We start from the raw sequence: 46,075 nt of genomic DNA, 5'->3' as shown, positions 1-46,075 counted from the left end.
TTCCGCAAGCTGCTCGATCAGGGCCAGGCTGGCGACAACATCGGTGCACTGGTTCGCGGCGTTACCCGTGACGGCGTCGAGCGTGGCCAGATTCTCTGCAAGCCGGGTTCGGTCAAGCCGCACAAGAAGTTCATGGCTGAAGCCTACATCCTGACGAAGGAAGAGGGCGGCCGTCATACACCGTTCTTCACCAACTACCGTCCGCAGTTCTACTTCCGTACGACGGACGTGACCGGCATCGTGTCGCTTCCTGAAGGCACGGAAATGGTTATGCCTGGCGACAACGTCACGGTTTCCGTCGAGCTGATCGTTCCGATCGCGATGGAAGAAAAGCTGCGCTTCGCCATCCGCGAAGGCGGCCGCACCGTCGGCGCCGGCATCGTCGCCTCGATCGTCGAGTAATTTACTCGGTTGGGAAGCGGCGCGTTCAAACGCCGCTTCCTTGAATATTTGCTGGTCGAAGCCTGCGCCTAAAGGTGTATGCCTCTCGAATTGACGGAAGCGCGAAAAAACGTGCTTTCGTGGGCGTTCGGTCATTGTGTCGGACGCCGATTCCGTATATGTGCGGGTCGAATTGCAGAAACGGACAGAGAGTGATTTGCTCTTTGTGCTCTTTGAAGCATCAGCACCCGGAAACGAATAACGAAATGCCTCACCCTGGGGCTTTCGCTTAACAACAACAAGGATAACTCGAATGAACGGCCAGAATATCCGTATCCGCCTCAAGGCGTTTGATCACCGGATTCTTGATGCCTCCACGCGGGAAATCGTTTCGACGGCCAAGCGCACAGGCGCTTCGGTTCGTGGTCCGGTGCCGCTTCCTACGCGGATTGAAAAGTTTACTGTCAACCGCTCGCCCCACGTGGACAAGAAGAGCCGTGAACAGTTCGAGATGCGCACCCACAAGCGTCTCCTCGATATTGTCGATCCTACTCCCCAGACTGTTGACGCGCTGATGAAGCTCGACCTCGCTGCCGGCGTAGATGTGGAAATCAAGCTTTAAAAACAAGGAAGGTACGTGGATTTCGGTCCAACGGCTTCCAAAAATGGGCGACCCTTCGACCGGATGATTCATTTGGATCAGATGAAGATAGGGAAACCTTAAACCAGAGATGCAGCGGGGTTCTCCCCATTGCTAACTCTCAAGAGGAATGAACCAATGCGTTCAGGTGTGATTGCACAGAAGATTGGGATGACCCGCGTCTATAACGACGCTGGTGAGCACATCCCAGTTACAGTATTGCGGATGGAAAACTGCCAAGTGGTTGCCCATCGCACAGAAGACAAGAATGGCTATACCGCAGTTCAGCTCGGTGCTGGCCAGGCTAAAGTCAAGAACACGAGCAAGCCGTTGCGTGGTCAGTTCGCTGCCGCCAACGTAGAGCCGAAGGCCAAGGTCGTTGAGTTCCGCGTTTCGTCGGACAATCTGATCGATGTCGGCGCAGAAATCACTGCAAACCATTTCGTCACCGGCCAGCTGGTCGACGTCACCGGTACATCTGCCGGTAAGGGTTTTGCCGGTGCCATGAAGCGCCACAACTTCGGCGGTCTGCGTGCAACGCACGGCGTGTCCGTATCGCACCGTTCGCATGGTTCGACTGGTTCCAACCAGGATCCGGGCCGCGTCTGGAAGGGTAAGCGCATGGCTGGCCACATGGGTCAGACACGCATCACCACCCAGAACCTGGAAGTGGTCTCCACCGATGAAGACCGCGGTCTGATCCTCGTCAAGGGCGCCGTACCCGGCTCCAAGGGCGCATGGATCGTCGTTCGCGACGCCATCAAGTCCGGCACTCCGGCTGACGCTCCGCGTCCTGCCGCTGTGCGCGCAGCCAAGTAAGGGGGCCAGATCATGGATCTCAACGTCACCACACTCGAGGGCAAAGAGGCCGGTAAGGTTTCCCTGTCCGACGCGATTTTCGGCCTTGAGCCGCGCGAAGATATCATTGCCCGCGTCGTTCGCTGGCAGCTTGCCAAGAAGCAGCAGGGTACGCACAAGGCAAAGGGCCGTGCAGAAATCGCACGCACCGGCGCCAAGATGTTCAAGCAGAAGGGTACGGGCCGCGCTCGTCACCATTCGGCTCGTGCTCCGCAGTTCCGCGGCGGTGGTAAGGCTCATGGCCCGGTTGTTCGCAGCCACGCCCATGACCTGCCCAAGAAGGTTCGTGCTCTCGGTCTGCGCCATGCGCTGTCCGCTAAGCTTCGTGCCGAAGAGCTGATCATCGTTGACAACCTGGTTGCTGCTGAAGCCAAGACGAAGGTGCTGACCGGCGCATTCGCAACGCTCGGCCTGACCAACGTGTTGTTCATCGGCGGCGCCGAACTCGACAGCAATTTCAAGCTCGCAGCTCAGAACATCCCGAACGTGGACGTTCTGCCGGTGCAGGGCATCAACGTTTACGACATTCTGCGCCGCGGCAAGCTCGTCCTGTCCAAGGCTGCAGTTGAAGCTCTTGAGGAGCGGTTCAAATGACTAACCTCCGCCACTATGATGTGATCCTCGCTCCGTCGATCACCGAAAAGTCGACGCTGGTTTCTGAACAGAACCAGATCATCTTCAACGTCGCCAAGGATGCGTCGAAGCCTGAAATCAAGGCTGCAATCGAAGCACTGTTCGGCGTCAAGGTTACGGCTGTCAACACGCTGGTCCGCAAGGGCAAGCTGAAGCGCTTCCGTGGCTTCGCTGGCCGGCAAAAGGACGTCAAGAAGGCTATCGTCACGCTCGCTGACGGTCAGACCATCGACGTCTCAACCGGACTCTGAGGAATAGAACAATGGCATTGAAAAGTTTCAATCCGACCACCCCGAGCCAGCGCCAGCTGGTCATCGTCGACCGGTCCGGCCTGCACAAGGGCAAGCCGGTCAAGTCGCTGACCGAAGGCCTGTCCTCCAAGGGCGGACGCAACAACACTGGCCGCATCACCGTGCGTTACCAGGGTGGTGGTCACAAGCGTACCTACCGCCTGATCGACTTCAAGCGTCGCAAGTTCGACGTCGAAGGCACGGTCGAGCGTCTGGAATACGACCCGAACCGCACGGCGTTTATTGCGCTGATCAACTATGCGGACGGCCAGCAAGCCTACATCATCGCTCCGCAGCGCCTTGCTGCCGGCGACAAGGTGATCGCTTCGGAAAAGCAGGTTGACGTGAAGCCAGGCAACACCATGCCGCTTCAGTACATGCCGGTTGGTTCGATCGTTCACAACGTCGAGATGAAGCCGGGCAAGGGCGGTCAGATCGCTCGCTCCGCTGGCGCCTACGTACAGCTGGTTGGTCGCGACCAGGGCATGGCGATCCTTCGCCTGTCGTCTGGCGAACAGCGCCTGGTGCACGGCTCCTGCCTTGCAACGGTCGGTGCAGTCTCCAACCCGGACCACGGCAACATCAACGACGGCAAGGCCGGTCGTTCGGTGTGGCGTGGCAAGCGTCCGCACGTTCGCGGCGTCGTCATGAACCCTGTTGACCATCCGCACGGCGGTGGTGAAGGCCGCACCTCGGGTGGCCGTCATCCGGTTTCGCCTTGGGGTAAGCCCACCAAGGGCAAGCGTACGCGCTCGAACAAGTCGACCGACAAGTTCATCATGCGCTCGCGTCATCAGCGTAAGAAGTAAGAGAGGAAGTCTCCAATGACTCGTTCAGTATGGAAAGGTCCGTTTGTTGACGGCTATCTTCTCAAGAAGGCTGAGAAGGTTCGTGAAGGCGGCCGCAACGAAGTGATCAAGATGTGGAGCCGTCGCTCCACCATCCTGCCGCAGTTCGTCGGTCTCACGTTCGGCGTCTACAACGGCAGCAAGCATGTTCCGGTTAGTGTCAACGAAGACATGATCGGCCACAAATTCGGTGAATTCTCTCCGACCCGGACCTATTACGGTCACGGTGCGGACAAGAAGGCAAAGAGGAAGTAATTATGGGCAAGGCAAAAGCCGAACGCCGGCTGAAGGATAACGAGGCGCAGGCAATCGCGCGCACGATCCGCGTCAGCCCCCAGAAGCTCAACCTGGTAGCTGCGATGATCCGTGGCAAGAAGGTCGACCGGGCTCTGGCCGAACTCGAGTTCTCGCGCAAGCGGATCTCGGACACTGTCAAGAAGACGTTGGAATCTGCGATCGCAAACGCAGAGAACAACCACGATCTCGACGTCGACAGCCTGATCGTTGCCGAGGCTTACGTTGGCAAGTCCATCGTCATGAAGCGTTTCCACGCTCGTGGCCGTGGCCGTGCATCGCGTATCGAAAAGCCTTTCGCGCATCTGACGATCGTTGTTCGCGAAGTCGAAGCTAAAGGGGAGGCCGCATAATGGGTCAGAAGATCAATCCAGTCGGCTTCCGCCTCGGCATCAACCGTACCTGGGATAGCCGCTGGTTCGCGGACAACGCAGAATACGGTCAGCTTCTTCACGAAGACCTGAAGATCCGTGCCTACGTCATGGAAGAGCTGAAGCAGGCCGGTATCGCCAAGGTGGTTATCGAGCGTCCGCACAAGAAGTGCCGCGTCACGATCCACTCGGCTCGCCCGGGCCTGATCATCGGCAAGAAGGGCGCAGACATCGAAAAGCTGCGCAAGAAGATCGGCGAGATGACCAAGTCGGAAACGCACCTCAACATCGTTGAAGTGCGCAAGCCGGAAGTCGACTCGGCGCTCGTCGCCCAGTCGATTGCTCAGCAACTCGAACGCCGCGTGGCTTTCCGCCGTGCGATGAAGCGTGCCGTTCAGTCCGCAATGCGTCTTGGCGCCGAAGGCATCAAGATCACCTGCGGCGGCCGCCTCGGCGGTGCTGAAATCGCGCGTACCGAATGGTACCGTGAAGGCCGCGTGCCGTTGCACACGCTTCGCGCCGACATCGACTACGGTGTGGCTGAAGCCAAGACCGCTTTCGGTATTTGCGGCATCAAGGTCTGGATTTTCAAGGGCGAAATCCTCGAACACGATCCGATGGCTTCCGAGCGTCGTTCGTCCGAGGCAGATGCCCAGGGCCCCAGCAGCAACAACCGTCGTCGCGAAAACGCGTAACAGTCGTTCCTGGCAGCTAATATCGGAGAATTAAAAAAATGTTGCAGCCAAAGCGCACTAAGTACCGCAAGCAGTTCAAGGGACGCATCAAGGGCGTTGCCAAGGGCGGTTCCGACCTTGCTTTCGGTGAATTCGGCCTGAAGTCTCAGGAGCCGAACCGCGTAAACGCACGCGAGATCGAAGCGGCCCGCCGCGCGATCACCCGTCACATGAAACGTGCCGGTCGCGTATGGATCCGCGTATTCCCAGACGTACCGGTCACGGCAAAGCCGACCGAAGTGCGCATGGGTAAAGGTAAGGGTTCGGTTGAATATTGGGCTTGCAAGGTCAAGCCCGGCCGAATGATGTTCGAAATCGACGGCGTCAGCGAAGAACTCGCCCGCGAGGCGCTTCGCCTTGGTGCTGCGAAACTCTCTGTCAAGACGCGCTTCGTTCAGCGCATTGCAGAGTAAGGAGTAAAGCCCAATGAAAGCCGATACCATCCGCGCGCTCAGCGCCGATCAGCTTAACGAAGAGCTCGCCAAGCTGAAGAAAGAGCAGTTCAACCTGCGCTTCCAGAAGGCCACAGGCCAGCTCGAAAAGTCGTCGCGCATCAATGAAGTCCGTAAGGGCATTGCGCGCGTCAAAACAATTGCCCGCCAGAAGGCGGCAGAAGCCAAGGCTTAAGGATCTAAGAATATGCCAAAACGCATTCTGCAGGGCACAGTCGTCAGCGACAAGAACGATAAGACCGTCGTGGTCCGTGTCGAGCGTCGTTTCGCGCACCCGATCTTCCAGAAGACCGTTCGCCGGTCCAAGAAGTACAAGGCGCATGACGAGAATAACCAGTACAAGGTCGGCGATCAGGTTTCCATTGAGGAATGCGCGCCGATTTCCAAGGATAAGACCTGGACGGTTGTCTCCGTTCAGGCCTAATTCTTAAGAGTTTCGCATCCGACCCTTGCGTCGGCCGCGAAAATCTGTATGAAGCAGCGCAAGGACGCTCGACTACGAGCGTTCTTTTGCTTTGAGCGCACGGAAGGTCCTGTTTAGGAAACCACCCTGGCAATGATCGATCCCGCGCGAGAACAGAAATTTAGAAGCTGGAACAGGGGGCCCTCAATCTGATGAGGTTGGCCCAACCGGTCCGGTCACAACAAGAAGGCGACCTGACATGATTCAGATGCAAACAAACCTCGACGTGGCGGATAATTCCGGCGCACGTCGTGTCATGTGCATCAAGGTGCTGGGCGGCTCCAAGCGCAAGTACGCTTCGGTCGGCGACATTATCGTCGTTTCGATCAAGGAAGCTATTCCGCGCGGCCGCGTCAAGAAGGGTGATGTGATGAAGGCGGTTGTCGTTCGCACAGCCAAGGACATCCGTCGTCCGGACGGCAGCGTCATCCGGTTCGATAACAACGCAGCTGTTCTTATCGACAACAAGAAAGAGCCGATCGGCACCCGTATCTTCGGACCGGTTCCGCGCGAACTTCGCGCCAAGAACCACATGAAGATCATCTCGCTGGCTCCAGAAGTACTGTAAGGAGCGATTGAGATGCAAAAGATTCGCAAGGGCGACAAAGTCGTCGTATTGACCGGCAAGGACAAGGGTCGTTCTGGGGAAGTTCTCCAGGTTCTGCCTAAGGAAGACCGGGCCGTTGTGCGTGGCGTAAACATGGTGAAGCGTCACCAGCGCCAGACCCAGGCCCAGGAAGCCGGTATCATCAACAAGGAAGCCTCCATTCACCTTTCCAACCTTGCGGTTTCCGACAAGGATGGCAAGCCGACCCGCGTCGGCTTCAAGGTTCTTGAGGACGGCAAGAAGGTCCGTGTGGCCAAGCGTTCGGGAGAAGTGATCGATGGCTGACGTCAAGAAGTACGAGCCGCGGCTCAAGGTTGATTACGCCGAGCGTATCACCAAGGCGATGCAGGAGAAGTTCTCCTACGCAAACGTCATGCAGATCCCGCGCCTCGACAAGATCGTTATCAACATGGGTGTTGGTGAATCGACGGCTGATAGCAAGAAGCCGACGGTTGCTGCAGCAGACCTCGCAGCGATTGCCGGCCAGAAGCCGGTAATCACCAAGGCCCGCACCTCCATCGCCGGCTTCAAGCTGCGCGAAGGCATGCCGATCGGCGCAAAGGTTACCCTGCGCGGCGTTCGCATGTACGAATTCCTGGACCGCCTGATCAACATCGCGCTTCCGCGCGTTCGAGATTTCCGCGGCCTGAATCCGAAGAGCTTTGACGGCCGTGGCAACTTCGCCATGGGTGTCAAGGAACACATTGTGTTCCCGGAGATCAACTACGACAAGGTTGATCAGATGTGGGGCATGGACATCATCGTTTGCACGACGGCAACGAACGACGACGAAGCACGCGCTCTGCTCACAGAGTTCAACTTCCCGTTTCGCCAGTAAGCCGTAACGACAAGCAGAAGGATTAAGTTGAATGGCGAAGACGAGCGCAATTGAAAAAAACAATCGCCGCCGTAAGTCGGTTGCCCAGGATGCGTCCAAGCGCGCAGCCCTGAAGGCTACCATCATGAACCAGTCTCTTCCGATCGAAGAGCGCTTCAAGGCAACTTTGAAGTTGGCGAGCCTGCCGCGTGACGGTTCCAAGACCCGCGTTCGCAACCGTTGCGAAGTGACTGGTCGCCCGCGTGCATATTATCGCAAACTCAAGATGTCGCGTATTGCGCTTCGTGAACTTGGCAATTTCGGCAAGGTGCCGGGCATTGTTAAGTCGAGCTGGTAAGGAGACGGGTAGATGGCAATGACTGATCCGCTGGGCGATATGCTCACCCGTATCCGCAATGGTGCTGCACGCCGCAAGTCGAGTGTTTCCACTCCGGCTTCCAAGCTGCGCGCACGCGTCCTCGATGTCCTTCAGGCTGAAGGTTACATCCGCGGTTATTCGGAAACCGAATTTGGTAACGGCAAGGCCGAGATCAATATCGAATTGAAATACTACGAAGGTGCGTCGGTGATCCGTGAGATCGGCCGCGTATCGAAGCCGGGCCGCCGAGTTTATGTCTCGGTCAAGTCCATTCCGCAGGTCGCGAACGGTCTCGGTATCACTATCCTTTCGACTCCGAAGGGTGTGATGGCCGATCATCAGGCACGCGAACAGAACGTTGGTGGCGAGGTTCTCTGCTCCGTATTCTAATACGGTAGCAGTGACCTCCATAACGGACAGACAGGTTTGAAATATGTCTCGTATCGGTAAAAAGCCCGTTCCGGTTCCTGCAGGTGTCACGGCCACGGTTAGTGGCCAGACAGTGACTGCAAAGGGCCCGAAAGGCGAACTCTTCTTCGTTGCTAACGACGAAGTCGTCGTAAAGCTGGAAGACAACAACGCGGTGTCGGTGACCCCGGTTGACCAGTCCAAGGATGCTCGTTCCAAGTGGGGCATGTCCCGCACGATGATCGAAAACATCTTCAAGGGCGTCAAGGACGGTTACGAGCGCAAGCTCGAAATCAACGGCGTTGGTTATCGCGCGTCGCTTCAGGGCAAGAACCTGCAGCTGGCACTCGGTTTCAGCCACGACGTGGTCTATCAGACTCCTGAAGGCATCTCGATTGCTGTGCCGAAGCCGACGGAAATCGTCGTCACCGGCATCAACAAGCAGCAGGTCGGCCAGGTCGCGGCAGAAATCCGCGAATACCGTGGCCCCGAGCCCTACAAGGGCAAGGGCGTCAAGTATGCTGGCGAGCGGATTGTCCGCAAAGAAGGCAAGAAGAAGTAAGGATCACGCGAAATGGCTACAAGGAAAGATACACTTGTGCGCCGCGCCAGCCGCGTGCGCCGTCAAGTCAAGGCAGTGGCCAATGGCCGTCTGCGCCTGTCCGTTCATCGCTCGTCGAAGAACATCTATGCACAGGTTATCGATGATGTTGCTGGCAAGACCGTTGCGTCTGCCTCGACACTCGACACGGATCTGCGTCCGTCGCTTAAGACGGGCGCTGACACGGCAGCTGCTGCTGCCGTTGGCAAGCTCCTCGCAGAGCGCGCCTCGAAGGCTGGTGTCAAGGACGTTGTCTTTGACCGTGGCGCCTTCATCTATCACGGCCGCGTCAAGGCGCTCGCCGAGGCAGCCCGCGAGGGTGGCCTGAACTTCTAAGATGATATCCGTCCGGGCTTGCCTGGACGGATCATCGAACCGCTTTTTATAAAGCGCGTCGCTTCCGCTCCCTCGAAGGGGCGGGGCGACTTTTTGTCAATCTGCCGATTGCACCCGGAAAAGAAAAAGGAAAAGGACAATGGCACAAGAAAAAAGAGGTTCTCGCGACGATCGCCAGAACCGCGAGGAGCGCGACAGCGAATTCGTTGACAAGCTCGTAGCAATCAACCGCGTCGCAAAAGTCGTCAAGGGCGGCCGTCGTTTCGGCTTTGCTGCTCTCGTCGTCGTCGGCGACCAGAAGGGCCGCGTTGGCTTCGGTCATGGCAAGGCACGTGAAGTGCCGGAAGCCATCCGCAAGGCCACCGAAGCTGCCAAGCGCGAACTGATCTTCGTTCCGCTGCGCTCGGGCCGTACGCTTCATCACGACGTTCATGGCCGTCACGGCGCAGGCAAGGTTCTGCTGCGTGCTGCCAAGGCCGGTACCGGTATCATTGCCGGTGGTCCGATGCGCGCTGTTTTCGAAACGCTCGGCATGCACGACGTTGTTGCGAAGTCGACTGGTTCTTCGAACCCGTACAACATGATTCGCGCCACGTTCGACGCCCTGAAGAGCCAGATGCACCCGAAGGATATCGCAGCTCAGCGCGGCATGAAGTATGCCACTCTGCAGAGCCGCCGCGTATCCGCCGGCGTTGCTTCCGAAGAATAAGGGAGCCTGAACAATGGCTAAGAAAGAAGTTGCAAAGAAGACGGTTGCGGTCGAACAGATCGGCAGCCCCATTCGCCGCCCAGCCGTACAGCGTGCAACGCTGATCGGTCTCGGTCTCAACAAGATGCACCGGGTTAGCGTTCTGGAAGATACACCTTCCGTTCGTGGCATGATCCGGGCCGTCCAGCACCTCGTTCGCGTCGTCGAAGAGAAGTGAGGGGGATACCATCATGAAACTGAATGAAATCAAAGACAACGAAGGTTCTACAAAGAACCGCAAGCGTCTCGGCCGTGGTATCGGCTCCGGATCCGGCAAGACTGCCGGCCGCGGTGTCAAGGGTCAGAAGGCTCGTTCCGGCGTCGCCATCAACGGCTTCGAAGGCGGCCAGATGCCAATCTACCGCCGTCTGCCGAAGCGCGGCTTCAACAACATTTTCCGTTCGGATTTTGTTGTCGTGTCGCTCGGCCGTATCCAGATCGCCATCGACGCCAAGAAGCTTGATGCTTCCAAGGCCATCGATGCTGCTGCTCTGACGGCTGCCGGCGTTATCCGCCGCGCCAGGGATGGCGTTCGGGTTCTCGCCGATGGCGAACTGAAGACAAAGGTAACGATCGAAGTTGCCGGCGCTTCCAAGCCTGCGATCGAAAAGATCGAAAAGGCTGGCGGTTCGATCAAGCTGCTTTCGGGCGCTGCTGAATAATTAGTTGCTGATGAACCGCCCGGGGTGCTTCACACCGGGCGGTTTTGCTCCCATATGAGAGCCTCACAGATGCGCTGCCGGATTCGTCCGGCGCAGAATATTGATCGGGAACCACGGTGAGGCGCGAGATTGCAGTTGCAGTCGTTTCCAAGCCGGTTTTCATAAAAAGAAGATAGCTCTTTCCGGATCTGACCGGGTTTCCCCGCGGGTTCTGAACTGGCTACGCGGAGAATTGCATGGCTTCTGCAGCGGAACAGCTCGCCTCCAACCTGAATTTTGCGACGTTCGCAAAAGCCGAAGATCTGAAACGCCGCCTCTGGTTCACCCTTGGCGCGCTTCTGGTGTATCGTCTTGGCACCTATATTCCGCTGCCGGGCCTCAACCCGGAAGCTTTTGCGCAGGCGTTTGCCGGGCAGAGCGGTGGTATCCTCGGCCTTTTCAACATGTTTTCCGGCGGCGCCGTCGAGCGCATGGCGATCTTTGCCCTCGGCATCATGCCTTACATTTCCGCCTCCATCATCGTTCAGCTGATGACCTCCGTGGTTCCGTCGCTTGAACAGTTGAAGAAGGAAGGCGAGCAGGGCCGCAAGGTCATCAACCAGTACACCCGCTACGGCACGGTGCTTCTCGGCACGCTGCAGGCCTATGGCATCGCGGTCGGCCTTGAGAGCGGCAACGGTCTCGTCGTCGATGCGGGCTGGTTCTTCCGGATATCGACGGTCATTTCGCTGCTCGGCGGCACCATGTTCCTGATGTGGCTCGGCGAGCAGATTACCTCGCGCGGCATCGGCAACGGTATCTCGCTGATCATCTTTGCCGGTATCGTCGCGCATCTGCCGACGGCTCTGGCCGGCACGCTCGAACTTGGCCGCACCGGCGCCCTGTCGACGCCGCTGATTCTCGCCATCATCGTCATGGTCGTCGGCGTTATCGCGCTGATCGTCTTCGTGGAACGCGCCCAGCGCCGGCTTCTGATCCAGTATCCGAAGCGACAGGTCGGCAACAAGATGTTTCAGGGGGACACCTCGCATCTGCCGCTGAAGCTCAATACCGCCGGCGTTATCCCCGCCATCTTCGCGTCGTCGCTTCTGCTTCTGCCGGCAACGCTTGCAGGCTTTGCCAACAGCGCAGCGCTGCCAGGCTGGGCCACGACCATCGTTGCTGCCCTCGGTCACGGCAAGCCGCTCTACATGGTGCTCTACGGCGGCATGATCGCGTTCTTTGCCTTCTTCTACACAGCTATCGTCTTCAATCCGAAGGATACGGCCGACAATCTGAAGAAGCATGGCGGCTTCATCCTCGGCATCCGCCCAGGCGAGCGCACTGCGGAATACATCGACTACGTCCTGACGCGCATCACCGTGCTCGGCGCGATCTACCTGATGTTTGTCTGCATTCTGCCCGAAGTCATGATCGCGCAGACCGGCGTGCCGTTCTACCTTGGTGGTACGTCGCTTTTGATTGTTGTCAGCGTTACCCTTGATACTGTAGCACAGGTGCAGGGTCACCTGATTGCCCAGCAGTATGAGGGGCTGATCAAGAAATCGAAGCTGCGTGGAGGAAAGAGGGGCCGATGAGACTAATATTTTTAGGACCGCCGGGAGCTGGCAAGGGAACACAGGCCAAGCTTCTGACGGAAAAATACGGTATTCCGCAGCTTTCCACAGGTGATATGCTGCGGGCGGCCGTCCAGGCTGAGACGGATGTCGGTAAACGTGCCAAGGCTGTCATGGATGCCGGTCAGCTCGTCTCCGACGAGATCGTCAACGAGATCGTGTCCGACCGGATCGATTCGGCCGACTGCGCGAATGGCTTTATTCTCGATGGCTATCCGCGCACCGTTCCGCAGGCCGTTGCCCTTGGCAAGATGCTTGCAGGCAAGGGGTTGCGGCTTGATTCGGTCATCGAATTGAAGGTGGATGAAGATGCGCTTGTACGGCGCATCGAGAATCGCGTAGCAGAAACCATTGCCGCTGGCGGTAAGGTTCGCTCCGACGATAATCCGGAAGCATTCAAGAAGCGTCTTGTCGAGTATCGCGAGAAGACGGCGCCTCTGTCGCAGCATTATGCTGTCACAGGCGAGTTGAAGACAGTTGATGGAATGGCGCCGGTCGAGACCGTCACCTCTGAGATCAACGCAATTCTGGCATCGGCTTCCGCCGACGCCTAAAAGGCAGTTCTTGAAAAAGGACTGCCGGGGAGTTGACTTTTGCGGTCGATTCCTTCAAAGACCGCGCTAACTCGCAGCATGCTAGGGATCGGCGCGGATTTCAAAGACGAAGTCCGGGCGCGATTCTTTTGACGTGTTCCGAACAGAACTTTCACAGTCGGCCTCTCAAGGGCTGCATAACGAAGCACCTATTGCCGGATGGCAACTGGAAGCAAGGAGAACAGGCGTGGCACGTATCGCTGGCGTCAACATCCCGACGAGCAAGCGCGTAGTAATCGCGCTTCGTTACATTCACGGGATCGGAGCGAAGTTCGCACAGGAAATCGTCGAGAAGGTCGGTATCCCGGCTGAACGTCGTGTGCACCAACTGACGGATGCTGAAGTTCTTCAGATCCGCGAAGCAATCGACCGTGATTATCAGGTTGAAGGCGACCTGCGTCGCGAAACCTCGATGAACATCAAGCGTTTGATGGACCTGGGCTGCTACCGCGGTCTGCGTCACCGTCGTTCGCTGCCTGTTCGCGGTCAGCGCACGCATACCAATGCTCGTACCCGCAAGGGCCCGGCAAAGGCGATTGCAGGCAAGAAGAAATAATTTCCCAGAAATGGGGAATGCAGGGGCTGGCGCTCGGCGCCGGCCTCTTTTGTGGTTTCGGAAGGGCGCGCCAGCGTCCCTCCGGTGGAGCTGCTGGAATTACGGCAGTGACGATATCGCCGCGCAGAACGGATTTGTCCGTTCGCGCATGACTTGAAAATTCAGGGCAGGGGTTAATCTCCGCCCGGTGGAGCCGCTGGTACTACGGCGGTGCAGAGATCAACGAAAGGTATACCATGGCCAAGGAAGCCACACGCGTTCGCCGTCGCGAGCGGAAAAATATTTCTACGGGCGTTGCGCACGTCAACTCGTCGTTCAACAACACGATGATCACCATCACCGACGCACAGGGCAACGCGATTGCCTGGTCTTCGGCTGGTTCGAAAGGCTTCAAGGGCTCGCGTAAGTCGACCCCGTTCGCAGCTCAGATGGCTGCTGAAGATGCGGCCAAGAAGGCCCAGGAACACGGCATGAAGACGCTCGAAGTCGAAGTCTGCGGCCCGGGTTCCGGCCGTGAATCGGCTCTGCGTGCGCTTCAGGCTGCTGGCTTCATGATCACCTCGATCCGTGACGTCACGCCGATCCCGCACAATGGTTGCCGTCCGCGCAAGAAGCGCCGCGTTTAAGTTTACGCATTCATCCAGCCGGTGAGGGGGTTACCTCTCCCGGCGCTTCAAGGCTCGGTTGCCACGATTGAATGGTGGCAACGAACAGAAGGCAAAACATATGATTCAGAAAAACTGGCAGGAACTGATCAAGCCGAACAAGGTTGAGTTCTCGTCCACCGGCCGCACCAAGGTTAGCCTTGTTGCCGAGCCGCTGGAGCGTGGCTTTGGCCTAACCCTCGGCAACGCGCTTCGCCGCGTTCTTCTGTCGTCGCTTCGTGGTGCTGCTGTTACCGCAGTGCAGATCGACGGCGTTCTGCATGAGTTCTCCTCGATCCCGGGTGTCCGGGAAGACGTGACGGACATCGTGCTGAACATCAAGGAAATCGCCATCAAGATGGATGGCGACGACGCAAAGCGCATGGTTGTGCGCAAGCAGGGTCCGGGCGTTGTGACCGCCGGTGACATCCAGACGGTTGGCGATATCGAAATCCTCAACCCGAACCATGTGATCTGCACCCTCGACGAGGGCGCTGAGATCCGCATGGAGTTCACCGTCAACAACGGCAAGGGCTACGTGCCTGCAGACCGCAATCGTTCGGAAGATGCACCGATCGGCCTCATTCCGGTCGACAGCCTATATTCGCCCGTCAAGAAAGTGTCCTACAAGGTGGAAAACACCCGTGAAGGCCAGGTTCTCGACTACGACAAGCTGTCGATGCAGATCGAGACCGATGGTTCCGTCACCGGTGAAGATGCAGTCGCTTTCGCGGCCCGCATCCTTCAGGACCAGCTCGGCGTTTTCGTCAACTTCGACGAACCGCAGAAGGAAGCCGAAGAAGAAGCCGTTACCGAACTGGCGTTCAACCCGGCACTGCTCAAGAAGGTCGACGAACTGGAACTTTCGGTCCGTTCGGCCAACTGCCTGAAGAACGACAACATCGTCTATATCGGCGACCTCATTCAGAAGACCGAAGCAGAAATGCTTCGCACTCCGAACTTTGGCCGCAAGTCGCTGAACGAAATCAAGGAAGTTCTCGCTTCCATGGGCCTGCATCTCGGCATGGAAGTGCCCGCATGGCCGCCCGAGAACATCGAAGATCTCGCCAAGCGCTACGAAGACCAGTATTAACAACAAAAAAGGCAGGTTAACCCTCTGCCTTTCCCCGTCAAACAGCAGGCTCCGCAAGGAAGTCTGTATGTGCCAGGAAACGGCAGGCCCATACAACGAAAAGGGCACCTGCATTTAAAGGAGAATAGCAATGCGCCATGGTGTAGCCGGCCGCAAGCTGAATAGAACTGCAAGCCACCGTAAGGCAATGTTTGCCAATATGGCTGCTTCGCTCATTGAACATGAGCAGATCATCACGACCCTGCCGAAGGCAAAGGAAATCCGTCCAATCGTCGAGAAGCTCGTTACGCTCGGCAAGAAGGGCGACCTTCATGCTCGTCGTCAGGCCATCTCGCAGATCCGCGACGTTGCCGTCGTCGGCAAGCTGTTCGATGCCATCGCAACACGTTACGCAACCCGCAACGGCGGCTACCTGCGCATCATGAAGGCTGGCTACCGTCACGGCGACAATGCGGCTCTGGCCGTCATTGAATTTGTTGACCGCGACACCTCGGCCAAGGGCGCCAAGGATATCGCACGCGTTGCTGCCGAAGCAGAAGCTGCAGACGCCGCTTAATCGGTCTGCGGACTGAGACTTTAAGAAGGCCGGGTGCGAGATCGCCCGGCCTTTTTGCTGTGCCGTCTTATGGCGACGAAGGCGTGCCACGTTGCTCTCGCAGCATCTCAAGGGCACGGGCGAGAAAGGGTCGACCGGCTTCCCCGATCAGGAAAAAGTCCGCGTTCGATGCGGTCCAAAGATCTTCCAGTTGCTGGTCCGTCGCATTCGCGTTCAGCCAGTAATCCAGAAAATTGTCGAGATCATCCGCCGTTTCCGGGAACTGGTGTAGAACGTGACCGATTCCGAAGTCGATGACTTCGTCATGAGAGCTGAATATGAGGGGATCATGAAGCATGGCTCTGGTGAACGCCCGGAAGCCGGGGATTTGGCAACGAATTCTCGCATGAACTCACGCTCCTGATCCATTCTTCGCGAATAAGTTGTGTCAAGTAGTAAGCGCTTTGGCAATTTGAGACGGTGCCATCGTTCAAGCCAGGCTTCCGCTTTTTCGGTGATCGGGCCGCCTTTGCTTTTTAACAGCCAGCGTCCTATCTGTGTGTCCGCGAGATTGATTTGATGGGACTGTTTGACATGCCGCGTTTTCTTTATTCGTTCGTTGCCCTCAGTGCTGTCGGTGTTCTGGCTGCTGGTCTGGTCTTTATAGGAAAGCCGGGTGAGCCCGGAGGCTCTGCGGTGTCTTTGGTTTCTTCCGCGCAGGCACAGCAGGCCGATACGCCAAAAGTGTTGCCGCAGAGCAAGACGGAAATGCAGCTGTCCTTTGCGCCGCTGGTCAAGCAGACGGCCAATGCCGTCGTCAACGTCTATGCGGAGAAGACCGTTCAGAGCCGCTCGCCTTTCGCCGATGATCCGTTTTTCGAGCAGTTCTTCGGCCAGCGCATGCCCAATCGGTCGGAAAAGCAGTCCTCGCTCGGTTCCGGCGTCATCGTCGGCAAGAATGGCATCGTCGTCACCAATTATCATGTCATCACCGATGCCGATAACATCAAGATTGCGCTTGCCGATGGCCGCGAGTTCGAAACCACGGTCATGCTCAAGGACGAGCGGCTCGATCTCGCCGTGCTGAAGATCAAATCGGACGGCCCTTTCGAAACCGTACCGCTTGGTGATTCCGATGCGGTTGAAGTCGGCGATCTCGTTCTGGCGATCGGCAATCCCTTCGGCGTCGGCCAGACCGTCACCAGCGGCATCGTTTCGGCGCTGGCCCGCAATCAGGTTATCACTGGTGACTTCGGCTTCTTCATCCAGACCGATGCGGCGATCAATCCCGGCAATTCCGGTGGTGGCCTGATCGATATGAGCGGCCAGCTGATTGGCATCAACACCGCGATCTTTTCACGCGGTGGCGGCTCCAACGGCGTTGGCTTTGCCATTCCTGCCAATCTGGTCAAGGTCTTCGTCGCGTCAGCCGAAGGCGGCAATGGCAGCTTTACCCGGCCGTTTATCGGCGCAAGTTTCGAGCCGGTGACATCGGAAGTTGCCGATGCGCTCGGGCTCGACCGGGCACGCGGCGCGTTGGTCAGTTCCGTCATCGAAGGCGGGCCGGTGGAGAAGGCCGGCATCAAGCCCGGCCAGGTGATCGTCACCGTCAATGGCATTCCGGTCGAGCATCCCGATGCGCTGGGCTACCGCCTGACCACCGTTGGCATCGGCCATGTCGCCAAAGTAACGATCAGTGAAAACGGCAAGACGCGCGACATCGAGCTTGCGCTTGCAGAAGCGCCGGAGACATCGCCGCGCGACGAGCGCCTGATCGAGGGCCGCAATCCCTTCTCGGGAGCAGTGGTCGGCAATCTGTCGCCGCGGTTGGCCGACGAATTGCGGATGCCAGCGTCCTCGCAAGGTGTCGTGATCACGCAGATCAATCGTGGATCACCTGCGGCCCGCGTTGGTTTCCAACCCAAAGATATCATCATCGCCGTCAACGGCACGCCGATCGACAAGTCCACGACGCTTGAAACGATTGCCAAGGATGATCCATCGCTGTGGCGCGTCGAGATCGAACGCGACGGTCAGCGTATCCGTCAGTTCTTCCGGTGATCGTTTTCCCGTCTTCCGGGGGACATAAGCATCTTGCTCCGGCCGGTCATGGGACCGGCCGTTCCGGATGGGGGAGTTGCATGTGACGCTGTTCGATGAGGATACCCACCGGCCGCTTGCCGACGCTCTTCGTCCTGAAAAGCTGGAAGAGGTCATCGGCCAGGATCACCTTCTGGGTGAAAATGGCCCAATTGCCCGCATGCTGTCGGGTGGCACGGTCGGGTCGTTCATCCTCTGGGGCCCGCCGGGCGTCGGAAAGACCACGATTGCGCGCCTTGTCGCCACCTCGGCAAAGATGGAGTTCGTCCAGCTTTCCGCCGTGATGTCCGGCATTGCCGATCTGCGCAAGGTCTTCGATACGGCAAAAAACAACCGGACCATCGGCCGCCAGACCATCCTCTTCGTCGATGAGTTGCACCGCTTCAACCGTAGTACGCAGGATGCCCTGTTGCCGCATGTCGAAAACGGCACTGTCATCCTGATCGGCGCGACGACGGAAAATCCGAGCTTCAGCCTGGTGGCGGCCTTGTTGTCGCGGCTGAAGGTTTTCACGCTCAATCCGTTCGACACAGCCTCATCCGAACTGCTTTTGGCGCGGGTGGAGAGTTTTGTCGGAAAGCGGTTGCCGCTGACGGAGGACGCGCGGACCGCCTTGATCAATATGGCCGATGGGGACGGGCGCTATCTGGTGGGCTTGGCCGACGATGTCCTGTCGCTTGGAGAGGCCGAAGATCTCGACATAGGGCGTTTGTCCAAAGCCCTGCAGAAGCGCATGCCGATCTACGACAAGGCACAGGATGGCCATTACAATCTCCTGAGCTGCTTTCACAAAAGCCTGCGGGGCAGCGATGTCGACGCGGCGCTCTATTGGGGCGCGCGCATGGTGGATGCGGGGGAGGATCCGACGACACTGTTTCGCCGCCTGGCTTGCGCTGCCAGTGAAGACGTTGGCATGGCCGATCCAAACGCGATGCCGCAGGTGATTGCCGCCTGGACAGCCTTCGAGCGTATCGGCTGGCCGGAAGGCCGGCTCTTCATCGCCCAGGCGATCGTCTTTGTCGCGACTGCGCCAAAATCCAATGCCAGTTACCGGTCCTTCGATGCAGCACTTGAGATGGCGCGCCAGACAGGCTCCATTCCGCCGCCGAAGAGCATCCTCAACGCGCCGACCAAGCTGATGAAAGACCTTGGCTATCACGAGGGTTACAAATACGACCATGATTATCCGGATGCCTATTCCGGACAGGAGTTCTTTCCGGAGGAGCTGCGCAGCACGGACACGAGGTTTTACAAGCCGCAGGAACGCGGCTTCGAGCGCGAAACGCTGAAGCGCCTGGAGTTCTGGCACCGCCTGAAGCGGGAGCGTTCGGCGAAGGAATAGGCTGCCCAGCCCGGCAATTTCTTGATCACTCAGGCAGTTTGAAAAACGCCTCAAGGCGATAGCCATCGGGATCGACGAGAAAGCCCGCATAATAAAACTGGCTGTATTCCGGCCGCAGTCCCGGCAGCCCATTGTCTTCGCCACCGTTGGAAATGCCGGCTGCGTGGAAGGCATCGACCGCGGCGGTATCGGGTGCAACGAAGCAGAAATGCAGGCCGGAGCTTCGGTCGGCGGGTACGGGGCGCTCAACCTTTGCAATCCACAGGCTGATCCGGTCCGAACCATAACCGATCACCGTGTCCGTTTTCGATAACCGCTCGTAACCGAGCGGTGTCAGAATGGCATCATAGAAACGAAGCGAACGATCGAGGTCTTTTACGCCAATCGACACGTGGTCAAACATTGCGGAATACTCCCTGTTTCACTGCCATCTTCCCCGTTCGAAATCATCCGCACAAGCGCAAACCGTATCTGGGCGCAGATTGCCTTTGGTTCTGCTCTGGTCCGGTTGCGAATAGCTGCCATGCACGGCGGGCTCTTGCCACCGTCAAATCAGGATGGCATATAGTGCCCATGCAGACGGCTGCACGGGTTCGGCATCTATAATCGACATCCGAACATCCGCGAGGACGGCCTCGCTCCTTTAGACGGAGTAAATTATGGCCTGGATTATCCTCATCCTCGCAGGCATTCTCGAAATCGGTTGGGCGATCGGCCTGAAATATACCGAAGGCTTCACCAAGCTCATACCGACGGTACTGACCGCAGGCTCGATGGTGGCGAGTGTCGTCCTCCTCGGTCTTGCCATGCGTACATTGCCGCTCGGCACCGCCTATGCGATCTGGACAGGCATCGGTACGGTCGGAACTGTCATTCTCGGCATCGTGCTGTTTGCTGAACCGGCAACAGCTGTTCGCCTCGGCTGTATCGCGCTGATCGTTACTGGTATTGCTGGGTTGAAGTTCGCCGCATAAGAATTTCTAATACTTCAATAAAAACACCCCGCGCAGGATACTGCGCGGGGTGTTTTTTTATCGATTGGTTTACGTGGACGGGGTTTGCTTAACGTAAAGCGTCGAGCGTTGCCGTGGCCGCCTGCATTTCCCGCCAGCGGTTTTCGCGGCGCTGGAAGGCTTCGTCGTCGGTGCCCCAATGCTCGATCTGCCAGTCCTCATCGAGATGGGCGAGCGCCCAGGCCTCTTCCGCCGACAGCTGCTTTTCGGCAAAAGCGATGGCGAGCAGCGCGGAGCCGGTGAGCGTGGTGATCGTGTGCAGGCAGGCAAGGCCAAGCGGCGTGGCATAGGCACGCAGCGCTTCGGCAACGCCGTTGATGGCGGCACGAGGCTGAACCTGGTGAACGACGCCTTCAACGAGAATGAACCGCGCACCCAGTGTTTCCGCAGCCCAGGTGATCACCGGATCCCAGCGCTCGGACTGGCGAATTGCCAAACCTTCTGGTTCGCCCGCGCGGTAACAGAGAAGATCGGTTCCGGCGAAGTTGAGGATGTCGTCGAAAACGGCGCGGATATCCTTGGAGACGCCATCGATCGCCGTGTTGGCGAGCCGGGTGACCGGCATCGTCGCTGGGTCGATCTCTTCCTTCTGGGCATCCCATTCGGCTGCCAGCAGATTGGCTGCGGCCTGCGTCGGAACGGTCAGATATTGTTTTGCCGGGGTGCGGACCGTGCGGCCGTCGAGAAGGATGACATGGCCGCCGTCTTCCGCCGGGCCGATGCTGACGGTCTTATAGAAACGCTTCGGCAGTGGCTTGTGCATCTGTATCTGCGCGCGGCGCACGGGATCCGGGTCGCTCAGCGCTGCAGACAGATCGTCGCGAATATCAGGCATGATGTGTCTCCATCCAGTCCAGAATATCATGCGGGGTCCGGGCGATGTAATCCGCACCGGCGTCGATAAGCTCGGGAACCGACGCATAACCCCAGGCGACCCCGATGGCGGATGCGCCGGCGCTCTTGGCCATCTGCATGTCGTAGATCGCGTCGCCGATTACGACCGTATCCTTGGCGTCGATGCCGGCCTCGGAGCAGCACTCCGTCACCATCGCCGGATGTGGCTTTGACGGGCAGTCGTCGGCCGTGCGCGAAACGAAGAATGTCTTTTCATAACCGTGGCTTGCACATATCTGATCAAGCCCGCGCCGGGATTTTCCCGTAACGGCACCCAGAAGCAGTTCGCCGCGGCTCATCAGGCTCGCGATCAGCGGCGCGATACCGTCGAACAGCGGCTCGCGAAAGTTCATTTCGGTGCGGACGCCACCGTAGATCTTCTTGTAATGCGCCGTCATCGCCTGGGCGCGATCGTCGACATGCGGCTGGTGCATCAGCCGGGCAATGGCGATATCGAGCGTCAGGCCGATGATGCTCTTGGTAGCCTCCAGCGAGACACGTTCAAGGCCGAAATCTTCGAACGTCCGCGCCATGACTTCGTGTATGAGCCCGGCGCTGTCGACCAGGGTTCCGTCACAATCGAAAAGAGCAAGTTTCATCAGTCGTCGGCTTCCTCGGCGCTGGCCATGTCGAAGCCGATCAGGTTCCAGCTCTGGACCATATGTTGCGGCATCGGGGCGGTGACGATCAGGCGTCCGCCATCCGGATGCGGAACGTCGATGCGCCGCGCATGCAGATGCAGCTTGTTTTGAACGCCGCCGGGGAAGGCCCAATTGAATTCGGCGCCGAAATATTTCGGATCGCCGATGATCGGGTGGCCGATATGGGCGGCATGGACGCGCAACTGGTGGGTACGGCCGGTATAGGGCACCATTTCCAGCCAGGTCAGGTTCTGGCCGGCCGTCTCGATGATCCGGTAGTAGGACACCGCATGATCGGCACCGTCTTCGCCATGCTTGGCAATCCGCATGCGGTCGCCGTCCGGCGTCTGTTCCTTGACCAGCCAGGTCGAGATCTTGTCTTCCCTCTTGCGCGGCACACCCTTGACCATCGCCCAGTAGGTTTTCTTGGTATCGCGTTCGCGAAAGGCTGCCGTCAGCTTCTGGGCGGCGCCACGGGTGCGGGCGATGACCAGAACACCGGATGTATCGCGGTCGAGCCGGTGCACCAGACGCGGCTTTTCGCCCTTGGGGCTGGTCCAGGCTTCGAGCATGTCGTCGATATGGCGGTTGATGCCGGAGCCGCCCTGAACCGCGATACCAGGCGGCTTGTTGAGAACGATGACCTTGGCGTCTTCATGCAACAGCATGCGCGACAAAAGTTCATGGTCGGATGCGTGGCGCAGGTCACGGCCGGCGATCGGGCCTGTCCGTGTCTTCGGATCGACTTCCATCGGCGGAATGCGAACCACCTGGCCGGGCTGGACGCGCATGTCCGATTTGACGCGGCCGCCATCGACGCGGACCTGGCCGGAGCGCAGCAGCTTCTGCAGCGGACCGAAGCCGAGGCCCGGATAATGGATTTTGAACCAGCGATCAAGGCGCATGCCCGCCTCGTCGGATTCGACTTGTTTGTGTTCAATGCCCGCCATTTATTTCTACCTGCATCCAATTGCCATCGCGCCTCGACAATGGTGCCGACCGGAAATCCGTGCGCAAACTGATATGACAGAGCAGGCCGGTCCCAATTGGACGCATGGCGCTCTGAGAGGTCCCTTTAGACCATTGCGCGCATAAGGGCCAGCCCGGCAAACACCGCGAGTGCCGAAAGAAGTACGCTGGAAGCCACATAAATCAATGCCGTGACCGGTTCGCCCCGTTCGAGCAGGGTGATTGCGTCAAGCGAGAAGGCGGAAAAGGTGGTGTAGCCGCCCAGAATACCGGTGATCAGGAACACGCGCATCTCCGCCGAAGCCCCGAATTTGCGGGCGATCACCTCCGCAAGGACGCCGATCAGGAAGGATCCGGTGATATTGACCGTCAGCGTTCCCCATGGAAATGACGGGCCGAAACTGCGCAATGTCCAGAGCCCGACGAGATAGCGCAGGACCGAACCGACAGCGCCACCCGCGGCAACGAGAAGGATATGTGTCATGTCAAATGCCATAGCGGAAACCGGCATGGCAGAAAAGATGGCCGTCCGTTTTGGTGCATCTGAGAGGCCCCTGCAGCCAACCAGTCACTCGGCGGCACACCATTTTTTAAGATGCAATCGCTAATATTGCGGTTTCGGGCCAAGCTGTTTCAAGCGGACGTGCAATGACAAAACTGAAGTTCAGCTTCACCCATTATGACCTCAAGCAGCAGCGCGCCGGCGTGACCATCGAGATCACCCTGTCGGCCGTCGCCAATGTCCGGCTGATGACGGCCAACAATTTCCAGCTTTATACCGAAACACTGAAGCACCAGTTCGTTGGCGGCGTGGCGCGCAAGTCACCGATCCGCCTGACCATTCCGCAATCCGGTCACTGGCACGTGGTCGTCGATATGGAAGGTCATCATGGCCAGTGCGAATCGAGCATCCGCATCGTTGAAGCCACCACGCCGCCGCGTTTCCAGTCCGCATCCTGAAAAATGAAAAGAACCGCACGGTGCAGGACGTTGCGATTCTTCAATCCTGTGGCTGAAGCCTAAGCCAACCGGTCAGCATGCCATTTCAGGTGCTCGTCCATGAAGGACGAGATGAAATAGTAGGAGTGATCGTAGCGCTCCTGCATGCGCAGCGTCAGCCCGATACCGGTGCCCTTGATGGCGTCCTCGAACAGCCATGGCCGCAGGCCCGTTTCCAGAAAATTGTCGGCCTTGCCCTGATCGATCAGGAACTCCGGGAAGCGAGCGCCGTCTTTCACCAGCGCACAGGCATCGTATGCCCGCCAGCTTGCCTTGTCCTCACCAAGATATTTTTCGAAGGCACCGATCGACCAGTCTGCCGTTGACGGCTCGACGATCGGCGCGAAGGCCGAGCAGCTCTTGAACCGGTCCGGGTTCTTCAGCGCGATGGTCATGGCGCCATGGCCGCCCATGGAGTGGCCAAAGATGCCCTGGCGGGCCATGTCGACGCGAAAGTGCTGGGCGATGAAGGCCGGCAGTTCCTGCGTGATGTAGGTGTACATCTGGTAGTTCTCGTCCCAGGGCGCCTCTGTGGCGTCGAGATAGAACCCGGCACCCTTGCCCATCTGCCAGTTGGTCAGTTCGTCCGGAACGTCGCTGCCGCGCGGGCTGGTGTCGGGGCAGACGATGATCAGGCCAAGCTCCGCGGCCATCCGGCGATATTCGCCTTTCTCCATCACGTTGGCATGGGTGCAGGTGAGGCCGGAGAGGTACCAGACGACCGGGCAGGGAGCGGTGATCGCCTGTGGCGGGATATAGACCGCAAAGGTCATCTCGACCCCGCAGGCCTGTGAATCGTGCGAAAAGACGCCCTGCATGCCGCCAAAGGCGGTGTTCTGGGAAAGGACTTTCAAGCTGTGCTCCCTTGAAGCTGAAAACGTACCAGCGCATGTCGCGCAGAAGTGCGTAGCGGTTTTGCGATGCCGCGCTTTAGGCCAGCGACACCGCCGCGTTGACCGCCGCCGCCACCAGCACCGTGTTGAAGAAGAACGAGACGACCGCATGCAGAAGGTTGATCTTGCGCATGGCGGTCGAGGTGATGACGATATCTGAGGTTTGCGCCGTCATGCCGATGACGAAGGAGAAATAGAGAAAGTCAAAGCCCCCCGGGTCTTTCGTGCCCGGAAACTCAAGGCCGCGATTGTCGCCATCGCTCCCCGCCGCCTGCAGGCTCCAGTAGCTGTGGGCGTAGTGCATCGCCGCCATTGTGTGGACCGTCAGCCAGCCGAGGGTGACGGAGGAAAATGCCAGCACCAGTTCGAGTGCCGTCTCCTTGCCGCCGGTATTCAGCGCCATGAACAGCGAGACAAGTGAAATCGCCGCTGTTGCAAGCGTCACGGCAAAGATGATGATGGCCGGTTCGTCGGTGCGGGCAGCATGATGCTTCAGGTATGCGCCGGTGAGCCTGGGAAGGCGCCAGGCGATCATCAGCAGATAGACAAGGAAGAACACCACAGCGGCCAGGTTGACCGCCAATGTCGGCTTGGCAAACAAACAAATGGCAAATGTGATCGCAGCGCAGATGCCGCCCGCGTAGAACGGGGTATGACGGCGATGGGTGATCTTCCTGTCCGACATGCTCATGAGCGCTCCCGATCCCGCTGTTCTAGCGTTGTTTGACGCGGCGGCAAAGCCGGTCGAGCGTTTCGAGAAAAGCCGACCGGTCGCGCGGCGAGAAGGCGGCGTTGTAACCCTTGCTTTCACCGGTCTCGCGCAAATGCGCACCCAAATCCCGCATGGCCGTCGCCATGCCGATATTCGCCTTGTCGAAGACGCGGCCCGTCGGTCCGGTCACCTGCGCGCCGGCGGCAACGCAGCGGCCGGCCAGCGGCACGTCGGCGGTGATCACGATATCGCCGTCATGGGCACGCTCGGCAATCCAGTCATCGGCGGCGTCGAACCCGGCCGAGACGATGACATTGCGCACCATCGGGTCACGCGACGGTCTGAGACCGGAATTGGCGACCAGCACGACCGGCAGGCCATGACGCTCCGCGACCTTCAGGATTTCAGGCTTGACCGGGCAGGCGTCGGCATCGACATAGATTGTGCTTGCGGGCTGGGCTGGCTCTGACATGGCTGTTAGTACCGCTTCACTGTTATCATGGCCGGGCAGCAGGACTGCTCATCGGCTTCATTGCCTCACCGGTCGGCGCTTTCGGCCGTTCGAGCGAACGGGCGGCGCCGCTGCGAACCCATGTCTCCGTTGAAATCTTCTCGCCATCGGCATAGGCCCAATGTCCCTTCCAGGAACCATCCGGCTGCAGATCATATTGCGAAATTCCAAAACCGCTTTCATTACCGTAGCCGATGGAGATCATATCGTCATCCACTGAGGCAACACCCGTCGTTTCCTTGCTACCACGCTTGCCACCAATGCCGACGCCGTTTGATTGCGTGCCGGCAATCGTCCATATCACCGCATAGGTTTCGCCCGCGCGGCTGACGACGACTGTTCCATGATATTCGCCGTCATCGTCGGGATTGATGCCGGTCACGTCATAGGTTCCGACGGGATCCGCCAAGGCCGGGGTGGAGGCGACAAGGCTCAAGAACACACCGAGTGTGTAAAACCTGTGCCTGATCATTCCGTCCCTCATGCTTTTCCTTTGCGGACCGTTTTTCGGCCGTTGCCTTGAGAACGCATAGCTGTCCGGCTGTTCGAAATCCAGAACCATATCAAGCGAGCAGATACTCGCCCGACAGATAAACGCCGCGCCTTGAACAGGCGCGGCGCCGATGGGAGTGTTGTCTCGATGATGCGGAAACCGGCGTCGAAGCCTCAGGGCTTGGTTAGTAGATCACGACGCTGCGGATGCTTTCGCCGGCATGCATGAGATCAAACCCTTTGTTGATATCTTCGAGCGGCATCGTGTGGGTGATCATCGGGTCGATCTGGATCTTGCCTTCCATGTACCACTCGACGATCTTCGGCACATCGGTACGGCCGCGCGCTCCACCGAAGGCGGTGCCCATCCAGTTGCGGCCGGTGACCAGCTGGAACGGGCGGGTGGAGATTTCCTGGCCGGCACCGGCAACGCCGATGATGACCGATTTGCCCCAGCCGCGATGCGACGATTCCAATGCCTGGCGCATCACCTTGGTGTTGCCGGTGCAGTCGAACGTGTAGTCGGCGCCGCCAATGGTGTCGCCGTTGCGCTTGGTCAGGTTGACCAGATAGGGGACGATATGGTCGCCGACTTCCTTCGGATTGACGAAATGCGTCATGCCGAACTTTTCGCCCCAGGCCTTGCGGTCATTGTTGATATCGACGCCGATAATCATGTCGGCACCGGCAAGGCGCAGGCCCTGTAAGACGTTCAGACCAATACCGCCGAGACCGAAGACGATTGCCGTCGATCCGACTTCGACCTTCGCCGTGTTGATGACGGCGCCGATGCCGGTGGTGACACCACAGCCGATGTAACAGATCTTGTCGAACGGCGCGTCGGGGTTGACCTTGGCCAACGCTATCTCAGGCAGAACCGTGAAATTGGCGAAGGTCGAGCAGCCCATATAGTGGAAGATCTTGTCCTTGCCGATGGAAAAGCGGCTCGTGCCGTCCGGCATCAGGCCCTGTCCCTGGGTGGCGCGGATCGACGTGCACAGGTTGGTCTTGCGCGACAGGCAGGAGTAACATTCGCGGCATTCCGGTGTATAGAGCGGAATGACATGGTCGCCCTTCTTCAGCGAGGTGACGCCCGGGCCGACATCGACGACGATACCGGCACCTTCATGGCCGAGAATGGCCGGAAACAGGCCTTCCGGATCGGCACCCGAGAGCGTGAACTCGTCGGTGTGGCAGATGCCGGTTGCCTTGACCTCGACCAGCACTTCACCGGCGCGCGGGCCGTCAAGCTGAACAGTCATGATTTCGAGTGGCTTGCCTGCCTGCACGGCAACAGCGGCGCGTACGTCCATATGTGTTCTCCCTAGTCTGAATTTGCGCCACAATCGCAGAGTGGGTGGCGGCGCTCAAGCCGGAATCGGCCGAGAATCGGTCGTGAAATATTACATGTCCTGTAGGACGCGGTTGATCTCCATCTCAAGGGCGGAGATCGCCTTTCCCGTCTGCTCGTGCAGTTTCTTCACTTGCGCCAGCTGATCGCGCAGCTGGCCGGAAACCGTGTTGGAAAGGTCATCCTTCGGCGCATCGCCGATGCCGGCGATCAACCAGGCCGGCGTGACCCCAAGGACGCCGGCAAGCATGAACAACCGGTTAGTGCGGGGCTCGGAACGGTCGCGCTCCCAGGCGGAGATTGTATCTCCGCGGACACCGAGCTGGTTGGCAAGATCCTTGACCGAGAGGTTCATCGCATCGCGCGCTCGCCAGATGCGACCTCCCAGTGTGTCGTTGTCACTTGGCCTGCGTAACATGGCCAGTGCGGTTTCGGTCGATAGACGCATCGGTCTCTCCTTGTGCCGTGTAGGCTGGGATGGGTCGAGTTCCGGGGCGGCCGCGATTGCGGTCGAAGACTTCATTGTTGCAATTTATAGAACCTGCTGCGAAATTGGACACCCTTCCACGTCAAAAATGCCGCCAAAAGCGTCTTCTGTGCACGTCCGTTCCGGACCGCGCCTAAAATGGGATTTCCCCCCTTGAGCACATCCATGCCGACTGCCGCCACGCCTTCGCATACCGTCATGCAAGGACTTGCGATCATGCTGGTGGCGATGATTATCCTGCCCTGCATGGATGCGATCGCCAAATATATGGCGGTCTATCAAGGCATGTCGCCGGCGCAGGTGACGTTCTACCGGTTCTTCTTCCAGCTGGTCTCGATGCTGCCGATGCTTCTGTCGACCGGTGGCCTGCGGGCACTGAAGCCAAAGCGCCTCTGGTTCAATCTTCTGCGCGGCGTGCTCCTTGCCGCCGCCGCTTTGCTGTTTTTCGTCTCGGTCAAATACATGCCGCTTGCCGACGTCTTCGCCATTTACTTCGTCGAGCCATTCATCCTCACCTGCCTTTCGGCTCTGATCCTGCGCGAAAAAGTTGGCTGGCGGCGCTGGCTTGCCATCTTCATCGGTTTCGGCGGCGCAATGATCGTCATCCAGCCGAGTTTCGAGATATTCGGGTTGAAGTCGTTGATGCCGGTTTTCTGTGCTTTCCTGTTTGCCTGTTATCTGTTGTTGAACCGGGTGGTCGGCAATGCCGATACGCCTTTGACGATGCAGACGATTGCCGGCATCGGCGGCTCGCTGTTCATGGTCGTCGTCATCGCGATCGGCTACAGCGCGGGGTCGGTGGATTTCATACCGTCACTGCCGCACTCCACCCTGGGCTGGGTTCTGGTCATCGCGCTCGGCACCATTTCCGGCTATGGTCATCTGCTGGTGGTCAAGGCGTTTCAGGCAGCACCTGTGTCGCTTTTGGCGCCGTTCCATTATCTGGAGATCATCACCGGTACGGCCCTGGGCTTCCTGATTTTCGGTGAGTTTCCGACGCTGTCGAAATGGTTGGGCATCACCATCATTGTCGGTTCCGGCCTGTTCATGATCTGGCGGGAGCGGCGGGCAGGCTTAATGGTAAAAATGGATTGAATCCATCAAGCCTCTGCTAACGCTCATTCTTTCCGGATTGGAAACTGGCCTGGTCTAGTTTCTCTCCAGTTTCATGATGAAACGGGAGAGAAACGATGGGTGAACTTCGTCTTTCTTATCCGGCAAGTGTCATCGCCGGGAAGACGCGCTTGACGGTCGATGATATCGCCATTCTGCGTGAACATGTTTTCGTTCCAGGGATTACCGCATCACAAGACGCGGTAATCCTCCTGGCGATCAACGGCTCGTGCAGCGAAAAATGCCCGGAATGGCATCACTATTTCATCGACGCCATGACCGAATTCATTGTCCGCACCAGCTATCCGCAGGGCGCCATGGATGAATGGAATGCCGATTGGCTGATTGCGATGATTTCGACGCGCGGCGTGGTGAATTCGCGGATCGAACTCGATCTGTTGTTTCACATCATCGACATCTCCACGCATATTCCCGACAGCCTGTCGATCTTTGCGCTGGAACAGATCCGTATGGCGATGACCGGGGATATCGGCGCGTGGGCCGTGTTGCGCGGTAGCCGCAAAAATGGGCTGGAGAAGGCCGATATCCTGCTGATCGCCCGGGTGATGAGCGCTATTGCCCGCTCGCGCGGCAGCCAGTTGACCGCACGCGAACGCAGGATGCTTGAGCAGATCGGTATCCTTACCGGCCTGTCGAGCGAGCGTATCGAAGCAGCATAGCGCTTGAAAAAAGCTGGGAGGCTGCCAGATGTCAGCCTCCCGTACGATTTGTTCACGCTCTGCAGCTAGCGTCGGCTGACGATCAATGGGAGAGCGCATATGGCGACGCACGCACCGGCGATCGCGCTTCTTGTCATCAATGTCGGGCTGCTGTGGCTTCTGCTGGCTGTCCCGATCGGGTTGCGCACGCTGCGTGTGCGGGGATCGTTCCATGCAAGCCGGTCCAAGGTCTGGAACGCGATTTTTCCCCTCGGGACCGCCGCCGCCTGGTATCATTCCGTTCTGACCAGCCAAATCATTCCGGGCGCGCCCAACCGGGTGCAGCAGACCTATACCCATCTCGACCGGCACGGAGAACCGATCGTCCGGTTGATCGAAGTTACCGAAACGGTGCCGGACACCGAGTATGATGCCCGCGTGCTCGATGACAGCGCACTCGATGCTACATTCTGGAAGGATTTTCGCGAGCACCGCCGGCTCTTCGACGACGGTGACCTGGTCCACCTGACCATCGAGCAGACGGATCGCTACCGGGGCCTGGCGTTTCTGATCCTCCGTTATTTTACGGTGCGGCGCGAGGTTAAAGCGTTGCAGCAATGGCTCGAGACGGGCCAGAGCAAACCAGCCCGCGCCGTATTCGAGCATCCGCTCGTTCAGGTCCTGCTCGCTCTATTGTCGACGCTGCTGCTTTGGCCGTTCTTCGGACTGACCCGCAGCGGCCTGATATTGTCGGCATTGCTGACGCTGGTCATCGTGCTGCACGAATTGGGCCATATGGCCGCCTACCGCGCCTTTGGTCACAAGACGGTACGGATGATCTTCGTGCCGCTTCTGGGCGGTGTGGCCATCGGCGGCAGGCCCTACAATTCTCTCTTCGAAGTTGCCACCTGCGCCCTGATGGGGGCGGGCATGTCGGCCTTCCTCATTCCTATCGCCATCATTCTGCACGAGGCAGCGGGCAATGCAGTGTTCGGTTCGGGAACGGCGGTTTTGATTTTCCTGCTGATTCTCGGCGCATTCAACCTGCTCAACCTCTTGCCGATGAACCGGTTCGATGGCGGCCAGGTCTTGCGCCAGGTTTTCCATTCGAACGTCAGCCGGATGGCGGGAAGCTTCCTCATCACCCTGATCATTGCCGGTGTCGGCTGGCGGATCGGCCTGTCAACGCCGGCATTGCTGGCCGGGCTCGCCGTGTTTGCCCTGCTGAGCATGATGGGCAGCGGCAGCGTCAAGCCGCGCCATCGCCTTGACGAGATGACGGACGGCCAGCGGATCCTGAGTGGCCTGGGGCTCTACTCTGCTGTCGCCCTGCATGGCTATGCCATCGTCTACGCAACGGACCGGCTGTTTTCCTGACCGGTTTGCAGACAGTCGGCGTCGTTGACGGCCGGGCCGAAAATAGCCTCGAATGCCTGGCGAATCTTGATATCGACATCGGTCATCATCACCGGCAGGCCGAGATCGACCAGACTGGTGACACCATAACCGCGAATGCCGCAGGGTACGATGCCGTCGAAATGTTCGAGATCGGGATCGACGTTGAGCGACATGCCGTGAAAGCTCACCCATCGGCGCAGGCGAATGCCGATCGCGGCGATCTTGTCCTCCGCCATCGAGCCGTCGGGGAGGGAAGGCCGTTCCGGACGCCGGACCCAGACACCGACGCGGTCCTCGCGCCGTTCGCCCCGGACATTCATACCGGCAAGCGTTTCGATGACCAGGCTCTCCAACGCCGCGACAAAGGCGCGAACATCCTGCTTGCGCCGCTTGAGATCGAGCATGACATAAACAACGCGCTGCCCCGGGCCATGATAGGTATATTCGCCCCCACGGCCGGTTTGAAACACCGGGAAGCGGCCGGGCATGACGAGGTCAGCGGCATTGGCACTGGTGCCGGCGGTATAGAGCGGCGGGTGTTCGACGAGCCAGACGAGTTCGTCCGCTTCGCCGGTGGCAATTGCCGCCGCCTCCCGCTCCATCGTCTCGATCGCGTCCGCATATTCGACCAGTGAGGGCGCGATTCTCCACCGGACCGGCGGACAGCCTTCAACTGCGAAGAACGTTTTCTCTAAATTTTCGCGTTGCATGGCCAAAGCAATCCCGTTGATTTGTTTTTCTAAATGGTACGCCAAAGACCAAGAGTCCAGCATTCTCAGGGGTGCACGAACCAGCCTGTTGAAATAGTTGATGTAGTCGTCAACTTTCTGTCATCCTGCCCTTGTGCACCCCAAATGCTTTTGCTACATGCAGCCCCGCCGGAGCAGTTCGGCATCTACCACGATGCGGTCGTGGCGGAATTGGTAGACGCGCAGCGTTGAGGTCGCTGTGGGGCAACCCGTGGAAGTTCGAGTCTTCTCGACCGCACCAACTAAAACCCGCTTCGGCGGGTTTTTTGTTGTCTTGTCAATACGTTGATCTTCGATGTGTCCCACGTCAAGTCCAAGCGTCGGACAGCTTTTCCGGATCGAATGCCATTTGCGGCACGACGGAGCAACACATCCACTTCGCCGGAGAAAAACTCGCGCGGCGCGCGGGGTGCCGTTTGAGCCTGCGGTTGCACATTGCTACATATGGTGCCGCAACCAATCGAGGCTTGGTCCTGAGGGAAGACAAAACCTTCAACCAGCCCAAGGGGCACTTTCGATCGCCAGTTTAATTTAGTTTTAGGCGCCGCTGCGGGGGTAGTGAACGCTCCACTATTCACGCCTTTTACAACCGACCATTTTCATTCAGCCTGAAGTCTTCGGCCCTGCGCCTGGAAATGATCTTGAGGGAGCGATCAGGCTGTATTTGGTAGGTCTCGCTCCAGTAGTTACCGCGCTGATCGTGGAACGTGTGGCTGAACGTGCTGCCGGCTGGCGACTTCGTCAACTTGGTGCGCGGCTGGCCATTGTAGGTGATGCTGCCAGGGATCGGCTCCACCTCCACCGCTGTGCATGAAGCAAGCAGTATCGCTGCCAACATAAACATGCCTCGTTTCATTGCAGGTTCCCTCCTATCGTCCGCTGTTATTTTATACTCTGCTAATTAAGTCGCGTCAGCAGGAAATCGATCGCTGACATCCAGTCGCGCATCCGCACGTCTATCGGCGTCTGCTGCTTCGGCGCGGCCATCACGATGCTTTTCATGCGTCAGCCAATGGTGAATGGACTTGTGAATAAGGGAGGCTTAATTTGTTTAGGCTGTCTCCTTGGCCGAAACCGGAACGGCATTTTCTAGCGAAAGCGTTTTCGACTTTGCGTATTGAGGTGCTTTTCAGCGATCTGTATTTGCGAGGCGATTTGGAGCCTGTCACCTGATCTGGGTGGCAGGCTCTTTTTCGCTTCGGCAATGCCTGGTCGCAAAAGGCATAGCTGGAGCGTCGCCGGTATCAGGCGCCAGCTCTGTGCTCCGGTCCTTTTGAGCCTTCCTTTCAAGAATCAGCCGCTTTCCCCTGCTTTGCAAAACGCTTGATCGCCCGGTCGCGCTTCAGGCGCGACAACCTTTGAAGCCAGAAGATGCCGTCGAGTTGATCGATCTCGTGCTGAAGACAGATGGACAACAGGCCGTCGGCTTCGTCTTCCTTCACTTCACCGACTATCGTCTGATAGCGGACGCGCACCTGGCTAGGCCGGATAACATCTTCGGTTATGCCCGGCATGGAGACGCTGCCTTCTGCATGCGATATCGTTTCAGCCGATGACCATGTGATTTCGGGGTTGACGTAGATTTTTGTGCCGGACGGAGCATCGAGCTCGATCACGGTCAAGCGCTGCAGCACGCCGATATGCGGCGCGGTGATGCCGATACCGGGTGCTGCGCGCATGGTGTCGAGCAGGTCTGCCGCCAGCGCCGCAAGCTCCGCATCGAATTGCACTGCCTTGCTGGTGGGCATCGATAGAAGCGGATCGGGAAAACGCAGGATCGGTCGTACGGACAAAGGTTGGCTCCATGGTTTTTCGCTTCGCCAGAGCTAAACATTTCACATGATTTTGCAACAGCTTGAGCAAAAACGGCGGTACGATCGGATTGGCAGCGCATCGGGTTGTGGACCTCACCGGTTTGTTGGGTTAGCAGGACAGGGCGGTTCGGCTTTTCAAGCGGGCTGCGGCCATCGGTCGATGACATTGCCTTCCTGCTCCCGTCCGGTTCAGCCGGCGTCTTGGATGGCTGCAATTCTTTTGAGGGCGGGCACATGAGCAGTACCGGCGACCAGGACAAAGACCGCAATTCCCCGGAGGCCGATGCCTATGATGGCTCGGATATCTACGCTGAGGATGGGTCGGTGCGCTCCGACTATCTGATGCATGTCGGTGCCGCCATTGCCGACCGCGATCTTCTTTATCTACGCCAGCACGTTGCTCGCCTGCACGCATCCGAATTGGGCGATTTGCTGGAGGCAATACAACAGGACCAGCGCCGGGCGCTGGTTTCGCTGCTGGGCGATGATTTCGATCTGTCGTCGCTGACCGAGGTGGATGAGGCGATCCGTCTCGACATCGTCGAGCATCTGCCCAATGAACAGATCGCTGCCGCCCTTGGCGAGATGGATTCCGACGACGCCGTCTACATTCTGGAGGACCTTGACCAGGAGGACCAGGAAGAGATCCTGTCGAAACTGCCGTTTACCGAACGGGTGCGGCTGAGGCGGTCGCTCGATTATCCCGAAAGCACGGCCGGTCGCCGCATGCAGACGGAATTCGTCGCGGTGCCGCCATTCTGGACGGTCGGCCAGACCATCGACTACATGCGCGAGGACGAAAATCTTCCCGAGAGTTTTACCCAGATCTTCGTCATCGATCCGACCTTCAAGCTGCTCGGCGCGCTCGATCTCGACCGCGTACTGCGCACCAAACGTTCGGTCAAGATCGAGACGATCATGCGCGAAACCAACCATCCGGTTCCGGCCGAGATGGACCAGGAAGAGGCGGCGCAACTGTTCGAACAGTACGACCTTCTGTCCGCAGCCGTCGTCGACGAGAACAACCGGCTGGTCGGCGTGCTGACCATCGACGACGTGGTAGACGTCATCCAGGAAGAAGCCGAAGAAGACTTGATGCGCCTTGGCGGCGTTGGCGATGAAGAGCTGTCCGATTCGATCGGCAGCACGTCGCGTTCGCGCGTGCCGTGGCTGATGGTCAATCTCTTCACGGCATTTCTGGCCGCATCGGTCATCGGGCTGTTTGAGGCGACGATCCAGCAGATCGTTGCGCTTGCTGTTCTGATGCCCATCGTTGCCGGCATGGGCGGCAATGCCGGCTCGCAGACGATGACGGTGACCGTGCGCGCGCTCGCCACCCGCGATCTCGATATTCACAATGCCTGGCGCATCGTTCGCCGCGAGGCCGGTGTCGGGCTGTTGAACGGGCTGTTGTTCGGCGTTCTGATTGGTGTCGTCGCCGGCGCTTGGTTCCAGGACTACAATATCGGCGGCATCATCGCGGCCGCGATGCTGATCAACATGATCGCCGCCGCGCTTGCCGGCATCATGATCCCGCTACTGCTCGACCGCTTCGGTGCCGACCCAGCCGTCTCGTCCGCCGTTTTCGTGACGACGGTCACAGATGTCACCGGCTTTCTCGCCTTTCTGGGGCTTGCGACGTGGTGGTTTCAGGTCAGTTGATGCCTGTGGCAAAGTTTGACTTTTACGTCAAAGTCAATCAAACTGCCGTTCTGACATCGGTGCAGCCTCACATCAGGCAGTTGAACGGTGCGACACTTCAACCGCGGTAGCATTATCAGGCGCATGTCGCCTGATTTTCCGATTGCGGCGCAAGGCGAGGCAGGCGTGAACAAGTATTATACCATTACGGAGCTGACACGGGAATTCGGAGTTTCGACCCGCACTCTGCGCTTCTATGAGGACGAGGGACTTATCCACCCGGAGCGGCGCGGCAGGACGAGACTGTTCCGTTCGGCAGACCGCCGCCTGATCATGGAAATCCTGCGCGGCCGCCGTATCGGCTTCACCATCGCTGAAATCCGCGAAATCATTCAGGTCTACCGGGATCCGCCGGGCGAAGCGGGGCAATTGCGGTTGTTGATGAAGCGTGTCGAAGAGAAACGCGACGAACTCAACCAGAAGCGCAAGGACATCGAGGAAACGCTGGAAGAACTCGGCAATGTCGAGGAGGCCTGCCTGACCCGTCTGGCCGAAATCGGCGTTGGTACCTGAGCGTTCAGATCCACCGGCTGGTGGCCCGGCAGTAGCGTTCGAACTCAAAGCCGAAGCGGGACAGGAGATGCCGTTCTTCGTTACGGACGGCAAACAGCGTCATGATCGCGACGGCGGCGCTGGCCATGATGAAGAACCACGGATTGAGCGTGATCAGGCCGAAGCCGACCATCATTAAGGTATAGCCGAGATAGATGGGGTTGCGGGTGAAATGGAATGGTCCGCAGGTGACCAGATGCGACGAACAGCGATGCGGCATCACCGCCGTGCGCCGTTCGATCAAGGTCTTTACCGACCAGACATCCAGACAGACGGCCAGGATGATCAACAGCGAGCCCGACAGCCAGGGCACCCATCCATGACCGTGCATGACCGCGATCGGCAATGTCCGCCCCAAGCCGACCGCCCCCGCAAACGCCGCCATATAGAAAAATGGAGGCCAGGGGTAGGTCAGCGGCTTGGCGCGATAGGCGTTCATATCCTATTCCTTGGGTTGTGACTCCATGGTGCATTGCCCGGCGATTCGCGCAATGCGCTCATCCGTCTTGACGTCGATTTTGCCTTCGTTCAGCGGCTCGAAGAGGTTCTCTTCCATCAGCTTGTCCAGTGTGCAGCCGCAGAAGGTAGTGCAGAGCGCCGCGTTTTCCTGCAGGCTGCAGGAGGCCACGCAATTTTTTTGATAGGTCTCGACCGGATCGGGCTTGGCCGCAGGAAAGCCCAGCGCATAGACATAGACTAGGGCAAACAACAGCGGCTGGTGCACAAGGTAGATGATCAGGCTGTGACGGCCGGCGGCAGTCAGGATCGTTTTCCAACGCGCGCTGCCATCGGAACGCAGTTTTTCAAACCACCCGAAGCGGAGCGCAATGCGGGCGACGGCGATACCAACAAGGAACGGTGCCAGCCAAGGAAGCAGCGGCACGTAATCGTTGGAGCGCGGTAGTGTTTCCGATAGTCCGACCCACCAGAGTGCCGGCGAGTCGAAAATGGCCGAGCGCAGGTAGAATGGTGCCGCAAATGCGGCAGCGGCGGCGAAAAGCGTCAGGATGACGGGCAAGCGCAGGAAGAGAAGGCCGATCAGGCTTGCCGCGGCAATCGAATGCAGTATGCCGAAGAAAATGAAGCTGTCGGGAAAGGCAAACCAGGTCGCGACGGTGATGACCAGCGCGGCTGCGGCGATCTTGGCAAAGCGGATGGCGAAGGGCCGGGGCTTGAAGACCGGATAATGGCCAAGCACAAGGCCGATGCCTGCCAGAAACAGGAAACTGCTGGCGATCATCCGCGCATAGATCTTGAAGCCGCCGGTGCCGACCGTTCCCGGATCGAGATAACCGAAATATTCCAGGTCCCAGGAGAAATGATAGGTCGCCATCGCGATCAGCGCCAACCCGCGCAACGCGTCAATCGCCCAGATGCGGCCACGCCGTTCTGCGGCGACCGGTGGTTCCGTTCCATTGTCGGTTTCGGTGACTGCGTTGGTAATCGACATGGCTCTATCTTTTCCAATGGCGGGATCATAGCGCGGCGAGCTTGCGTCAGGCGCAACGTGTCGCAAGGCTCATGGCCAAGACTTTCAGGGGTTTGTGTCGTCAAGAAGGGCTTCGCGCGCTTCCGAATAGAATTGCCGGCGCGTCAGGACGAAGATGACGAAGACCGTCAGCGCGATGAAGACATAGGGGCTGATGAACCAGCCGAGATAGCCGATCGACAGGAAGACGCTGCGCAGGCCGGCATTGAAATGCTTGGCCGCGAGGATGTTCATATTGGCAGCTCGGCCGGCGGCACGTTCGGCTCCGGCGCGATCCTGCAGAATGTCCGACATCATCGGAATGCCGCCAACGAGAATGGAGCAATAATTGAACAGGCGATAAGACCAGGCGAACTTGAAGAAGGCATAGGCAAACAGGCAGGCAAGGCCGCCGACCTTCAGCTCGAAGGCTGTGCGTCCGCCCTGGAAGACATAGGGCAGGTCGCCCATGATCGCCTGGACCTGGTCGGTGGCACCCAGAAGTGCAAAACAGCCGCCGAGCGCAAAGATGGTGGTCGAGGCGAAGAACGCGGTTCCGGCCTGCAGTCCGGCCACGATCTGCGTGTCGATCATCTTCAGGTCGCGATTGAGGGAGTTTAGCAGCCAGCGCCGCCGGTTCTCCATCATCAGGCGCGTCAGGCTGATGCGCTTGAGGTGCACCTTGCCGTCCGTGGCCCAGTTGTAACCGGTCCACAGCAGCGCAAAGATTGCCAATGCGATATAATCGGTAAGTGTCATGCCTCGTTTTTGGCATGCTTTGCCGAAATTGCAAGGTATCGCGAAAGTTTACCCCACCCCTTGAAATCCATAGCCGGGCATGGCGACTTATCAACGAGGAATCGTGCTACAGCCACCCGTCAGCCGTTCGTGTCGCACGCACGGGAGCGGATGTCGGTTGATCGCCTGATAGCAGGCATAGGATGGCCTAGTTTCGATGCAATGATCGTGGTCCGGCAATCTTGTCCGGTCCAGCAGTCCCGGGGCGGAGTTCGCATGTTTCTTTCGGTTTTTGACGTCTTCAAGATTGGTATCGGCCCCTCCAGTTCGCACACGATGGGACCGATGTCGGCGGCCAATCGCTTTCTCGACCTGATCCTGTCGAGCGACTGGCCGCGCCCAGTCAATGCCACCGTCGCGTCGATCAAGTCGAGCCTGCACGGCTCGCTGGCCTTTACCGGCATCGGCCATGGAACGGGCAGGGCGGTGATCCTCGGTCTGATGGGCGAGCGCCCGGACCGTGTCGATCCCGATCACATGGATCCGATTATCGAAGAAGTCGAGCGCACCGGACGCATCACCCCTGCCGGGCATCCTTCTTATGAATTCCAGCCAAAGACCGATCTTGTCTTCGACAAGAAAGTGCCGCTGCCCGGTCACGCCAACGGCATGTCCTTCTCCGCCTTCGACAAGGACGGACGCTTGCTGTTAAAGCGCGTCTACTATTCCATCGGCGGCGGTTTCGTCGTGACAGATACCGAGCTTGAAGCCATGAAGGCGAGCAAGACCAAGCCGGGCGGCGTCAAGGTTCCCTATCCCTTCTCAACAGCAAAGCAGATGCTCGATATGGCGCGGCATTCAGGCCTGTCGATCGCCCAGATGAAGCGGGCGAACGAGGAATGTTCGATGCCGGGCGAAGAACTCGACGAAGGCCTCGACCGGATATGGGCGGCAATGAAAAGCTGCATCGATCGCGGCCTGACTGGGTCCGGCATCCTTCCGGGTGGCCTGAAGGTACGCCGCCGCGCCGGCATGATCCATGACAAGTTGCAGGACGAATGGCGGTCCAACAAGATCAATCCCTTGCTCGCCAACGATTGGCTGAGTGTCTACGCCATGGCCGTGAACGAGGAAAATGCGGCTGGCGGTCGTGTCGTCACCTCGCCGACCAACGGTGCTGCCGGCGTCGTTCCGGCGACGATCCGCTATTACCTGCATTTCCACGAGGATGCCGATCATCACGGCATTCGCGAATACCTGCTGACGGCCGCCGCGATCGGCGGCATCATCAAGTTCAACGCCTCGATCTCCGGTGCCGAGGTCGGCTGTCAGGGCGAGGTCGGCTCGGCGTCTGCGATGGCGGCGGCCGGACTTGCCGCCGTCATGGGGGGAACGCCGGAGCAGATCGAGAATGCGGCCGAAATCGCTCTGGAACATCATCTCGGCATGACCTGCGACCCGATCGCCGGTCTCGTCCAGGTTCCGTGCATCGAGCGCAATGCGCTGGGGGCGGTCAAGGCGGTCACTGCGGCGTCCCTGGCCCTCAAGGGCGATGGCCAGCATTTTGTGCCACTCGACGCCTGCATTGAGACGATGCGCCAGACCGGTGTCGACATGCACGATAAATACAAGGAAACGTCGACAGGCGGCCTTGCCGTCAACGTTGTCGAGTGCTGACGGGTACCCATCTGTGGAGCGGTCGAGAACAGGCTTGACCGCAACCGCTTTGCGGGTGTTCAACTCCGGCCATGGCATTGCATCTCATCAAGCTCTGCGTCGGCGCAGAATCGATCGACGACCTTCGCGAATGGGTGTCGCGCAAAGCACTGACGGCCGTCGCCGCCGGTCTCGAACCCCATTCCTACCATACGACGCGCATGGTGCCGAAGCGTGTCGAGGAACTGCTGGAAGGTGGATCGCTCTACTGGGTGATCAAGGGGCAGGTTCAGGCGCGACAGCAGCTGACCGGCATCGAAACCTTCACCGATTCAGAGGGGATCGGCCGTTGCAATCTGATCCTCGGTTCCGAAGTCATCGAGACGACCTATCAGCCGCGCCGGGCGTTTCAGGGCTGGCGCTACCTTCAGGATAACGAAGCACCGCGGGATCTGTCGGCGCTGGGTGCCGGTACAGCGGAAATGCCGGTGGACCTGCGCCGCGAACTGGCCGAACTCGGCCTTCTTTGACAAGGAAGCCACAATGTAAAAAAGCCCGGCGGTGCCGGGCTTTGGTCGTTGTATGTCGATAGTCCTTACCGGATCCGCAGCCGGATCGGGTAACGTCCCGACGGCGACGTCACATGCACGTGGATTTGTGCATCCGGCTGTGTCGAGCGCCATGCCCGTGCGCCGTGCGTCAGAAGCAGCGTCACCAGATCCTTGGTCTTCGACCGGGGGCGGCTGCCGAGCTCGGCGATCCGCATGGCGGCTTCATGCAAGGGGTGCAGGCCGGAACGCGGTGATTTCCGCTTTTTGTCCGGTGCGGGCGTCATGCCCGATCCATTCTCATTCATTCCCATAACTAACCTCGTTACGCAAAACCAAATCCGAGGAGGATCAGCGGCAAACACAACACGCCGTTGATCGAAACTTTTGTGATGCTGTTACTGCAGGCTTGCCCAGCAGGCGAAGCCCTTGCTTTTCAATGTCTTGCAGGCGGAAACGGCCTTGTTCTGATCGGAGAAACCGCCAAAGCGCGCCCGGTAGAGATGACCATCACCGCTGGCGAAAGCCACCGTGAAGGGGGTCGCGCCGCGCAGGGCCTTGCCGCCCTTGTCCTTGGCGTTTTCAAGCAATGTCATTGCCTGGCCCTTGTCCGGTGTCGCACCGATCTGGATCACCCAGCCGGTCGGCGCGTTGTCGGCGGCAGCAGCCGTTTCAGCGGCAGGCTTGGCAACCGAATTGGTGATCTGATTGTCGACATCGGCAGCCGGGACCGGAGCTGCCTTGGCAAGCTTGCGGCTCTGCGCTTCCAGCGTATTCGGCATGACTTTCTGGCTCACCAGCGGATTGGTGCTGGCCCTGACCGGTGCTGCATAGGCAACTTCGATGCTCTTCGTGGTTTCGCCGCTATAGCGGAAATCCGGAACCGGGCCGTTGTTCGGAAGGTTGAAACTGCCACCGGTTGCCGCAACGACCGTTTCGGCCTGCTCCGTTTCGGCAGGCTGGGTCACAGCCTGGGCCTGCATGGTGGGTGCATCCGCAGTCTCGGCAACGAGGTTGCCACCGCCACGGCGCGAGGCGGCCGGCATGTACTTGGCGACGAGGGCACGCATCTGTGCGTCGCGGGCGCCACCGGACTTGCCGCCCAGAACGACGCCGACGATGCTGCGGCCGTCAGCCTGGGCCGAGGTCACCAGGTTGAAGCCGGCAGCCCGGGTGTAACCGGTCTTGATGCCGTCAACGCCGCGCACATTGCCAAGCAGACGGTTGTGGTTGCCGATCGTCTGCTTGCCGAAGCGGAAGCTGCGGGTGGAGAAATAGGAATAGTATTGCGGGAAATGCTGGCGAAGCGCCATGCCCAGCCGGGCCTGATCGCGCGCCGTCGTCATCTGCGCGTCGTTCGGCAGGCCGTTGGCATTGCGATAGGTCGTGCGGGTCATGCCGAGCGCTCGGGCCTTGTTGGTCATGATCCGCGCAAAACGGTCTTCGGAGCCCCCGAGCAACTCGCCGAGTGCGGTTGACGCGTCATTGGCTGAGCGCGTTACCAGAGCAAGGATAGCCTGTTCGACGGTGATCGAATTGCCGGAGCGCACGCCGAGCTTCGATGGCGGCTCGGCCGATGCGTTCTTGGAGAACGGAACGGGAGTGTTTTTGTTGATCTTGCCGGCTTCCAGCGCCTCGAAGGTCAGATAGAGCGTCATCATCTTGGTCAGCGACGCTGGATAGCGCAGGCTGTCGGCGTCTTCGCTGTAAAGCACCTTGCCGGTCTTCGCATCGACCACGATACCCGCATATTGTGCGGCGGAGACGACAGGGATTGCCGTAAACGTGGCAGCCAGCGATACCAAAAGCACCCGGCACGCCTTCTTGAAGAATAGGACAGGGGCGCATCGAGCGGAGCCGTTGAATATGGATTTGGACACTACACTACTCTTCATTCTATTTTCACAGATGCCGTCCGGGCGTGGCCTGCCGAAACGACCGTTCTCGAAACTGTATCGGGATAGCGTTACCAATCGGTTTATGATGAATGATTGGTTTCTGTTGTCTGACACTTCTTTTGCATTTCGGTACAGGCGATCCGCCGGCGCTGGCCCAGAACATGGGATTGGCGGCGAGGGGCTCGGTCACGGGATCAGTCTGTTGTTCAGGAATGTTACGACGGCTGTGTCGATGGCTTGCCATTGTGGCAGCAATTGGCTGGAAAACCGGTAAAGCACAACAAGATCGCGGCCGATGTGGATATCTCGCTGGCAATCGGCGCTGGTCGATAGGCCAGGCGTCGCCGGCATCATGCAGCGCACCGCATAGGGCGTGTCGCCATCGCGGTTGGCAGTAAAGAAGACTTCCTGGCCATAACCGGAATTCTGTTTCATCTCGTGCCGCACCAGTCCGGCAGGACCGGGCAGGATCGTGCCGCTGAAAAGATGCTGGTAGATCGGCTCGATCCGTCCCGACATGTCGCGTGACATCGTGCTCTGGGAGATATCGAGGAAAAGCAGTGATTGCGGCTGGTTGACATCATTGAACAAGGCGCGTGTCTCATCGGTGTATCCCTGCAGCCCCGGCCAGGTGAGGTAGAGATCGACGCGTTCGGCGCGGCCGGTCACGCGCTGCTGTTCGAAGCGGATGAAATTGGAAGCAAACCGCAGATGATCCTGACCGATGAAGATATCGGTCGGTTCCGCGCTGGTGGTGTGCCCGGCCAGCGCCAGGTTTTCTCCATACCAGCGGCCGGCAACGCTGATCGTAGCCGTCAAGGCTGCCAGTCCAACGACGGCAGCTGTCAGCAGGTAGACAAAGCGTGAGGAGATCAGCGGAGCGTGATCGTTATGGCCCGAGGTTGCAGAATTAGCTGTCATCGATGGTTCGCGGTCTTATCGTCGTTAACAGGAGGTATCGTCGCCGGGCTGGCTTGTGCCGGAATGGAGCAGGTGAGGCGGCACGGAAATTGCTGGTCGAGGAAACACCGTCACGCTGGCCCAACATGGTTAATTTTCGATGAATATCGCGACGTTCCTCGTTCTGCTTGTTACCGGTTTCAGCGCCTCCTTCCTCGTGCTGGATATCAGCCGCGTTGCCGCGCGCCGGCACTGGCCGGTGGACGATGGGGCAATGGCCGAGCGGTTTCGGCTCTTGCCAGTGTTGCTGGCGCTGTTTGCGGGGCCGGCCTTGTTTGCCGGGGCCATCTGGCGGATGCGCATGGCCGGCACACTGTCTTTAATCGAAGTCGCTGTTGCCGGTGTGATTGCGGTTGGCTGGGCCTGTTGTTACGGCCTGGTCGTCGCCCAATGTGTCGGGTTGCTGTTCCCGGATGGCCCCATGAATTTCTGACAATAGAAAAGGCCGGTTCCGGGGACAGCGGAACCGGCCAGCAGGGCCTTGGGTCTGGGACGGGGATGGGGACTGACCGAAGCCCTTTGCATGCGCAGCCGGGCATCCTGAGCCGGGTTGCGAATGTCTGGTATCTATTCGCCTTTACTGGCTGACGCTACCGACAGCCACGGTGCGGCCGTCCTGAAGCTTTACCCAGCGGCCGGAATGCTGTTCCGACTGACGCTTGAGATAGGTGTATTCGGTTTCCGACCACAGCAGCACCTTGTTGCGCATGTTGTCGAGAACAAAGTCGCCGCGGTCGGTCCGCACGGTGAGCACGGCATGGCCTTCGCCATTCGGCTGCAGTACCACTGTGATCAAAAGGTCTGAGGGCGAGAAGCCGGCCTGCATCAGGCGCTTGCGCTTCAGGAGCACATAGTCTTCACAATCGCCGACCTTGTCGGGATAGGCCCAGTGCTCTTCGACGCCGTAGATTTCCTTGTCGGTCAGCGGCGTCACGGATTCGTTGACGTCGTAGTTGACCTCGAGAATTTTCTTCCAGCCTTCGCGGGTGAGAGCCAGAGGCCCATTGCTGCCCGGGTTTGCGCGGCATTCCTGTGGCAGGCTCCGGCAGAATTCATAATGTCCGACCGGCGGATTGGTGGTGCCGCCGGTGATCATGTTGGCGGGCAGGGCAAAAGCCGATTGTGCCGCTGCTGCAGAAAGAAACGCGCAGATGAGGCTGGCCTTCAGGAATGATTTCGTTGTCATGCTTGTCTCCCCGTTCTGGAGTGACAATGACACCGAGTTTTTTATTGCTCGCGAAAATTGGAAGTAAAATAAAGTACAAAAGAAATTAAAATAAGTAGAAAATTCGAACTAAACTTGAATAAAGATTGAAATATGTTTGATTCAAATTCGCGTAAAATTTGAGGAATTCTCATATTGGTTCACCGCCATTAAGCAACGCGAAACCATCTATCTCGCGGAGAATATATTGGTTTCCGGGGTGCGTGCACGTCCTGCGCCGGACGATTTCGGCTGCTGTGTGGAATTACCGCGCATGCCGAAAGGGAGAACCCACTGGCCGTTTGCTCTTCATTTACCAGTACAAGGGCCTTTTTATGCTGAAAAACACTGGGAAAGCAGCAATAAATATTTTCTATTCTGTCACGAAAAATTGCGGCTGGATCGTGTTTTCGCCAAAACGGCACTGATCTGCACCAGGATTTGTATCATATTGGGTCGCCTGAACGCGACGCGGGCCCTAGCAAACCTGATCGTTTGCCGCCAACCAGAAAGACGGGAGATGGGTGCCGTGACGAAAAACAAGCTTTCGGATATCTACAGGGGCTACATCGCCTGCCTGAACCTACAGGATTGGCCCAATCTGGGGCGGTTCGTTGGCGAAGAGGCCTGCCATAACGGCAGGCGGACCGGACTGGCCGGTTATCGCGACATGCTAGAGCGCGACTATCTCGATATTCCCGACCTGCAGTTCAACATTCAGCTGCTGATCTCGGATCCGCCCTTTATCGCGAGCCGGTTGGTGTTCGACTGTACGCCGGTAGGGATGTTCCTGGGGCTGCCCGTCAACGGCAGGAGAATCTCCTTTACCGAGAACGTGTTCTACGAGTTTCAAGGCGGGAAGATTGCGAACGTCTGGTCGGTTATCGACAAGACGGCGATCGAGGCCCAGCTCTGACCAGTGCATGCGGTGTTGTCGGCGTCAGTGTCCGTGGATAGAATGGAGCTGCAGGCATAGAACACGTCGAGGCATGAAACCCATGACACCATCGGAAAACATTAATGTGCTGATCGCCGGTCTCACCGACTGGCGCGGCGCAGCGCTCGCCAGCCTGCGCAAGGCCATCCTTGAGGCCGATCCGGACATCATCGAGGAATGGAAGTGGATGGGAAGCCCGGTCTGGTCGTGCGACGGCAACATGGTGGTCGGCAATGCCCATAAGGAAAAGGTAAAGCTGACCTTTTCGCACGGCGCCAACCTTGCGGATCCGGACACGCTGTTCAACAACGGGTTGGGAGGCAAGGTGTGGCGGGCGATCGATGTTTTCGAGGGCGATACGATCGACCAGCGTGCTCTGAAGGACCTCATCCGTTCAGCGGTGGCGTACAATCGGAGCAAGAAAAAGAAAAAAGAGGCCTGAAGCCATCCCTTTATCCCGTCAGACTGCTGACAAGCCTTGAAAACGATTGTCTGGCGAGTGCGGCACCCCACGCTCCGTCATCCTCGCCCTTGTGGCGGGGATCCAGCGACCCGACGTCCTTCGGGTCAAAAAGCATTTCAGCTCAAGGACTTGGGCTGGCTGGCAACTGTGTTTCTACGTTTGTGAAAAAATTGTTTTGTCCCTCGTGATTGCGTTTGCGATGGCGAGTATTTTGCGTGCGAGGGCAATGATGATGACCTTGAAAGGCTTGCCGC

The 46,075-nt window shown here is 58.7% G+C and carries 63 protein-coding genes, 1 tRNA gene and 1 pseudogene; 43 read left to right on the top strand and 22 right to left on the bottom strand.

Going from position 1 to position 46,075, the window contains the following annotated elements; genetic code table 11:
- From tuf to rplQ, 28 genes and pseudogenes are all read left to right on the top strand, one after another.
- Positions 1–402, top strand: a pseudogene (gene tuf, locus ACP7E0_RS32320) (elongation factor Tu); the annotation flags it as partial.
- A gap of 292 nt (positions 403–694) precedes the next feature.
- Positions 695–1,003, top strand: coding sequence for a 30S ribosomal protein S10 (gene rpsJ / locus ACP7E0_RS32315; protein WP_003507767.1), 309 nt, complete (start codon positions 695–697; stop codon positions 1,001–1,003).
- A gap of 156 nt (positions 1,004–1,159) precedes the next feature.
- A complete protein-coding gene (gene rplC / locus ACP7E0_RS32310; protein WP_113317586.1) occupies positions 1,160–1,840 on the top strand; it encodes a 50S ribosomal protein L3 in 681 nt (226 codons plus the stop codon).
- Between the two features lie 12 nt (positions 1,841–1,852).
- A complete protein-coding gene (rplD, locus tag ACP7E0_RS32305; protein WP_113243429.1) occupies positions 1,853–2,473 on the top strand; it encodes a 50S ribosomal protein L4 in 621 nt (206 codons plus the stop codon).
- Positions 2,470–2,763, top strand: coding sequence for a 50S ribosomal protein L23 (locus ACP7E0_RS32300; RefSeq protein WP_113317587.1), 294 nt, complete (start codon positions 2,470–2,472; stop codon positions 2,761–2,763). Before rplD ends, ACP7E0_RS32300 begins: the two co-directional genes overlap by 4 nt.
- 11 nt (positions 2,764–2,774) lie before the next feature.
- Complete coding sequence (gene rplB, locus ACP7E0_RS32295; RefSeq protein ID WP_113243431.1) at positions 2,775–3,611, top strand: 50S ribosomal protein L2; 837 nt, start codon at positions 2,775–2,777, stop codon at positions 3,609–3,611.
- A gap of 15 nt (positions 3,612–3,626) precedes the next feature.
- Positions 3,627–3,905: a 30S ribosomal protein S19 gene (gene rpsS, locus ACP7E0_RS32290; protein ID WP_037100590.1), complete on the top strand. Its 279-nt coding sequence runs from the start codon at positions 3,627–3,629 to the stop codon at positions 3,903–3,905.
- 2 nt (positions 3,906–3,907) lie between these two features.
- Positions 3,908–4,297: a 50S ribosomal protein L22 gene (gene rplV, locus ACP7E0_RS32285; protein ID WP_018328280.1), complete on the top strand. Its 390-nt coding sequence runs from the start codon at positions 3,908–3,910 to the stop codon at positions 4,295–4,297.
- Positions 4,297–5,010 (top strand): 30S ribosomal protein S3, encoded by a 714-nt coding sequence (rpsC, locus tag ACP7E0_RS32280; RefSeq protein WP_113317588.1) that lies wholly within the window; start codon positions 4,297–4,299, stop codon positions 5,008–5,010. The genes rplV and rpsC overlap by 1 nt, the downstream gene beginning before the upstream one ends.
- 38 nt (positions 5,011–5,048) lie before the next feature.
- Positions 5,049–5,462 carry a 50S ribosomal protein L16 gene (gene rplP, locus ACP7E0_RS32275; protein ID WP_018239489.1) on the top strand — a complete coding sequence of 138 codons (414 nt, stop codon included), beginning with the start codon at positions 5,049–5,051 and terminating at the stop codon, positions 5,460–5,462.
- A gap of 13 nt (positions 5,463–5,475) precedes the next feature.
- Complete coding sequence (gene rpmC / locus ACP7E0_RS32270; RefSeq protein ID WP_113243433.1) at positions 5,476–5,676, top strand: 50S ribosomal protein L29; 201 nt, start codon at positions 5,476–5,478, stop codon at positions 5,674–5,676.
- 12 nt (positions 5,677–5,688) lie between these two features.
- The gene (rpsQ, locus tag ACP7E0_RS32265; protein WP_037100601.1) at positions 5,689–5,925 is read left to right on the top strand and encodes a 30S ribosomal protein S17; all 237 of its coding nucleotides are present in this window, start codon (positions 5,689–5,691) and stop codon (positions 5,923–5,925) included.
- Between the two features lie 238 nt (positions 5,926–6,163).
- Positions 6,164–6,532 carry a 50S ribosomal protein L14 gene (gene rplN, locus ACP7E0_RS32260; RefSeq protein ID WP_018328276.1) on the top strand — a complete coding sequence of 123 codons (369 nt, stop codon included), beginning with the start codon at positions 6,164–6,166 and terminating at the stop codon, positions 6,530–6,532.
- 12 nt (positions 6,533–6,544) lie between these two features.
- Positions 6,545–6,856: a 50S ribosomal protein L24 gene (gene rplX, locus ACP7E0_RS32255; RefSeq protein WP_113317590.1), complete on the top strand. Its 312-nt coding sequence runs from the start codon at positions 6,545–6,547 to the stop codon at positions 6,854–6,856.
- Positions 6,849–7,409, top strand: coding sequence for a 50S ribosomal protein L5 (gene rplE / locus ACP7E0_RS32250; RefSeq protein ID WP_113317591.1), 561 nt, complete (start codon positions 6,849–6,851; stop codon positions 7,407–7,409). Before rplX ends, rplE begins: the two co-directional genes overlap by 8 nt.
- 31 nt (positions 7,410–7,440) lie before the next feature.
- On the top strand, positions 7,441–7,746 hold the full coding sequence (gene rpsN / locus ACP7E0_RS32245) for a 30S ribosomal protein S14 (RefSeq protein WP_037100611.1): 306 nt from the start codon (positions 7,441–7,443) through the stop codon (positions 7,744–7,746).
- A gap of 12 nt (positions 7,747–7,758) precedes the next feature.
- On the top strand, positions 7,759–8,157 hold the full coding sequence (rpsH, locus tag ACP7E0_RS32240) for a 30S ribosomal protein S8 (RefSeq protein WP_056335736.1): 399 nt from the start codon (positions 7,759–7,761) through the stop codon (positions 8,155–8,157).
- Positions 8,158–8,200: 43 nt separating this feature from the next.
- On the top strand, positions 8,201–8,737 hold the full coding sequence (rplF, locus tag ACP7E0_RS32235; protein ID WP_037169468.1) for a 50S ribosomal protein L6: 537 nt from the start codon (positions 8,201–8,203) through the stop codon (positions 8,735–8,737).
- Between the two features lie 12 nt (positions 8,738–8,749).
- Positions 8,750–9,112, top strand: coding sequence for a 50S ribosomal protein L18 (gene rplR / locus ACP7E0_RS32230; RefSeq protein WP_037100619.1), 363 nt, complete (start codon positions 8,750–8,752; stop codon positions 9,110–9,112).
- 139 nt (positions 9,113–9,251) lie between these two features.
- On the top strand, positions 9,252–9,821 hold the full coding sequence (rpsE, locus tag ACP7E0_RS32225; RefSeq protein ID WP_060505083.1) for a 30S ribosomal protein S5: 570 nt from the start codon (positions 9,252–9,254) through the stop codon (positions 9,819–9,821).
- Positions 9,822–9,834: 13 nt separating this feature from the next.
- Complete coding sequence (gene rpmD / locus ACP7E0_RS32220; protein ID WP_113243437.1) at positions 9,835–10,038, top strand: 50S ribosomal protein L30; 204 nt, start codon at positions 9,835–9,837, stop codon at positions 10,036–10,038.
- A 13-nt stretch (positions 10,039–10,051) separates the two neighbouring features.
- A complete protein-coding gene (rplO, locus tag ACP7E0_RS32215) occupies positions 10,052–10,522 on the top strand; it encodes a 50S ribosomal protein L15 (protein ID WP_113317592.1) in 471 nt (156 codons plus the stop codon).
- Positions 10,523–10,758: 236 nt separating this feature from the next.
- The gene (secY, locus tag ACP7E0_RS32210; RefSeq protein ID WP_426131122.1) at positions 10,759–12,099 is read left to right on the top strand and encodes a preprotein translocase subunit SecY; all 1,341 of its coding nucleotides are present in this window, start codon (positions 10,759–10,761) and stop codon (positions 12,097–12,099) included.
- On the top strand, positions 12,096–12,692 hold the full coding sequence (locus tag ACP7E0_RS32205) for an adenylate kinase (RefSeq protein ID WP_426131120.1): 597 nt from the start codon (positions 12,096–12,098) through the stop codon (positions 12,690–12,692). The genes secY and ACP7E0_RS32205 overlap by 4 nt, the downstream gene beginning before the upstream one ends.
- 226 nt (positions 12,693–12,918) lie before the next feature.
- Positions 12,919–13,287: a 30S ribosomal protein S13 gene (gene rpsM / locus ACP7E0_RS32200; RefSeq protein WP_071832785.1), complete on the top strand. Its 369-nt coding sequence runs from the start codon at positions 12,919–12,921 to the stop codon at positions 13,285–13,287.
- A 236-nt stretch (positions 13,288–13,523) separates the two neighbouring features.
- A complete protein-coding gene (rpsK, locus tag ACP7E0_RS32195) occupies positions 13,524–13,913 on the top strand; it encodes a 30S ribosomal protein S11 (protein ID WP_018328263.1) in 390 nt (129 codons plus the stop codon).
- 100 nt (positions 13,914–14,013) lie between these two features.
- Complete coding sequence (locus ACP7E0_RS32190) at positions 14,014–15,024, top strand: DNA-directed RNA polymerase subunit alpha (RefSeq protein WP_060638418.1); 1,011 nt, start codon at positions 14,014–14,016, stop codon at positions 15,022–15,024.
- Positions 15,025–15,154: 130 nt separating this feature from the next.
- Complete coding sequence (rplQ, locus tag ACP7E0_RS32185) at positions 15,155–15,580, top strand: 50S ribosomal protein L17 (protein ID WP_060638386.1); 426 nt, start codon at positions 15,155–15,157, stop codon at positions 15,578–15,580.
- A gap of 67 nt (positions 15,581–15,647) precedes the next feature.
- Here the strand turns inward: rplQ and ACP7E0_RS32180 are convergent, their stop codons facing one another.
- Positions 15,648–15,917 (bottom strand): hypothetical protein, encoded by a 270-nt coding sequence (locus ACP7E0_RS32180; RefSeq protein ID WP_426131117.1) that lies wholly within the window; start codon positions 15,915–15,917, stop codon positions 15,648–15,650.
- A 410-nt stretch (positions 15,918–16,327) separates the two neighbouring features.
- Between ACP7E0_RS32180 and ACP7E0_RS32175 the strand changes: the two genes are divergently transcribed.
- Positions 16,328–17,620: a DegQ family serine endoprotease gene (locus tag ACP7E0_RS32175; protein ID WP_426131135.1), complete on the top strand. Its 1,293-nt coding sequence runs from the start codon at positions 16,328–16,330 to the stop codon at positions 17,618–17,620.
- A 67-nt stretch (positions 17,621–17,687) separates the two neighbouring features.
- On the top strand, positions 17,688–19,001 hold the full coding sequence (locus ACP7E0_RS32170) for a replication-associated recombination protein A (RefSeq protein WP_426131116.1): 1,314 nt from the start codon (positions 17,688–17,690) through the stop codon (positions 18,999–19,001).
- A gap of 25 nt (positions 19,002–19,026) precedes the next feature.
- Here ACP7E0_RS32170 and ACP7E0_RS32165 read toward each other — a convergent pair whose 3' ends face one another.
- Positions 19,027–19,404 carry a VOC family protein gene (locus ACP7E0_RS32165; RefSeq protein ID WP_426131114.1) on the bottom strand — a complete coding sequence of 126 codons (378 nt, stop codon included), beginning with the start codon at positions 19,402–19,404 and terminating at the stop codon, positions 19,027–19,029.
- 256 nt (positions 19,405–19,660) lie between these two features.
- Here ACP7E0_RS32165 and sugE point away from each other — a divergent pair, with 256 nt between their 5' ends.
- Entirely contained in the window at positions 19,661–19,975 is a 315-nt protein-coding gene (sugE, locus tag ACP7E0_RS32160; RefSeq protein WP_426131112.1) for a quaternary ammonium compound efflux SMR transporter SugE, read from the top strand.
- Positions 19,976–20,063: 88 nt separating this feature from the next.
- On the opposite strand, the gene ACP7E0_RS32155 is transcribed toward sugE, so the two are convergent.
- From ACP7E0_RS32155 to crcB, 4 genes are all read right to left on the bottom strand, one after another.
- Positions 20,064–20,849 (bottom strand): ATP12 family chaperone protein, encoded by a 786-nt coding sequence (locus ACP7E0_RS32155; protein ID WP_426131110.1) that lies wholly within the window; start codon positions 20,847–20,849, stop codon positions 20,064–20,066.
- Entirely contained in the window at positions 20,842–21,507 is a 666-nt protein-coding gene (locus tag ACP7E0_RS32150; RefSeq protein WP_426131109.1) for an HAD-IA family hydrolase, read from the bottom strand. Before ACP7E0_RS32150 ends, ACP7E0_RS32155 begins: the two co-directional genes overlap by 8 nt.
- Positions 21,507–22,499: an RluA family pseudouridine synthase gene (locus ACP7E0_RS32145; RefSeq protein ID WP_426131107.1), complete on the bottom strand. Its 993-nt coding sequence runs from the start codon at positions 22,497–22,499 to the stop codon at positions 21,507–21,509. The genes ACP7E0_RS32150 and ACP7E0_RS32145 overlap by 1 nt, the downstream gene beginning before the upstream one ends.
- A gap of 125 nt (positions 22,500–22,624) precedes the next feature.
- Entirely contained in the window at positions 22,625–23,002 is a 378-nt protein-coding gene (gene crcB / locus ACP7E0_RS32140) for a fluoride efflux transporter CrcB (RefSeq protein ID WP_426131105.1), read from the bottom strand.
- Positions 23,003–23,166: 164 nt separating this feature from the next.
- Here crcB and ACP7E0_RS32135 point away from each other — a divergent pair, with 164 nt between their 5' ends.
- Entirely contained in the window at positions 23,167–23,478 is a 312-nt protein-coding gene (locus ACP7E0_RS32135) for a DUF1883 domain-containing protein (RefSeq protein WP_426131103.1), read from the top strand.
- 59 nt (positions 23,479–23,537) lie between these two features.
- Here ACP7E0_RS32135 and fghA read toward each other — a convergent pair whose 3' ends face one another.
- The 6 genes from fghA to ACP7E0_RS32105 all read right to left on the bottom strand — a co-directional run bounded on the left by fghA (position 23,538) and on the right by ACP7E0_RS32105 (position 27,924).
- On the bottom strand, positions 23,538–24,371 hold the full coding sequence (gene fghA / locus ACP7E0_RS32130) for an S-formylglutathione hydrolase (protein WP_426131101.1): 834 nt from the start codon (positions 24,369–24,371) through the stop codon (positions 23,538–23,540).
- A 76-nt stretch (positions 24,372–24,447) separates the two neighbouring features.
- A complete protein-coding gene (locus ACP7E0_RS32125; RefSeq protein ID WP_426131099.1) occupies positions 24,448–25,101 on the bottom strand; it encodes a DUF1345 domain-containing protein in 654 nt (217 codons plus the stop codon).
- A 22-nt stretch (positions 25,102–25,123) separates the two neighbouring features.
- The gene (locus tag ACP7E0_RS32120) at positions 25,124–25,594 is read right to left on the bottom strand and encodes a YaiI/YqxD family protein (RefSeq protein ID WP_426131097.1); all 471 of its coding nucleotides are present in this window, start codon (positions 25,592–25,594) and stop codon (positions 25,124–25,126) included.
- 25 nt (positions 25,595–25,619) lie between these two features.
- Positions 25,620–26,105 carry a hypothetical protein gene (locus ACP7E0_RS32115; protein WP_426131095.1) on the bottom strand — a complete coding sequence of 162 codons (486 nt, stop codon included), beginning with the start codon at positions 26,103–26,105 and terminating at the stop codon, positions 25,620–25,622.
- Positions 26,106–26,310: 205 nt separating this feature from the next.
- The gene (locus ACP7E0_RS32110; RefSeq protein ID WP_426131093.1) at positions 26,311–27,438 is read right to left on the bottom strand and encodes an S-(hydroxymethyl)glutathione dehydrogenase/class III alcohol dehydrogenase; all 1,128 of its coding nucleotides are present in this window, start codon (positions 27,436–27,438) and stop codon (positions 26,311–26,313) included.
- Between the two features lie 90 nt (positions 27,439–27,528).
- Entirely contained in the window at positions 27,529–27,924 is a 396-nt protein-coding gene (locus ACP7E0_RS32105; RefSeq protein WP_426131092.1) for a helix-turn-helix domain-containing protein, read from the bottom strand.
- A gap of 237 nt (positions 27,925–28,161) precedes the next feature.
- On the opposite strand from ACP7E0_RS32105, the gene ACP7E0_RS32100 reads away from it, so the two are divergent.
- The 3 genes from ACP7E0_RS32100 to ACP7E0_RS32090 all read left to right on the top strand — a co-directional run bounded on the left by ACP7E0_RS32100 (position 28,162) and on the right by ACP7E0_RS32090 (position 31,112).
- Entirely contained in the window at positions 28,162–29,058 is an 897-nt protein-coding gene (locus ACP7E0_RS32100) for a DMT family transporter (protein ID WP_426131134.1), read from the top strand.
- A gap of 95 nt (positions 29,059–29,153) precedes the next feature.
- Positions 29,154–29,756 (top strand): hypothetical protein, encoded by a 603-nt coding sequence (locus ACP7E0_RS32095; protein WP_426131090.1) that lies wholly within the window; start codon positions 29,154–29,156, stop codon positions 29,754–29,756.
- Positions 29,757–29,855: 99 nt separating this feature from the next.
- Positions 29,856–31,112, top strand: a complete 1,257-nt coding sequence (locus ACP7E0_RS32090; RefSeq protein WP_426131088.1) for a hypothetical protein — start codon at positions 29,856–29,858, stop codon at positions 31,110–31,112.
- On the opposite strand, the gene lipB is transcribed toward ACP7E0_RS32090, so the two are convergent.
- Positions 31,085–31,843, bottom strand: a complete 759-nt coding sequence (gene lipB / locus ACP7E0_RS32085) for a lipoyl(octanoyl) transferase LipB (RefSeq protein ID WP_426131086.1) — start codon at positions 31,841–31,843, stop codon at positions 31,085–31,087. The two genes, ACP7E0_RS32090 and lipB, sit on opposite strands and share 28 nt — an antisense overlap.
- A 195-nt stretch (positions 31,844–32,038) precedes the next feature.
- On the opposite strand from lipB, the gene ACP7E0_RS32080 reads away from it, so the two are divergent.
- A tRNA-Leu gene (locus ACP7E0_RS32080) sits at positions 32,039–32,123 on the top strand.
- Between the two features lie 342 nt (positions 32,124–32,465).
- Here the strand turns inward: ACP7E0_RS32080 and ACP7E0_RS32075 are convergent.
- Positions 32,466–32,738 carry a hypothetical protein gene (locus tag ACP7E0_RS32075; RefSeq protein ID WP_426131084.1) on the bottom strand — a complete coding sequence of 91 codons (273 nt, stop codon included), beginning with the start codon at positions 32,736–32,738 and terminating at the stop codon, positions 32,466–32,468.
- Positions 32,739–33,168: 430 nt separating this feature from the next.
- The gene (locus tag ACP7E0_RS32070) at positions 33,169–33,675 is read right to left on the bottom strand and encodes a peptide deformylase (protein WP_426131082.1); all 507 of its coding nucleotides are present in this window, start codon (positions 33,673–33,675) and stop codon (positions 33,169–33,171) included.
- A gap of 255 nt (positions 33,676–33,930) precedes the next feature.
- Between ACP7E0_RS32070 and mgtE the strand changes: the two genes are divergently transcribed.
- Both mgtE and ACP7E0_RS32060 read left to right on the top strand, forming a co-directional pair.
- Positions 33,931–35,358 carry a magnesium transporter gene (mgtE, locus tag ACP7E0_RS32065; RefSeq protein WP_426131080.1) on the top strand — a complete coding sequence of 476 codons (1,428 nt, stop codon included), beginning with the start codon at positions 33,931–33,933 and terminating at the stop codon, positions 35,356–35,358.
- 165 nt (positions 35,359–35,523) lie between these two features.
- Positions 35,524–35,910 carry a MerR family transcriptional regulator gene (locus ACP7E0_RS32060; RefSeq protein ID WP_060638414.1) on the top strand — a complete coding sequence of 129 codons (387 nt, stop codon included), beginning with the start codon at positions 35,524–35,526 and terminating at the stop codon, positions 35,908–35,910.
- Positions 35,911–35,914: 4 nt separating this feature from the next.
- Here ACP7E0_RS32060 and ACP7E0_RS32055 read toward each other — a convergent pair whose 3' ends face one another.
- The 3 genes from ACP7E0_RS32055 to ACP7E0_RS32045 form a co-directional block, all read right to left on the bottom strand.
- Entirely contained in the window at positions 35,915–36,388 is a 474-nt protein-coding gene (locus ACP7E0_RS32055) for a methyltransferase family protein (RefSeq protein ID WP_426131078.1), read from the bottom strand.
- A 3-nt stretch (positions 36,389–36,391) separates the two neighbouring features.
- A complete protein-coding gene (locus tag ACP7E0_RS32050) occupies positions 36,392–37,399 on the bottom strand; it encodes a heparan-alpha-glucosaminide N-acetyltransferase (protein WP_426131076.1) in 1,008 nt (335 codons plus the stop codon).
- A gap of 84 nt (positions 37,400–37,483) precedes the next feature.
- Positions 37,484–38,176: a DUF599 domain-containing protein gene (locus tag ACP7E0_RS32045; RefSeq protein WP_426131074.1), complete on the bottom strand. Its 693-nt coding sequence runs from the start codon at positions 38,174–38,176 to the stop codon at positions 37,484–37,486.
- A 255-nt stretch (positions 38,177–38,431) separates the two neighbouring features.
- On the opposite strand from ACP7E0_RS32045, the gene ACP7E0_RS32040 reads away from it, so the two are divergent.
- Together ACP7E0_RS32040 and ACP7E0_RS32035 are read left to right on the top strand one after the other, a co-directional pair.
- Positions 38,432–39,832: an L-serine ammonia-lyase gene (locus ACP7E0_RS32040; protein WP_426131072.1), complete on the top strand. Its 1,401-nt coding sequence runs from the start codon at positions 38,432–38,434 to the stop codon at positions 39,830–39,832.
- 71 nt (positions 39,833–39,903) lie between these two features.
- Positions 39,904–40,341, top strand: a complete 438-nt coding sequence (locus tag ACP7E0_RS32035) for a DUF1489 family protein (protein WP_426131070.1) — start codon at positions 39,904–39,906, stop codon at positions 40,339–40,341.
- A 65-nt stretch (positions 40,342–40,406) separates the two neighbouring features.
- Here the strand turns inward: ACP7E0_RS32035 and ACP7E0_RS32030 are convergent, their stop codons facing one another.
- From ACP7E0_RS32030 to ACP7E0_RS32020, 3 genes are all read right to left on the bottom strand, one after another.
- The gene (locus ACP7E0_RS32030; RefSeq protein ID WP_060505114.1) at positions 40,407–40,673 is read right to left on the bottom strand and encodes a hypothetical protein; all 267 of its coding nucleotides are present in this window, start codon (positions 40,671–40,673) and stop codon (positions 40,407–40,409) included.
- 84 nt (positions 40,674–40,757) lie between these two features.
- Positions 40,758–42,254, bottom strand: coding sequence for a D-alanyl-D-alanine carboxypeptidase (locus ACP7E0_RS32025; protein ID WP_426131068.1), 1,497 nt, complete (start codon positions 42,252–42,254; stop codon positions 40,758–40,760).
- Positions 42,255–42,443: 189 nt separating this feature from the next.
- Positions 42,444–43,178 carry a hypothetical protein gene (locus tag ACP7E0_RS32020; RefSeq protein ID WP_426131066.1) on the bottom strand — a complete coding sequence of 245 codons (735 nt, stop codon included), beginning with the start codon at positions 43,176–43,178 and terminating at the stop codon, positions 42,444–42,446.
- A gap of 139 nt (positions 43,179–43,317) precedes the next feature.
- On the opposite strand from ACP7E0_RS32020, the gene ACP7E0_RS32015 reads away from it, so the two are divergent.
- Complete coding sequence (locus tag ACP7E0_RS32015; RefSeq protein WP_426131065.1) at positions 43,318–43,650, top strand: DUF6949 family protein; 333 nt, start codon at positions 43,318–43,320, stop codon at positions 43,648–43,650.
- A gap of 144 nt (positions 43,651–43,794) precedes the next feature.
- Here the strand turns inward: ACP7E0_RS32015 and ACP7E0_RS32010 are convergent, their stop codons facing one another.
- A complete protein-coding gene (locus ACP7E0_RS32010; protein WP_426131063.1) occupies positions 43,795–44,403 on the bottom strand; it encodes a transglutaminase-like cysteine peptidase in 609 nt (202 codons plus the stop codon).
- 547 nt (positions 44,404–44,950) lie between these two features.
- On the opposite strand from ACP7E0_RS32010, the gene ACP7E0_RS32005 reads away from it, so the two are divergent.
- Both ACP7E0_RS32005 and ACP7E0_RS32000 read left to right on the top strand, forming a co-directional pair.
- Positions 44,951–45,337, top strand: coding sequence for an ester cyclase (locus ACP7E0_RS32005; protein ID WP_426131132.1), 387 nt, complete (start codon positions 44,951–44,953; stop codon positions 45,335–45,337).
- An 82-nt stretch (positions 45,338–45,419) separates the two neighbouring features.
- Complete coding sequence (locus tag ACP7E0_RS32000) at positions 45,420–45,800, top strand: DUF1801 domain-containing protein (RefSeq protein WP_426131130.1); 381 nt, start codon at positions 45,420–45,422, stop codon at positions 45,798–45,800.
- Positions 45,801–46,075 lie beyond the last annotated feature (275 nt).

It is taken from the genome of Pararhizobium sp. PWRC1-1, from assembly GCF_049897905.1.
In the GTDB taxonomy this organism is placed as follows: domain Bacteria; phylum Pseudomonadota; class Alphaproteobacteria; order Rhizobiales; family Rhizobiaceae; genus Pararhizobium.
Note: the sequence above shows the minus strand (reverse complement) of the source record. Positions and strands in the feature narration are given on the sequence as shown.

Bases quoted from the DNA above. Each gene is read 5' to 3' on its own strand.
- ACP7E0_RS32150 (WP_426131109.1), bottom strand. From the start codon at position 21,507: ATGAAACTTGCTCTTTTCGATTGTGACGGAACCCTGGTCGACAGCGCC.
- ACP7E0_RS32045 (WP_426131074.1), bottom strand. From the start codon at position 38,176: ATGACACTTACCGATTATATCGCATTGGCAATCTTTGCGCTGCTGTGG.
- rpsE (WP_060505083.1), top strand. From the start codon at position 9,252: ATGGCACAAGAAAAAAGAGGTTCTCGCGACGATCGCCAGAACCGCGAG.
- ACP7E0_RS32135 (WP_426131103.1), top strand. From the start codon at position 23,167: ATGACAAAACTGAAGTTCAGCTTCACCCATTATGACCTCAAGCAGCAG.
- ACP7E0_RS32180 (WP_426131117.1), bottom strand. From the start codon at position 15,917: ATGCTTCATGATCCCCTCATATTCAGCTCTCATGACGAAGTCATCGAC.
- rpsH (WP_056335736.1), top strand. From the start codon at position 7,759: ATGGCAATGACTGATCCGCTGGGCGATATGCTCACCCGTATCCGCAAT.
- ACP7E0_RS32075 (WP_426131084.1), bottom strand. From the start codon at position 32,738: ATGAAACGAGGCATGTTTATGTTGGCAGCGATACTGCTTGCTTCATGC.
- ACP7E0_RS32040 (WP_426131072.1), top strand. From the start codon at position 38,432: ATGTTTCTTTCGGTTTTTGACGTCTTCAAGATTGGTATCGGCCCCTCC.
- rplE (WP_113317591.1), top strand. From the start codon at position 6,849: ATGGCTGACGTCAAGAAGTACGAGCCGCGGCTCAAGGTTGATTACGCC.
- ACP7E0_RS32165 (WP_426131114.1), bottom strand. From the start codon at position 19,404: ATGTTTGACCACGTGTCGATTGGCGTAAAAGACCTCGATCGTTCGCTT.
- rplP (WP_018239489.1), top strand. From the start codon at position 5,049: ATGTTGCAGCCAAAGCGCACTAAGTACCGCAAGCAGTTCAAGGGACGC.
- rplR (WP_037100619.1), top strand. From the start codon at position 8,750: ATGGCTACAAGGAAAGATACACTTGTGCGCCGCGCCAGCCGCGTGCGC.
- rplX (WP_113317590.1), top strand. From the start codon at position 6,545: ATGCAAAAGATTCGCAAGGGCGACAAAGTCGTCGTATTGACCGGCAAG.
- ACP7E0_RS32050 (WP_426131076.1), bottom strand. From the start codon at position 37,399: ATGTCGATTACCAACGCAGTCACCGAAACCGACAATGGAACGGAACCA.
- rplD (WP_113243429.1), top strand. From the start codon at position 1,853: ATGGATCTCAACGTCACCACACTCGAGGGCAAAGAGGCCGGTAAGGTT.
- ACP7E0_RS32030 (WP_060505114.1), bottom strand. From the start codon at position 40,673: ATGGGAATGAATGAGAATGGATCGGGCATGACGCCCGCACCGGACAAA.
- ACP7E0_RS32090 (WP_426131088.1), top strand. From the start codon at position 29,856: ATGGCGACGCACGCACCGGCGATCGCGCTTCTTGTCATCAATGTCGGG.
- ACP7E0_RS32020 (WP_426131066.1), bottom strand. From the start codon at position 43,178: ATGACAGCTAATTCTGCAACCTCGGGCCATAACGATCACGCTCCGCTG.
- lipB (WP_426131086.1), bottom strand. From the start codon at position 31,843: ATGCAACGCGAAAATTTAGAGAAAACGTTCTTCGCAGTTGAAGGCTGT.
- ACP7E0_RS32175 (WP_426131135.1), top strand. From the start codon at position 16,328: ATGCAGCTGTCCTTTGCGCCGCTGGTCAAGCAGACGGCCAATGCCGTC.
- rplV (WP_018328280.1), top strand. From the start codon at position 3,908: ATGGGCAAGGCAAAAGCCGAACGCCGGCTGAAGGATAACGAGGCGCAG.
- rpmD (WP_113243437.1), top strand. From the start codon at position 9,835: ATGGCTAAGAAAGAAGTTGCAAAGAAGACGGTTGCGGTCGAACAGATC.
- ACP7E0_RS32000 (WP_426131130.1), top strand. From the start codon at position 45,420: ATGACACCATCGGAAAACATTAATGTGCTGATCGCCGGTCTCACCGAC.
- ACP7E0_RS32155 (WP_426131110.1), bottom strand. From the start codon at position 20,849: ATGCCTGATATTCGCGACGATCTGTCTGCAGCGCTGAGCGACCCGGAT.
- ACP7E0_RS32055 (WP_426131078.1), bottom strand. From the start codon at position 36,388: ATGAACGCCTATCGCGCCAAGCCGCTGACCTACCCCTGGCCTCCATTT.
- ACP7E0_RS32035 (WP_426131070.1), top strand. From the start codon at position 39,904: ATGGCATTGCATCTCATCAAGCTCTGCGTCGGCGCAGAATCGATCGAC.
- rplN (WP_018328276.1), top strand. From the start codon at position 6,164: ATGATTCAGATGCAAACAAACCTCGACGTGGCGGATAATTCCGGCGCA.
- rpmC (WP_113243433.1), top strand. From the start codon at position 5,476: ATGAAAGCCGATACCATCCGCGCGCTCAGCGCCGATCAGCTTAACGAA.
- rpsJ (WP_003507767.1), top strand. From the start codon at position 695: ATGAACGGCCAGAATATCCGTATCCGCCTCAAGGCGTTTGATCACCGG.
- ACP7E0_RS32105 (WP_426131092.1), bottom strand. From the start codon at position 27,924: ATGCGTCTATCGACCGAAACCGCACTGGCCATGTTACGCAGGCCAAGT.
- rpsC (WP_113317588.1), top strand. From the start codon at position 4,297: ATGGGTCAGAAGATCAATCCAGTCGGCTTCCGCCTCGGCATCAACCGT.
- crcB (WP_426131105.1), bottom strand. From the start codon at position 23,002: ATGACACATATCCTTCTCGTTGCCGCGGGTGGCGCTGTCGGTTCGGTC.
- ACP7E0_RS32015 (WP_426131065.1), top strand. From the start codon at position 43,318: ATGAATATCGCGACGTTCCTCGTTCTGCTTGTTACCGGTTTCAGCGCC.
- ACP7E0_RS32300 (WP_113317587.1), top strand. From the start codon at position 2,470: ATGACTAACCTCCGCCACTATGATGTGATCCTCGCTCCGTCGATCACC.
- ACP7E0_RS32110 (WP_426131093.1), bottom strand. From the start codon at position 27,438: ATGGACGTACGCGCCGCTGTTGCCGTGCAGGCAGGCAAGCCACTCGAA.
- rpsQ (WP_037100601.1), top strand. From the start codon at position 5,689: ATGCCAAAACGCATTCTGCAGGGCACAGTCGTCAGCGACAAGAACGAT.
- rplO (WP_113317592.1), top strand. From the start codon at position 10,052: ATGAAACTGAATGAAATCAAAGACAACGAAGGTTCTACAAAGAACCGC.
- sugE (WP_426131112.1), top strand. From the start codon at position 19,661: ATGGCCTGGATTATCCTCATCCTCGCAGGCATTCTCGAAATCGGTTGG.
- ACP7E0_RS32120 (WP_426131097.1), bottom strand. From the start codon at position 25,594: ATGTCAGAGCCAGCCCAGCCCGCAAGCACAATCTATGTCGATGCCGAC.
- ACP7E0_RS32115 (WP_426131095.1), bottom strand. From the start codon at position 26,105: ATGATCAGGCACAGGTTTTACACACTCGGTGTGTTCTTGAGCCTTGTC.
- mgtE (WP_426131080.1), top strand. From the start codon at position 33,931: ATGAGCAGTACCGGCGACCAGGACAAAGACCGCAATTCCCCGGAGGCC.
- rplQ (WP_060638386.1), top strand. From the start codon at position 15,155: ATGCGCCATGGTGTAGCCGGCCGCAAGCTGAATAGAACTGCAAGCCAC.
- ACP7E0_RS32025 (WP_426131068.1), bottom strand. From the start codon at position 42,254: ATGAAGAGTAGTGTAGTGTCCAAATCCATATTCAACGGCTCCGCTCGA.
- ACP7E0_RS32095 (WP_426131090.1), top strand. From the start codon at position 29,154: ATGGGTGAACTTCGTCTTTCTTATCCGGCAAGTGTCATCGCCGGGAAG.
- ACP7E0_RS32100 (WP_426131134.1), top strand. From the start codon at position 28,162: ATGCAAGGACTTGCGATCATGCTGGTGGCGATGATTATCCTGCCCTGC.
- rplF (WP_037169468.1), top strand. From the start codon at position 8,201: ATGTCTCGTATCGGTAAAAAGCCCGTTCCGGTTCCTGCAGGTGTCACG.
- rpsS (WP_037100590.1), top strand. From the start codon at position 3,627: ATGACTCGTTCAGTATGGAAAGGTCCGTTTGTTGACGGCTATCTTCTC.
- secY (WP_426131122.1), top strand. From the start codon at position 10,759: ATGGCTTCTGCAGCGGAACAGCTCGCCTCCAACCTGAATTTTGCGACG.
- rplC (WP_113317586.1), top strand. From the start codon at position 1,160: ATGCGTTCAGGTGTGATTGCACAGAAGATTGGGATGACCCGCGTCTAT.
- ACP7E0_RS32125 (WP_426131099.1), bottom strand. From the start codon at position 25,101: ATGAGCATGTCGGACAGGAAGATCACCCATCGCCGTCATACCCCGTTC.
- rplB (WP_113243431.1), top strand. From the start codon at position 2,775: ATGGCATTGAAAAGTTTCAATCCGACCACCCCGAGCCAGCGCCAGCTG.
- ACP7E0_RS32190 (WP_060638418.1), top strand. From the start codon at position 14,014: ATGATTCAGAAAAACTGGCAGGAACTGATCAAGCCGAACAAGGTTGAG.
- rpsK (WP_018328263.1), top strand. From the start codon at position 13,524: ATGGCCAAGGAAGCCACACGCGTTCGCCGTCGCGAGCGGAAAAATATT.
- rpsN (WP_037100611.1), top strand. From the start codon at position 7,441: ATGGCGAAGACGAGCGCAATTGAAAAAAACAATCGCCGCCGTAAGTCG.
- ACP7E0_RS32205 (WP_426131120.1), top strand. From the start codon at position 12,096: ATGAGACTAATATTTTTAGGACCGCCGGGAGCTGGCAAGGGAACACAG.
- ACP7E0_RS32010 (WP_426131063.1), bottom strand. From the start codon at position 44,403: ATGACAACGAAATCATTCCTGAAGGCCAGCCTCATCTGCGCGTTTCTT.
- ACP7E0_RS32145 (WP_426131107.1), bottom strand. From the start codon at position 22,499: ATGGCGGGCATTGAACACAAACAAGTCGAATCCGACGAGGCGGGCATG.
- ACP7E0_RS32170 (WP_426131116.1), top strand. From the start codon at position 17,688: ATGGGGGAGTTGCATGTGACGCTGTTCGATGAGGATACCCACCGGCCG.